At 68.1% G+C, this 53,162-nt stretch carries 62 protein-coding genes and 2 pseudogenes (1 of these 64 only partly in view); 32 read left to right on the top strand and 32 right to left on the bottom strand.

Going from position 1 to position 53,162, the window contains the following annotated elements:
- Positions 1-117: 117 nt before the first annotated feature.
- The 3 genes from rph to ACZ5ZX_RS16530 all read left to right on the top strand — a co-directional run bounded on the left by rph (position 118) and on the right by ACZ5ZX_RS16530 (position 4,459).
- Entirely contained in the window at positions 118-2,709 is a 2,592-nt protein-coding gene (rph, locus tag ACZ5ZX_RS16540; RefSeq protein ID WP_465503102.1) for a rifamycin-inactivating phosphotransferase, read from the top strand.
- Positions 2,710-2,912: 203 nt separating this feature from the next.
- On the top strand, positions 2,913-3,224 hold the full coding sequence (locus ACZ5ZX_RS16535) for a hypothetical protein (RefSeq protein WP_465502848.1): 312 nt from the start codon (positions 2,913-2,915) through the stop codon (positions 3,222-3,224).
- Between the two features lie 35 nt (positions 3,225-3,259).
- Positions 3,260-4,459, top strand: coding sequence for an NlpC/P60 family protein (locus tag ACZ5ZX_RS16530; protein WP_465502847.1), 1,200 nt, complete (start codon positions 3,260-3,262; stop codon positions 4,457-4,459).
- A gap of 86 nt (positions 4,460-4,545) precedes the next feature.
- On the opposite strand, the gene ACZ5ZX_RS16525 is transcribed toward ACZ5ZX_RS16530, so the two are convergent.
- Complete coding sequence (locus tag ACZ5ZX_RS16525; RefSeq protein ID WP_465502846.1) at positions 4,546-4,956, bottom strand: hypothetical protein; 411 nt, start codon at positions 4,954-4,956, stop codon at positions 4,546-4,548.
- 285 nt (positions 4,957-5,241) lie between these two features.
- On the opposite strand from ACZ5ZX_RS16525, the gene ACZ5ZX_RS16520 reads away from it, so the two are divergent.
- Positions 5,242-5,760 carry a VanZ family protein gene (locus ACZ5ZX_RS16520; protein WP_465502845.1) on the top strand — a complete coding sequence of 173 codons (519 nt, stop codon included), beginning with the start codon at positions 5,242-5,244 and terminating at the stop codon, positions 5,758-5,760.
- On the opposite strand, the gene ACZ5ZX_RS16515 is transcribed toward ACZ5ZX_RS16520, so the two are convergent.
- The 3 genes from ACZ5ZX_RS16515 to ACZ5ZX_RS16505 all read right to left on the bottom strand — a co-directional run bounded on the left by ACZ5ZX_RS16515 (position 5,749) and on the right by ACZ5ZX_RS16505 (position 8,967).
- Positions 5,749-6,651: an acyl-CoA desaturase gene (locus tag ACZ5ZX_RS16515; protein ID WP_465503101.1), complete on the bottom strand. Its 903-nt coding sequence runs from the start codon at positions 6,649-6,651 to the stop codon at positions 5,749-5,751. The two genes, ACZ5ZX_RS16520 and ACZ5ZX_RS16515, sit on opposite strands and share 12 nt — an antisense overlap.
- A 643-nt stretch (positions 6,652-7,294) precedes the next feature.
- On the bottom strand, positions 7,295-8,218 hold the full coding sequence (locus tag ACZ5ZX_RS16510) for an aminoglycoside phosphotransferase family protein (protein ID WP_465502844.1): 924 nt from the start codon (positions 8,216-8,218) through the stop codon (positions 7,295-7,297).
- Entirely contained in the window at positions 8,215-8,967 is a 753-nt protein-coding gene (locus ACZ5ZX_RS16505) for an MgtC/SapB family protein (protein WP_465502843.1), read from the bottom strand. The genes ACZ5ZX_RS16510 and ACZ5ZX_RS16505 overlap by 4 nt, the downstream gene beginning before the upstream one ends.
- Positions 8,968-9,050: 83 nt before the next feature.
- Between ACZ5ZX_RS16505 and ACZ5ZX_RS16500 the strand changes: the two genes are divergently transcribed.
- Positions 9,051-9,605 (top strand): cysteine hydrolase family protein, encoded by a 555-nt coding sequence (locus tag ACZ5ZX_RS16500; RefSeq protein ID WP_465502842.1) that lies wholly within the window; start codon positions 9,051-9,053, stop codon positions 9,603-9,605.
- 56 nt (positions 9,606-9,661) lie between these two features.
- Here the strand turns inward: ACZ5ZX_RS16500 and ACZ5ZX_RS16495 are convergent, their stop codons facing one another.
- The gene (locus ACZ5ZX_RS16495) at positions 9,662-10,516 is read right to left on the bottom strand and encodes a hypothetical protein (protein WP_465502841.1); all 855 of its coding nucleotides are present in this window, start codon (positions 10,514-10,516) and stop codon (positions 9,662-9,664) included.
- Positions 10,517-10,983: 467 nt separating this feature from the next.
- On the opposite strand from ACZ5ZX_RS16495, the gene ACZ5ZX_RS16490 reads away from it, so the two are divergent.
- The gene (locus tag ACZ5ZX_RS16490) at positions 10,984-11,127 is read left to right on the top strand and encodes a hypothetical protein (RefSeq protein ID WP_465502840.1); all 144 of its coding nucleotides are present in this window, start codon (positions 10,984-10,986) and stop codon (positions 11,125-11,127) included.
- 20 nt (positions 11,128-11,147) lie between these two features.
- Here the strand turns inward: ACZ5ZX_RS16490 and ACZ5ZX_RS16485 are convergent, their stop codons facing one another.
- A complete protein-coding gene (locus tag ACZ5ZX_RS16485; RefSeq protein ID WP_465502839.1) occupies positions 11,148-11,579 on the bottom strand; it encodes a winged helix-turn-helix transcriptional regulator in 432 nt (143 codons plus the stop codon).
- Here ACZ5ZX_RS16485 and ACZ5ZX_RS16480 point away from each other — a divergent pair.
- Positions 11,578-12,144, top strand: coding sequence for a hypothetical protein (locus tag ACZ5ZX_RS16480; protein ID WP_465502838.1), 567 nt, complete (start codon positions 11,578-11,580; stop codon positions 12,142-12,144). The two genes, ACZ5ZX_RS16485 and ACZ5ZX_RS16480, sit on opposite strands and share 2 nt — an antisense overlap.
- A 564-nt stretch (positions 12,145-12,708) precedes the next feature.
- On the opposite strand, the pseudogene ACZ5ZX_RS16475 reads toward ACZ5ZX_RS16480, so the two are convergent.
- From ACZ5ZX_RS16475 to ACZ5ZX_RS16465, 3 genes and pseudogenes are all read right to left on the bottom strand, one after another.
- Positions 12,709-12,768, bottom strand: a pseudogene (locus ACZ5ZX_RS16475) (hypothetical protein); the annotation flags it as partial.
- Positions 12,769-13,142: 374 nt separating this feature from the next.
- Complete coding sequence (locus ACZ5ZX_RS16470) at positions 13,143-13,544, bottom strand: hypothetical protein (protein WP_465502837.1); 402 nt, start codon at positions 13,542-13,544, stop codon at positions 13,143-13,145.
- 177 nt (positions 13,545-13,721) lie between these two features.
- Positions 13,722-14,615 carry an RNA polymerase sigma-70 factor gene (locus ACZ5ZX_RS16465; protein ID WP_465502836.1) on the bottom strand — a complete coding sequence of 298 codons (894 nt, stop codon included), beginning with the start codon at positions 14,613-14,615 and terminating at the stop codon, positions 13,722-13,724.
- Positions 14,616-14,790: 175 nt separating this feature from the next.
- On the opposite strand from ACZ5ZX_RS16465, the gene ACZ5ZX_RS16460 reads away from it, so the two are divergent.
- Both ACZ5ZX_RS16460 and ACZ5ZX_RS16455 read left to right on the top strand, forming a co-directional pair.
- Complete coding sequence (locus ACZ5ZX_RS16460) at positions 14,791-15,297, top strand: carboxymuconolactone decarboxylase family protein (RefSeq protein ID WP_465502835.1); 507 nt, start codon at positions 14,791-14,793, stop codon at positions 15,295-15,297.
- A 5-nt stretch (positions 15,298-15,302) separates the two neighbouring features.
- Positions 15,303-16,061 carry an SDR family oxidoreductase gene (locus ACZ5ZX_RS16455; protein WP_465502834.1) on the top strand — a complete coding sequence of 253 codons (759 nt, stop codon included), beginning with the start codon at positions 15,303-15,305 and terminating at the stop codon, positions 16,059-16,061.
- A gap of 13 nt (positions 16,062-16,074) precedes the next feature.
- Here ACZ5ZX_RS16455 and ACZ5ZX_RS16450 read toward each other — a convergent pair whose 3' ends face one another.
- Both ACZ5ZX_RS16450 and ACZ5ZX_RS16445 read right to left on the bottom strand, forming a co-directional pair.
- Complete coding sequence (locus ACZ5ZX_RS16450; protein WP_465502833.1) at positions 16,075-17,325, bottom strand: lipase family protein; 1,251 nt, start codon at positions 17,323-17,325, stop codon at positions 16,075-16,077.
- A 242-nt stretch (positions 17,326-17,567) separates the two neighbouring features.
- A complete protein-coding gene (locus ACZ5ZX_RS16445) occupies positions 17,568-18,008 on the bottom strand; it encodes a MarR family winged helix-turn-helix transcriptional regulator (RefSeq protein WP_465502832.1) in 441 nt (146 codons plus the stop codon).
- A 73-nt stretch (positions 18,009-18,081) separates the two neighbouring features.
- Between ACZ5ZX_RS16445 and ACZ5ZX_RS16440 the strand changes: the two genes are divergently transcribed.
- Entirely contained in the window at positions 18,082-18,597 is a 516-nt protein-coding gene (locus tag ACZ5ZX_RS16440) for a hypothetical protein (protein WP_465502831.1), read from the top strand.
- Positions 18,598-18,600: 3 nt separating this feature from the next.
- On the opposite strand, the gene ACZ5ZX_RS16435 is transcribed toward ACZ5ZX_RS16440, so the two are convergent.
- Positions 18,601-20,013: an alpha/beta hydrolase gene (locus tag ACZ5ZX_RS16435; RefSeq protein ID WP_465502830.1), complete on the bottom strand. Its 1,413-nt coding sequence runs from the start codon at positions 20,011-20,013 to the stop codon at positions 18,601-18,603.
- A gap of 86 nt (positions 20,014-20,099) precedes the next feature.
- On the opposite strand from ACZ5ZX_RS16435, the gene ACZ5ZX_RS16430 reads away from it, so the two are divergent.
- Both ACZ5ZX_RS16430 and ACZ5ZX_RS16425 read left to right on the top strand, forming a co-directional pair.
- Positions 20,100-21,170, top strand: a complete 1,071-nt coding sequence (locus ACZ5ZX_RS16430; protein ID WP_465502829.1) for a sensor histidine kinase — start codon at positions 20,100-20,102, stop codon at positions 21,168-21,170.
- A complete protein-coding gene (locus ACZ5ZX_RS16425; RefSeq protein WP_465502828.1) occupies positions 21,167-21,817 on the top strand; it encodes a response regulator in 651 nt (216 codons plus the stop codon). The genes ACZ5ZX_RS16430 and ACZ5ZX_RS16425 overlap by 4 nt, the downstream gene beginning before the upstream one ends.
- On the opposite strand, the gene ACZ5ZX_RS16420 is transcribed toward ACZ5ZX_RS16425, so the two are convergent.
- Together ACZ5ZX_RS16420 and ACZ5ZX_RS16415 are read right to left on the bottom strand one after the other, a co-directional pair.
- Entirely contained in the window at positions 21,801-23,234 is a 1,434-nt protein-coding gene (locus ACZ5ZX_RS16420; RefSeq protein WP_465502827.1) for an MFS transporter, read from the bottom strand. The two genes, ACZ5ZX_RS16425 and ACZ5ZX_RS16420, sit on opposite strands and share 17 nt — an antisense overlap.
- 69 nt (positions 23,235-23,303) lie before the next feature.
- A complete protein-coding gene (locus ACZ5ZX_RS16415; protein ID WP_465502826.1) occupies positions 23,304-23,723 on the bottom strand; it encodes a MerR family transcriptional regulator in 420 nt (139 codons plus the stop codon).
- A gap of 56 nt (positions 23,724-23,779) precedes the next feature.
- Between ACZ5ZX_RS16415 and ACZ5ZX_RS16410 the strand changes: the two genes are divergently transcribed.
- Positions 23,780-24,742, top strand: coding sequence for an SDR family NAD(P)-dependent oxidoreductase (locus tag ACZ5ZX_RS16410; RefSeq protein WP_465502825.1), 963 nt, complete (start codon positions 23,780-23,782; stop codon positions 24,740-24,742).
- A 240-nt stretch (positions 24,743-24,982) separates the two neighbouring features.
- Here the strand turns inward: ACZ5ZX_RS16410 and ACZ5ZX_RS16405 are convergent, their stop codons facing one another.
- Complete coding sequence (locus tag ACZ5ZX_RS16405) at positions 24,983-25,363, bottom strand: LuxR C-terminal-related transcriptional regulator (protein WP_465502824.1); 381 nt, start codon at positions 25,361-25,363, stop codon at positions 24,983-24,985.
- A gap of 439 nt (positions 25,364-25,802) precedes the next feature.
- On the opposite strand from ACZ5ZX_RS16405, the gene ACZ5ZX_RS16400 reads away from it, so the two are divergent.
- Genes ACZ5ZX_RS16400 through ACZ5ZX_RS16355 form a run of 10 tightly spaced genes read left to right on the top strand, consistent with a single transcriptional unit; the run spans position 25,803 to position 33,639 of the window.
- Complete coding sequence (locus tag ACZ5ZX_RS16400; RefSeq protein ID WP_465502823.1) at positions 25,803-26,252, top strand: hotdog fold thioesterase; 450 nt, start codon at positions 25,803-25,805, stop codon at positions 26,250-26,252.
- 1 nt (position 26,253) lies between these two features.
- A complete protein-coding gene (locus ACZ5ZX_RS16395) occupies positions 26,254-27,246 on the top strand; it encodes an AvrD family protein (RefSeq protein ID WP_465502822.1) in 993 nt (330 codons plus the stop codon).
- On the top strand, positions 27,243-28,244 hold the full coding sequence (locus ACZ5ZX_RS16390; RefSeq protein WP_465502821.1) for a beta-ketoacyl-ACP synthase III: 1,002 nt from the start codon (positions 27,243-27,245) through the stop codon (positions 28,242-28,244). The genes ACZ5ZX_RS16395 and ACZ5ZX_RS16390 overlap by 4 nt, the downstream gene beginning before the upstream one ends.
- Positions 28,245-28,272: 28 nt before the next feature.
- Positions 28,273-28,515 carry an acyl carrier protein gene (locus ACZ5ZX_RS16385; protein WP_465502820.1) on the top strand — a complete coding sequence of 81 codons (243 nt, stop codon included), beginning with the start codon at positions 28,273-28,275 and terminating at the stop codon, positions 28,513-28,515.
- A gap of 8 nt (positions 28,516-28,523) precedes the next feature.
- On the top strand, positions 28,524-29,219 hold the full coding sequence (locus ACZ5ZX_RS16380) for a histidine phosphatase family protein (RefSeq protein WP_465502819.1): 696 nt from the start codon (positions 28,524-28,526) through the stop codon (positions 29,217-29,219).
- A complete protein-coding gene (locus ACZ5ZX_RS16375) occupies positions 29,216-29,518 on the top strand; it encodes a putative quinol monooxygenase (protein WP_465502818.1) in 303 nt (100 codons plus the stop codon). The genes ACZ5ZX_RS16380 and ACZ5ZX_RS16375 overlap by 4 nt, the downstream gene beginning before the upstream one ends.
- On the top strand, positions 29,515-31,065 hold the full coding sequence (locus tag ACZ5ZX_RS16370; protein ID WP_465502817.1) for an FAD-dependent monooxygenase: 1,551 nt from the start codon (positions 29,515-29,517) through the stop codon (positions 31,063-31,065). The genes ACZ5ZX_RS16375 and ACZ5ZX_RS16370 overlap by 4 nt, the downstream gene beginning before the upstream one ends.
- 31 nt (positions 31,066-31,096) lie before the next feature.
- On the top strand, positions 31,097-31,639 hold the full coding sequence (locus ACZ5ZX_RS16365; protein WP_465502816.1) for a carboxymuconolactone decarboxylase family protein: 543 nt from the start codon (positions 31,097-31,099) through the stop codon (positions 31,637-31,639).
- Positions 31,640-31,643: 4 nt separating this feature from the next.
- Positions 31,644-32,675: an aldo/keto reductase gene (locus ACZ5ZX_RS16360; protein ID WP_465502815.1), complete on the top strand. Its 1,032-nt coding sequence runs from the start codon at positions 31,644-31,646 to the stop codon at positions 32,673-32,675.
- A 13-nt stretch (positions 32,676-32,688) separates the two neighbouring features.
- Entirely contained in the window at positions 32,689-33,639 is a 951-nt protein-coding gene (locus ACZ5ZX_RS16355) for a 3-oxoacyl-ACP synthase III family protein (RefSeq protein ID WP_465502814.1), read from the top strand.
- Positions 33,640-33,689: 50 nt separating this feature from the next.
- Here the strand turns inward: ACZ5ZX_RS16355 and ACZ5ZX_RS16350 are convergent, their stop codons facing one another.
- Complete coding sequence (locus ACZ5ZX_RS16350; RefSeq protein ID WP_465502813.1) at positions 33,690-34,550, bottom strand: helix-turn-helix transcriptional regulator; 861 nt, start codon at positions 34,548-34,550, stop codon at positions 33,690-33,692.
- Between the two features lie 115 nt (positions 34,551-34,665).
- On the bottom strand, positions 34,666-35,658 hold the full coding sequence (locus ACZ5ZX_RS16345; protein ID WP_465502812.1) for a phage baseplate protein: 993 nt from the start codon (positions 35,656-35,658) through the stop codon (positions 34,666-34,668).
- On the opposite strand from ACZ5ZX_RS16345, the gene ACZ5ZX_RS16340 reads away from it, so the two are divergent.
- Positions 35,657-35,917, top strand: a complete 261-nt coding sequence (locus ACZ5ZX_RS16340) for an alpha/beta hydrolase family protein (RefSeq protein WP_465502811.1) — start codon at positions 35,657-35,659, stop codon at positions 35,915-35,917. The two genes, ACZ5ZX_RS16345 and ACZ5ZX_RS16340, sit on opposite strands and share 2 nt — an antisense overlap.
- A gap of 43 nt (positions 35,918-35,960) precedes the next feature.
- Here the strand turns inward: ACZ5ZX_RS16340 and ACZ5ZX_RS16335 are convergent, their stop codons facing one another.
- Positions 35,961-36,815 carry an alpha/beta hydrolase gene (locus ACZ5ZX_RS16335; RefSeq protein ID WP_465502810.1) on the bottom strand — a complete coding sequence of 285 codons (855 nt, stop codon included), beginning with the start codon at positions 36,813-36,815 and terminating at the stop codon, positions 35,961-35,963.
- Positions 36,816-36,936: 121 nt separating this feature from the next.
- Here ACZ5ZX_RS16335 and ACZ5ZX_RS16330 point away from each other — a divergent pair, with 121 nt between their 5' ends.
- The gene (locus ACZ5ZX_RS16330; protein ID WP_465502809.1) at positions 36,937-37,533 is read left to right on the top strand and encodes a TetR/AcrR family transcriptional regulator; all 597 of its coding nucleotides are present in this window, start codon (positions 36,937-36,939) and stop codon (positions 37,531-37,533) included.
- 129 nt (positions 37,534-37,662) lie between these two features.
- On the top strand, positions 37,663-38,031 hold the full coding sequence (locus ACZ5ZX_RS16325; RefSeq protein WP_465502808.1) for a hypothetical protein: 369 nt from the start codon (positions 37,663-37,665) through the stop codon (positions 38,029-38,031).
- A 31-nt stretch (positions 38,032-38,062) separates the two neighbouring features.
- Here ACZ5ZX_RS16325 and ACZ5ZX_RS16320 read toward each other — a convergent pair whose 3' ends face one another.
- A complete protein-coding gene (locus ACZ5ZX_RS16320; protein WP_465502807.1) occupies positions 38,063-38,671 on the bottom strand; it encodes a TetR/AcrR family transcriptional regulator in 609 nt (202 codons plus the stop codon).
- On the opposite strand from ACZ5ZX_RS16320, the gene ACZ5ZX_RS16315 reads away from it, so the two are divergent.
- On the top strand, positions 38,648-39,679 hold the full coding sequence (locus ACZ5ZX_RS16315; protein WP_465502806.1) for an NAD-dependent epimerase/dehydratase family protein: 1,032 nt from the start codon (positions 38,648-38,650) through the stop codon (positions 39,677-39,679). The two genes, ACZ5ZX_RS16320 and ACZ5ZX_RS16315, sit on opposite strands and share 24 nt — an antisense overlap.
- A gap of 593 nt (positions 39,680-40,272) precedes the next feature.
- Here the strand turns inward: ACZ5ZX_RS16315 and ACZ5ZX_RS16310 are convergent.
- From ACZ5ZX_RS16310 to ACZ5ZX_RS16270, 9 genes are all read right to left on the bottom strand, one after another.
- Complete coding sequence (locus tag ACZ5ZX_RS16310) at positions 40,273-41,583, bottom strand: serine hydrolase domain-containing protein (protein WP_465502805.1); 1,311 nt, start codon at positions 41,581-41,583, stop codon at positions 40,273-40,275.
- A gap of 119 nt (positions 41,584-41,702) precedes the next feature.
- Positions 41,703-42,104, bottom strand: a complete 402-nt coding sequence (locus tag ACZ5ZX_RS16305) for an STAS domain-containing protein (RefSeq protein ID WP_465502804.1) — start codon at positions 42,102-42,104, stop codon at positions 41,703-41,705.
- 80 nt (positions 42,105-42,184) lie between these two features.
- On the bottom strand, positions 42,185-42,652 hold the full coding sequence (locus ACZ5ZX_RS16300; protein ID WP_465502803.1) for an ATP-binding protein: 468 nt from the start codon (positions 42,650-42,652) through the stop codon (positions 42,185-42,187).
- A gap of 153 nt (positions 42,653-42,805) precedes the next feature.
- Complete coding sequence (locus ACZ5ZX_RS16295) at positions 42,806-44,029, bottom strand: PP2C family protein-serine/threonine phosphatase (RefSeq protein WP_465502802.1); 1,224 nt, start codon at positions 44,027-44,029, stop codon at positions 42,806-42,808.
- Positions 44,026-45,024: an ATP-binding protein gene (locus ACZ5ZX_RS16290; RefSeq protein WP_465502801.1), complete on the bottom strand. Its 999-nt coding sequence runs from the start codon at positions 45,022-45,024 to the stop codon at positions 44,026-44,028. Before ACZ5ZX_RS16290 ends, ACZ5ZX_RS16295 begins: the two co-directional genes overlap by 4 nt.
- Positions 45,021-45,458 carry an anti-sigma regulatory factor gene (locus tag ACZ5ZX_RS16285; protein WP_465502800.1) on the bottom strand — a complete coding sequence of 146 codons (438 nt, stop codon included), beginning with the start codon at positions 45,456-45,458 and terminating at the stop codon, positions 45,021-45,023. Before ACZ5ZX_RS16285 ends, ACZ5ZX_RS16290 begins: the two co-directional genes overlap by 4 nt.
- A complete protein-coding gene (locus tag ACZ5ZX_RS16280; protein WP_465502799.1) occupies positions 45,448-45,846 on the bottom strand; it encodes an STAS domain-containing protein in 399 nt (132 codons plus the stop codon). Before ACZ5ZX_RS16280 ends, ACZ5ZX_RS16285 begins: the two co-directional genes overlap by 11 nt.
- Positions 45,843-46,706: an STAS domain-containing protein gene (locus ACZ5ZX_RS16275; protein ID WP_465502798.1), complete on the bottom strand. Its 864-nt coding sequence runs from the start codon at positions 46,704-46,706 to the stop codon at positions 45,843-45,845. The genes ACZ5ZX_RS16280 and ACZ5ZX_RS16275 overlap by 4 nt, the downstream gene beginning before the upstream one ends.
- A gap of 97 nt (positions 46,707-46,803) precedes the next feature.
- Positions 46,804-47,265, bottom strand: a complete 462-nt coding sequence (locus ACZ5ZX_RS16270) for a MarR family winged helix-turn-helix transcriptional regulator (protein ID WP_465502797.1) — start codon at positions 47,263-47,265, stop codon at positions 46,804-46,806.
- 144 nt (positions 47,266-47,409) lie between these two features.
- Between ACZ5ZX_RS16270 and ACZ5ZX_RS16265 the strand changes: the two genes are divergently transcribed.
- A complete protein-coding gene (locus tag ACZ5ZX_RS16265; RefSeq protein WP_465502796.1) occupies positions 47,410-48,624 on the top strand; it encodes a PP2C family protein-serine/threonine phosphatase in 1,215 nt (404 codons plus the stop codon).
- A gap of 89 nt (positions 48,625-48,713) precedes the next feature.
- Here ACZ5ZX_RS16265 and ACZ5ZX_RS16260 read toward each other — a convergent pair whose 3' ends face one another.
- The 4 genes from ACZ5ZX_RS16260 to ACZ5ZX_RS16245 are packed head-to-tail and all read right to left on the bottom strand — an operon-like array spanning position 48,714 to position 50,915.
- Positions 48,714-48,878, bottom strand: a complete 165-nt coding sequence (locus ACZ5ZX_RS16260) for a hypothetical protein (protein WP_465502795.1) — start codon at positions 48,876-48,878, stop codon at positions 48,714-48,716.
- A gap of 44 nt (positions 48,879-48,922) precedes the next feature.
- The gene (locus ACZ5ZX_RS16255) at positions 48,923-50,011 is read right to left on the bottom strand and encodes an MAB_1171c family putative transporter (RefSeq protein ID WP_465502794.1); all 1,089 of its coding nucleotides are present in this window, start codon (positions 50,009-50,011) and stop codon (positions 48,923-48,925) included.
- Entirely contained in the window at positions 50,008-50,490 is a 483-nt protein-coding gene (locus tag ACZ5ZX_RS16250; protein WP_465502793.1) for an ImmA/IrrE family metallo-endopeptidase, read from the bottom strand. The genes ACZ5ZX_RS16255 and ACZ5ZX_RS16250 overlap by 4 nt, the downstream gene beginning before the upstream one ends.
- A gap of 2 nt (positions 50,491-50,492) precedes the next feature.
- The gene (locus ACZ5ZX_RS16245; RefSeq protein ID WP_465502792.1) at positions 50,493-50,915 is read right to left on the bottom strand and encodes an XRE family transcriptional regulator; all 423 of its coding nucleotides are present in this window, start codon (positions 50,913-50,915) and stop codon (positions 50,493-50,495) included.
- Between the two features lie 154 nt (positions 50,916-51,069).
- Between ACZ5ZX_RS16245 and ACZ5ZX_RS16240 the strand changes: the two genes are divergently transcribed.
- From ACZ5ZX_RS16240 to ACZ5ZX_RS16225, 4 genes and pseudogenes are all read left to right on the top strand, one after another.
- Positions 51,070-51,336, top strand: a complete 267-nt coding sequence (locus ACZ5ZX_RS16240; RefSeq protein WP_465502791.1) for a hypothetical protein — start codon at positions 51,070-51,072, stop codon at positions 51,334-51,336.
- Positions 51,337-51,353: 17 nt separating this feature from the next.
- On the top strand, positions 51,354-51,635 hold the full coding sequence (locus tag ACZ5ZX_RS16235) for a hypothetical protein (protein WP_465502790.1): 282 nt from the start codon (positions 51,354-51,356) through the stop codon (positions 51,633-51,635).
- Between the two features lie 415 nt (positions 51,636-52,050).
- A pseudogene (locus ACZ5ZX_RS16230) lies at positions 52,051-52,668 on the top strand (hypothetical protein); the annotation flags it as partial.
- Positions 52,669-52,694: 26 nt separating this feature from the next.
- Positions 52,695-53,162, top strand: the 5' portion of a protein-coding gene (locus ACZ5ZX_RS16225) for a hypothetical protein (protein ID WP_465502789.1). 117 nt of this gene lie beyond the right edge of the window; the window shows 468 of its 585 coding nt (coding positions 1-468); the start codon lies at positions 52,695-52,697; its stop codon lies off the right edge, out of view.

The raw sequence follows: 53,162 nt of genomic DNA, 5'->3' as shown, positions 1-53,162 counted from the left end.
AATCCCCGCCCCTTTCAGGTTATACCAGAATCGCGCACCTCATGTAGCGCCGGAACTTGTTCCATACTGCCCGTCGCGCACCGAACCGACGAACGACGGAGCAAGCAATTGGGCTATGTGATGGCTTTCGAGCAGATCGACCGGACGAACCTCGCGGACGTCGGCGGAAAGGGGGCGCAGCTGGGTGAGCTCTCGCGGATCGACGGTGTCCGCGTGCCGGACGGCTTCTGCGTGACGACCGACGCCTACCGGCAGGTCATCGCCGCGACGCCGTCGATCGGTGCGCATCTCGACCTGCTCTCCCGCGTGGAGCCTGCCGACCGCACGGCGATCCGCACGCTGAGCGAGGAGATCCGCGGGCTCGTCGAAGGCGTCACGATGCCCGCCGAACTGGTGGCGGGGATCAGCGCGTCGCTGGCCAGGCTCGGGGAGCGGGCGGCCTGCGCCGTGCGTTCCAGCGCGACGGCCGAGGATCTGCCGACGGCGTCGTTCGCCGGGCAGCAGGACTCGTATCTGAACGTCGTGGGCGAGGAGGACGTCCTTCGGCACGTCCGGCGATGCTGGGCCTCGCTGTTCACCGAACGAGCGGTGACCTACCGGCTGCACAACGGCTTCGATCACCGGACCGTGTGGATGGCCGTGGTCGTCCAGCGGATGGTGTTCCCCGAGGCGGCCGGGATCCTGTTCACCGCGGATCCGGTGACGTCGAACCGGAAGATCGCCACCGTGGAGGCGGGCTGGGGACTGGGCGAGGCGCTGGTCTCCGGCCTGGTGAACGGGGACGTCTACACGGTGCGTGACGACGAGATCGTCTCCACCGCGGTCGCCGCGAAGCAGCGGGCCGTCCACGCGGCGCCAGGAGGCGGCACCCGCGACCTGCCGATCGAGCCGGAGCGGCAGACGCGGCCGTCGCTGACGGACGCGCAGGTCCTGCGCTTGGTGCGACTGGGACGACGGATCGAAGCGCATTTCGGACGGCCTCAGGACATCGAATGGTGCCTTGCCGACGACGATCTCCACGTCGTCCAGAGCCGTCCGATCACCACGTTGTTCCCCCTGCCGGAGGTCGACGACCAGGAGAACCACGTCTACGTCTCCGTCGGTCACCAGCAGATGATGACCGACGCGATGAAACCGCTGGGACTGTCGCTCTGGCAGCTCACCACCCCGCGCCCGATGCACGAGGCGGGCGGCAGGCTGTTCGTCGACGTCGCACCCGCGCTGGCGACGCCTGCCGGTCGCGCGGGCATCCTCGGCACGCTGGGCAAATCCGACCCGCTGATCCGGGACGCGTTGCGCACGGTGCTCGACCGCGGCGACTTCGTCCGCTCGGTTCCCGACGGCGACGGCGGCGCCGGACCTGCCGTCGCCACGCCCGCCCCGATCGAGACCGACCCGGCGATCGTCACGGAGCTGATCGCGCGAAACGAGGAGTCGGTGGCCACCCTGCGACGGGAGATCCAAGCCCTGTCGGGACCGGCGCTGCTCGACTTCATCCTCGCCGACATCACCGAGCTGAAGCGGATCCTGTTCGACCCGCTGAGCCATCAGGTGATCACGGCGGGGATGGAGGCGGCGGGTTGGCTCAACGAGAACCTCGAAGCCTGGTTGGGCGAGAAGAACGCGGCCGATGCCTTGACTCAGTCCGTGCCCCACAACGTCACGGCGGAGATGGGGCTGGCGCTGCTCGACGTCGCGGACACGATCCGGCCGCACCCGGCCGTGCTGGAGTTCCTGCGGCGGGTGGCGGACGAAGGCCGTGACGGCTTTCCGGACGAGCTCGCCGGCCTGCCCGGTGGCCGGGAGGCCCGCGACGCCATCCTGGGCTACCTCGACGAGTACGGAATGCGCTGCGCGGGCGAGATCGACATCACCCGGACACGCTGGAGCGAACGGCCCGCCACCCTCGTGCCCCTGCTCCTCGGCAACATCAAGAATTTCGAGCCGGGCGCGGGCAAGCGACGGTTCGACCAGGGCCTCCAGGAGGCACAACGGAAAGAAGAAGAACTGCTGACGCGGTTGGCGGCCCTGCCGGGTGGACAGGAAAAGGCCGACCGGACCAAGTCGATGATCGACCGCGTCCGCACCTTCGCCGGATACCGGGAATATCCCAAGTACGGCATGGTCAGCCGCTATTTCGTCTACAAACAGGCGTTGCTGCGGGAAGCCGGACGACTCGTCGAGGCGGGTGTCCTGCGGGAGAAGGAGGACATCTTCTATCTCCGGCTGCAGGAATTGCACGAAGTCGTGCGCACCGGGAAAGCGGACGGCGAACTCATCCAGGCGAGGCGGGAAGCGTTCCGATCCTACGAAACGCTCACGCCGCCCCGCGTCCTCACCTCGGAGGGTGAGGTCGTCACCGGCGACTACCGGCGCGAGGACGCCCCGCCCGGCGCGCTGGCCGGTCTGCCGGTCTCGGCGGGCACCGTCGAGGGCCGGGCCAGGGTCGTCGTGGACATGGCGCACGCCGACCTCGAGGCCGGCGACATCCTGGTCACCACCTACACCGACCCCAGCTGGACGCCGTTGTTCGTCGCCGTCGCCGGACTGGTGACTGAGGTGGGCGGCCTGATGACGCACGGAGCGGTGATCGCGCGGGAGTACGGGCTGCCCGCCGTCGTGGGGCTGGAGGGCGCCACGCGGCTGATCCGGGACGGGCAGCGGATCCGGGTCGACGGCACCGACGGTTACGTCCAGCTCCTCGACTGAGCGGCGTATCGGCCTCCTCCGGAAGATCCGCCGGTCGACGTGGGGAACCGAAGCGCGGTGAGGTGCGTCGGTGTACACGAAAGGTCGTCATCGCGTTTCGGGAAACGTCGCGCACGGGTGGGTGTGAACTCATAAGCTGCGGGATGGAGCAGTATTGGTCGGGTACGCAACGGGCGCAGGCGCCGAGACTGGAGGGATCACTCATGACTCGCCGATTCGATCCGGATCACATCGCCGCGCTGGCCAAGAAGGTCGGCGGCCTCAAGGACGGGTTCAGCAAAACGGGCACCGATTTGGGTGACGGTAACCCCGGCGGCGCGTTCGGCGATCTGAGCAACGCGGCCAGCGCGGGCAAGACGGTGCAGGGGTTCTACAGTGGCGTGAACGCCGAGCTGAACGCCGCCGCGAAGCTGGTCGACGCCGCGTCGGCGGCGCTGGCCAGTGCCGCCGCGCGGATGCGGGCCGACGAGGCCCAAGGTGTGCACACCCTCGGTGGCCACCGCGAGCGGGACTGATCGGACTGAGGACGGAAACACAGGGGGATTGACCGATGACCACCGCAGAACGGGATCTGGGTGCGCTCGACGACCCGTCGCGTGACCGTCCGAAGTCGATGGACGCCATCGACAAGCACGCCCAACAGGCGCAGAAGCTCAACGCGCGCGCGGTCAACGACCAGGCGGCCAAGGTCGGCGGAGCCGCCACCAAGGCCAACGACCTCGGCGATGATCTGAAGCTTTTTCGCGATGATGTGCTGCGGGAATGGGAAGGCAAGGACGCCGACGCGGTCGCCGACCACCTCGAAGCGCTCGGCAAGGCCAGTTACAAGGTCAGCGACAAGGCTGAGGCCGCCAAGAACATCCTCCAGCGTGTCTCGGAGATCTTGGACGAGGTCAAGAAGAAGGTCGCGCAACTCGCGCAGGAAGCCAACGACAAGGACGCGGACAACCGCGCCTTGATCGGCGCCGCCAGGCAGCGGAAGAACAGCTCCAAAGACGAGAACGAGATCGCCGCCGCCGCGTCCGACATCGAGCGGCTCCGGCAGCTCAACGAGAAGGACTCCAACGGCAAGAAAGAGGAGATCGAGCGCGCGCTGGACGCCGCCGAGAAACAGATCGACGATCTCCTCAAACCACTCGGCCTGGAAATCGAAGGCGGTTTCCTGGAGCTGATCCCGGCCGAAACCGGCCAGACCACGGCGTCGAGCGCCCACACCAAGCCCGTCGATTCGAGGGTCGGCCCGGCCCCGGTCTACGGCGGCGGTGGCGGAGACGGCGGTGGTGGCGGTGGTGGGGTCGCCGGGGTCCAGGGCGACGGAAGGCCCGCGAAGCCGATCGACGCGCGCGGGGACAACCCGGCCAAGATCGCCGAGCAGTTCCTCGGCCGTAACGCCGGTGACCTCAAGCGCAGTGGCGAGCTGCCCGCGATGCAGTCCTGGGTGCCCAACAACGTCAACTGCGCGAACTTCGTTTCCGGCTGCTTGGAGGCGGCTGGTCTGATCGACAAGAACCAGGCCAGCGCCTCGGTCGCGGGGCTGACGGCCAACCTCGAGGCGGACGGCTGGAAGTCGATCCCGCTTTCCCAGGCGAAGCCCGGCGACGTGGTGATCTCGAACGGCGGCGGGCACGTCGTGTTGTACGCGGGCGATGGTCAGTTCATCGGCTCGAACAACATCAACCCCGACGGTTCGCAGAAGATCAGCATGGGCGGCGGCAGTGGCCTCGTGAAGGTCCTCACCCCGCCGACCTGAGCCGGTTGAAGCCGAGTCCGGTAAGTCTGTTCGATGGGCTCCAAGGCCCGCGAACACGACTTACCGGACACGGCTGGAGAAGAGGGTCAGAACCCGAACAGCGCGCGCGGTGCCTCGTGCTCGTCCGGCCAGGTCAGCCAGGCGACGTCGGTCGGGCCGACAGCGTAGTTGGCCAACCGCCAAGCCCGCACGTCGTGGTCGGGACGCGGTTCGTCGGTCTTCTTGAGCAGGGCGACGTAGACGTCGGACATGACGCCGTCGGCCCGCCGTTCCTCGTAGACGGTGCCGGCGTAGTACGGGCGGCCGCTGTCGGTGCCGCGCAGCGTCCCCTGCAGGAACACCCAGGGCCCCATGCGGTCGAAGCGTTCCACCTGCACCCGGACGCGATCGCCGAACGACTCGTCGAGACGGGCGGTGGCGGCCTGGAAGGCCGCTTCCCGGACCGGGTCGCCCGGGGTCAGCGCCACCGGGAACGGGTGTGCGGACGGGGTGTACATCAAGCTACCTCCCAATAGCGGGCAGCGATCCGCCCGACTGCGGCGGCCGGATCAGCTGGCCTCGCGATGCTACCGCGTGCGGTTGGCCGAGTCCTGGCTTCGGACATACCCATGGTTCATTCCTCAATGGACAGACGGGTGCCGGGAGCCCGCACGTCCGTGACAGCGTGCCCGCGGAAAACTCGCACTCGAATGGTAGTTATTCACCGACCATACCCGTTCGAGTTGTCGGCATTTTCCGGTGCTGCCACCATCCCGGAGACGGATACCGGTGGAAGGGGCGGCATGGGCTGGTTGTGGCGCGCGTTCTGTGATGCCGCACCGTCCGCCTTGCTCGCGTCGGCGACCGGCACCGTCTTGCTGCGGCTCCTCCACGGGCGACGGTACGGACCGCTCGTCGCCGCACTCGATTTCGCCCTGTTGTCCGCCCTTTCCGCGGTGCTGCTCATCGTTTTCCTTCCCCCGCCGGGAAACTGGCCCAGTGCGCCGGTGAACCTGAACCCGCTGGCGGACCTCAGCCCGGTTCTCCACAGCGACGGCGCGCTGGTGCAGGCGGCGGGAAACGTGGCCCTGCTGGTGCCGCTCGCGATTCTCCTGCCGGTGCGGTTCGGCTGGGCGCGGTCGATTTCCCGGGTCGTCCTGCTCGCCTTGCTGCTGTCCTGCGCGATCGAAGGCCTGCAGGTCCTGTTCGACGATGGCCGCGTCGGCACCCTCGACGACGTCCTGTTCAACACCGCGGGTGGCGCGCTCGGCGCCTGGGGTGGCCGCTTCTGCCGGTGCGACCATGACGGATCAGCGCGCTGAAGTCCTGAGTTTGCGGGCCAGTCGCTCGGGTTTCGGCCAGCGGACCTTCGTCGCCCAGCCGAGCTTCTCGAAGAGCCAGATCAGGCGGGCGGAGATGTCGAGCTGGCCGCGGCGCACACCGTGCCGGGCGCAGGTGGGGTCCGCGTGGTGGGAGTTGTGCCAGGACTCGCCCATCGACAAAATCGCCAACGGCCAGAAGTTCGCCGACCGGTCACGGGAGGCGAAGGGCCGGTCGCCGAGCAGATGACAGATCGAATTCACCGACCAGGTCACGTGGTGCAGGAGCGCGACGCGCACGAGACCCGCCCAGAAGAACGCGGTCGCCGCTCCCCACCAGGACCACGTGATCAGCCCGCCCGCCACCGCGGGCGCGAGCAGCGACACGACGGTCAACACGGGGAACCACCGGTTGACGCGGACGAGGTCGGCGTCGGCGAGCAGGTCGGGCGCGAACCGTTCGGCGTTGGTCTGCTCGCGTTCGAACAGCCACCCCATGTGCGCGTACCAGAACCCCTTGGCGAGAGCCCGCGCCGACGTGCCGAAGCGCCAGGGGGAGTGCGGGTCGCCGTCACGGTCGGCGTAGGCGTGGTGGCGGCGGTGGTCCGCGACCCAGTCGATGATCGGGCCCTGCAGCGCCATACTGCCGGCGACGGCGAGCGCGATCCGCAGACCGCGCGTGGCGGTGAACGCGCCGTGGGTGAAGTAGCGGTGGAAGCCGATGGTCACGCCGAGGCTGGTCACGAGGTAGAAGAACGCCGCCAGCCCGATGTCGATCCAGCCGAGGCCCCAGCCCCACGCGAGCGGGACGGTGGCGGCCACCGCCAGTGCCGGCACGATCGCGAACAGTTTGACCAAGAACAGCTCACCCGCGCTCTTCTCGCCCGCCAGCATCGGCTGCGGTCGTGGACGAGCGTGGCTGGTGTGGTCGTGGGCTGCCGTACTCACGGTCTCTGCCTCCGGGACGAAGTCGATCCTCAACCGGCTACCCCGCCGGTGGTGGCGGCAAACGCGAGCGAGGCCGTGAAGGCCTCCTTCCCTACCCTCAAGATCAGGGTCTCGGCAAAGGCGCGTATTGAGAGGTAAGGCAAATGTGGGGTGTCCTGAAGGACCCCTTTGAGACGTTGAAGGTCTCAAAGGGGTCCTTCAGGACATCACGCCTCGACGATGGAGCAGCGGGCGCCGACCGCACCATATTTGCCTTACCCCTCAAATTACCGCTGGTCGGTGCCACTGTCATAACGGGACAAGGCAAACGTGTCGTGGTCGGCCCGGCTCTTGACTGTCCACAAGGGACACTTTCGAGACGAATGTGCCCGGTTTGGGCAAGTCGCGCGGTTTCGGGAGGGGGCGTGAGTGTTCTAGCCAAGGGTGCTTCAGGTACCTACGGCGGGCGAGCCCGGTAGCGGCACGGCCATCACGAGCCTCAGCAGCACCACCAGTCACAACCGCTGCGCGTGAAGGCCCCCTTCCCTCGGCTCAGCCGAGGGAAGGAGTCCTTCACGCGCACTCCGCCTCCGACCCGCCGAAACCACCCTCACTCACGAGCCCCGGCGGAAAAGATCTCGGCGAGCACGCGACGTGCCTCCGCGCCTTCCCCGTCGACCGGCTCTGCCCGGCCCGCCGTCCGCGCGTACACGATCAGCGCCTTCCACAGCGCCCAGCCGCGCCCGCGCGCCCAGGTCGCGTCGTCGACGGACAGACGTTCGCGAAACGCCTGCCTGGCGTCGTCGGTCAGCAGCGTCCAAGCGATGGCCAGGTCGCAGGACGGATCGCCGACCCCGCAGGTCCCGAAGTCGATGACGGCCGCCAGTTTCCCGTCGTCGAGCAGGAGATTTCCCGATGCGACGTCGCCGTGGAACCAGCGGTCGACGCCGTCCCAGTGCGCGTCCAGCGCGGTCTCCCAGATTTCGCGGGCCAGGACGACGTCGATGTGGCCGTCCAGTGTCGTGAGCGCGCGCCGGACCTGCGCGTCGTAGGTGCGCAGGGTGGCGCCACGGAACCAGTTGTGCTTACCGGGCTGGGGACCGTCGGTGGCGTCGAGGCTCTGCAAGACCGCCAGGAACCCGGCCAGGTCCAGGGCGAAGCCGACCGGGTCGGAAACGCGGCCCGCGTTCGCGGGTTCGCCGTCGAGCCAGCGGTAGACCGACCACGCGAAGGGGTAATCCGCACCGGGACGGCCCTTCGCCAGTGGGACGGGGATGGGCAGCGGCAGCAGGGGAGCGAGCGCCGGAAGCCACCGTTGTTCCTTGTCGACGGCCAGCGCGTACTCGGACGCGCTCGGCAGCCGCGCGATCATCGCGTCGCCGACGCGGAAGGTGACATTGTCCCAGCCGCTTTCCGCCACGGGCCGGACCGGGAGACCGGACCAGTGCGGGAACTGGTCGCCGATCAACCGGCGTACCTGTTCCGCGTCGACGGTGATGCGCCGGGGTGGGGAGCCGAGATCCGGAGTGGTCATTCGCTGCTCTCGTCGAGGTCGCCGGTTTCCACCGACAGGATTCCAGATTGGTCGGCGAGAACGGTAAGCAATTCATTGACCTGCCGTGGCCCCAGCAAGCGCATCCGGAGTTCGATCAGCCGACGGGTGCGCACGAGGGGCCGTCCGTGCTCGTCCGCTTCATCCCGTTCGAGCGGTAACCGTTCGGTCATCGCGTGCTGGACCGAATAACCCGCGCGCGTGGCCAGCTCCAGCACTGCTCTCAGGACGCCTTCGCCGTCCCGGTAGGTCACCCGCACCACGCTGGTGGCGGGCCGGGTCCGGGTGGCCAGCCGGATCAGCGGCGGGTAGCCGAAGACGATCAAGAAGTGGCCTGCCGTGACGACCAGCGCGAGCACCGGCAGCCCCGCGGCACACGCACAGCCGACGGCCACGCTCAGCCAGACGATGGCCGCGGTGGTCAGGCCGCGTACGACGTCGCGGCGGACGAAGATGAGCCCGCCGCCGATGAAGCCGATCCCGGACACGATCTGCGCGGCCACGCGGGACGGGTCCAGGACGATCCGGCCTTCCGCGAGCACGTCGGTGAACCCGTATTTGCTGATCAGCAGGAACAACGCGGCGCCGACGCCGACCAGGGTGTGGGTGCGCAGGCCGGCGTTCTTCTGCTTGAGTTCGCGTTCGAGTCCGATCAGCGAGCAGAGCACCAGTGCGAGCAGCAGTTCGGTGATCTGTGTCCAGCCCTGACCGGAGGGTTCGCCCCAACTCATGACGGGACAGTTTATCGCCGGTTCTTGTCGGTGGGGGAGGTTAGGGTCTGCCGCAGCAGCCTGACCAGGAGGGACACTCTGTCATGACCACTCTCGACAACCGGCCGAACACCGCGCTCCTCGTCGTCGATGTCCAGAACGGCGTCGTCGACGACGCCTACGAGCGCGATGCCGTGGTCGCGAACATCAACGGTCTCGTCGGCAAGGCCCGGCGGGAAGGCGTCCCGGTCGTCTGGGTGCGGCATTCCGACGAAGAACTCGTGCAGGGGAGCGAGGAATGGCGCATCGTCGACGAGCTGCTGCCCGGCGAGGCCGAACCAGTCGTCGAGAAGAACTACGGAGATTCCTTCGAGGACACCGATCTGGAGAAGGTCCTGGCCGGACTCGGCGTCGGGCGGCTCGTGGTCACCGGCGCGGAGACCGACGCCTGCATCCGCTCGACACTGCACGGAGCGCTGGTCCGCGGGTATGACGCGACGCTGGTCGGCGACGCGCACACCACCGGGGACAAGACGGCCTGGGGTGCGCCGTCGCCGGAGCAGGTCATCGCGCACACGAACCTGTACTGGCGGTTTCAGGCCGCTCCCGGCCGGAAGGGAGGGACGGTCGAAACCAGCGAGGTCGATTTCACCGGCTGAGCCGCGAAAAACCGGCAGTCGGGTGGCTGCCCGCTGCCGGTTTCCGGTTCCCCGGATCAGGGGTGGTAGATCTCCTTGACCGTGGTGATCTGGTCGGCGTCGTTCACGCTGATCCGCGCCCGCACCGGGTTCCCGTCTTCCAGTTGCTGGATCAGCTGGTCCTGGCCGCACGGCAGGGTGCCGTAGCCCTGGTCGTCGATGGTGACCGAATCACCCGGGCACAGGGTGGCCGCGCTGAAGACCTTGGCCGCCTTCTGCAGCGGGAGCCGGTAGGTCTTGCCGTTCTCCTTGCCGGTGTCCAAGGTGAAGCGGACCATCCGCGTGGTGGCGTCGTATCCGGTGAACCGCACCTGCTGGGTGGAGTTCGGGAATTTGCGGACCTCCTGGTCAGGCGCCTTCCCGGTGCCGTTCGACGGCCGGGTCTCCAGCTGCAGGGAGCTGTTGGGCACGCCGCAGACCACCGCGCCCTGACTGCCGCCCGCGGAGTCCTCCTGGCGGGCGCAAGTCCACCTGCCCTGGACGTCGAGCACTCGCTCGCCAGGGCCTTCGGCCTGCGGCAGCTTCTGGAAATACTCGGTGATCACGGTGAACGCCTCGGTGCAGCCCGGTTTGGTGCCGTCGGTGGCCTCCACCGCGATCAGGTCCATCTTCGGCCGTCCTGGCGCGCCGACCGGCCCGCCGTACTTGCTGCAGTTGACGTCGCCGTCCGAAGTGGTCTCGGAACCTCCGGCGGCCGCCCCTTGGCCGCCGCCTTCCGGCGTCTGCGCGACGGCCGCCGTTTCCGCCGCGTTCTTCACCGGGGAACCATTTCCCGCGACATTGTTCCCGTCACAGGCGGAAAGGAATGCGGTGGCGGCGACAGCCCCGCCAACAACGGCCATTTTGATGGTCTTCTTCGCGGTGAATTTCATTTCGGTGCCCCTCTCGGACTTTCGAAGCTTTATGTCTCCGAAGACGTCGGAACCGAAATGGGGTTGCTCGCGGGGGCTCGTATCGCGCAGCGTTGCCCGAAGGTTCGATTCCTCCTGTCCGCTCGGGCACGACCTCGGCCGGCTTCGCAACCCGAGCCGGTGTGCCGGTCGGGCGAGCGAGCCCTGACGGCACACCGGCTTCGGGACGAACGCGTCGCGGCCGGTTACGGAATGACGCGGTTGCGCAGGTTGTGCGGGTACGGGCCTTCGCCGTGAATGCTCAGCTCGGTGCCCACCTCGAAGCTGTAATACGGGTGCGAGGTGAAGTAGCTGTCCAGATTGGTGCCGCCGAAACAGATCAGATCCGCGCCACCGGCCGAATTGGGGCCGTTGCACAGGCTCAGTGTCGGGTAGGCGAACGAGTCCAGTGGCCGGAAACCGGCGCCGCCGGGGCCGGGTACGGGCAGGTGCCCGATCAGGCCGCCGGGGTCACCCGGCCAGTTCGACTCGACGGGCTGTCGCCGTCCGTCGGCGCGCCCGCCGCCCGGGCGGTGGCCGCCTGTGCCGCCCCCGAACCGGCGATCGCGCCCACCAGGGAAACGCCAGGGTGAGCGCGGGAAACGCGCGATCCTCAGCCGATCGCCGTCGTGCAGTTCATCGCCTCCTCCGGCGCGACCTCCCCGCCGGTGCGCTGAAGATGCGTTTCACCCCAGATCCGGACTCCTTCGACGACGGGCAGGACGGTGGTCCCGTAAGGAGTGAGCCGGTAGATGACGCGTGCCGGGACCGGTCCGGTGACGACGCGTTCGATGAGCCCGTCGGCCTCGAGTTCGCGAAGCTGCTCGGTCAGCACCTTGGGGGTGATCGGCGCACCTCGGCGGCGCAGGCCCGCGAAATGGGTCTCTCCGTGGGCGAGCCAGTACAGCAGGGTCAGCTTCCACTTCCCGCCGATCGCGGCGAAGGCCGCGGCCATCGGACAGCCGGGCAACGGGTTGGGGCGGGAGGGGTTACCCGTAGGTGCCTTCTTGTTCACGACCGCGCTCCACTCGGATAGTCGGACCATGACCGTGCCATACAGACGCATTCTGATCGCGGGCCTTTCGGCCCTCATTCTGCTCGCGACGGCGGCCTCGGGCGACGCGTCGACGTCGACCGTCGACGGCCAACAAGACTTCGACTGGGAGATCGGCACCTGGCGGTCCACAGTGCGAGTGCTGGCGGAGCCGCTCTCGGAAACTCCGGACGAATGGCTCCAGTTCGCGGGAACCAGCGTCGTCAAACCACTTCTCGACCGGCGGGCGAACGTCCTCGAATTCCAGGTTTCGGGCCCGAACGGCCGCATCGACGCCCTCAATCTGCGGCTGTACGAACCGCAGGCGCGGCGGTGGAGCCTGACCTTCATCAACATGCGCGACGGGCTGCTCACCCCGGCGGTGTACGGCGGCTTTCACGACGGGATGGGCGAATTCCTCGGCGACGACCAGTACGACGGCCGCCCGATCAAGGTGCGCTTCCGTATCTTCCGCCCGAACGCGGACGAAGCGAGATTCGAGCAGGCGTTCTCGGCCGACGGCGGAACGACGTGGGAAACGAACTGGAGCGCCGTGGACCGCCGGATCCGCCGCTGAGGACCGATCCTGAGGGTCAGGAACCCTCCGCGAACTTCGGCAGGTGCTCCAGGACGGCCGCGGGTTCCGGCATGGCCGAGATCCGCGTGGCGAGGGATGCGGCGGAATCGCGGTACGCGGGGTCGGTGAGCACGGCGCGGACGGCGTCGCGGATCCCACCAGCGGCACGCCGTGCGCGAGCGCGCCCAGAACCGTGCCCGCGCCCGCGTGACAGACGACGGCGTCGACATAGGGGAGAATCCGTTGCTGGGGAAGAAAGGTCTCGATCCGAACGTGATCGGACTGTGGACCGAACCGCTCGCGGTCGCCGTCGCGGCCGATCGTCGCGACGACGTTGACGCCCTCGTCGTGCAGCGCGGAGATCATCGTCTCCGGCCACAACGCCTCCGGCCAGATGTCCAGATAGGGGACGGTGTCGTGCGCGGGGAACCGGTCGAGCCCGAAGCGGCGCACGAGCGGGTCGAGCGCTCGCCAGCCGCCCGCCATGATCGAGGCCGGTTTCGGCGGCCCGATCGCATGGACGACGTACGGCAAGCCGGTGATCGCCGCCGCGGTGACGGCGGCGAATTCACCGGCACCCGAGATCACCAGATCGGGCCGCCATTCGCGGACCGCGGCGAGCATCTCGTCCACCCTCGACCCGGCCCCGAGTTCGGCCATCGTGGTGACCACATACGCCATTTTCTTGTCGGGTGACATCGCGGCGAGTTCGGACGGCGAGTACTTCCCCCAAAGCCCGCCGGGTACTCGACCGCGGCCGGGCCGGTCGCGACCACGACGTCGTGGCCGTGGTCCCGTGCCGCCGAGGCCAGCGGCAGCAACGGAACGATATGGCTGTAACCCGCACCCGCGGAGAAGAACAGACGCATCTCCACAGGCTAGCGATATCCGGCCGCCGAAACGACCGGTACCACTGGCCCTGAGTTCTTTGGTCCATAGTGGACACCCGGCGCATCACCGGGAATCCGTTCCTGGTGATGCGCCGGGCGCCGGGCGAACTACGCCTTGACGCAGGCGACGATGACACCGATGGTCGCGTTCGCGGCCGTGGCGTGCGCGGCCGCGCTCGCCGCGGCGGCGGTGGCGGCAGCGGTGGTGAACGCGCCAAGGTTGGCGGCGGCGGCGTTGATCGCGGCGGGCGTCCCGGTGAGCACGCCCTCGGCGAACGCCTTGGCGGCGGCGGCAGCGGCGGCCGAGTCGACGACGTTGGCCGCGGCGGCCGTCGCCGAGTTCGCGGTGTCGACCGCGGCGGCGATGGCGGTGGCACAGCCGGCGGGAGGGGCGTTCGCCGCTGTCAGGTTCGTGGTGGACGCGGCGGCGCTGACCGGCGCCATGGTCAGTATCGCGAGGACACCGACGGCGAAGGACGAGGCAGCGATACGGCGGAAGTTCATGGTCATGGCGGAACTCCTGAATCAGGATGAAGAGCGAGTCCCGGTCGACCGGCGAAAACCGAACCACCGGAACAAAACCGGCTGAAACCGAACCGGCTCATACCTTGAGTGGAGCACCGAACGTAGGTCGAATACGAAAAGGCACCCGTACGTGTCCGCGGTGAAAAACGGGGATCGCCTATCTCAGCGGCTGATCACGATTTCCCGCGTCACGCTCGCCAGTTTCTCCGGATTCCGTACGTGGTAAGCGCCGGTGACGTAGCCGTTCTCGATCCGCACCGCCAGCACGCCGTCGATTTCCCCGTCGACGCGGATCAGCAGCCCGGGCGCGCCGTTGATCTGCACCGGCTCGACCGTCCTTTCCGCTTCGCGTTTCCACCAGCCGGTGGACAGCAAGCGGGCGACGTTGTCCGCGCCGACGATCGGCCGAAGCAGCGCGTGTTTGATTCCGCCGCCGTCGGCGAGTGCGACGACGTCCGGCGCGAGGATGTCGAGCAGGCCTTGCAGGTCACCGGTTTCCACCGCCGTCCGGAAGGCGGTGAGCGCGGCCCGGTGCTCTGCCGGGGAGCCGGAGCCGCGCGGTCTGCGCGCGGCGACGTGTGCCCGTGCCCGGTGCGCGATCTGGCGCACTGTCGCGGGCGTCTTGTCGACGGCCTCGGCGATCTCGTCGTAGCCGAGCGCGAAGACCTCGCGCAGCACGAACACCGCCCGCTCGGTGGGCCCGAGTGTCTCCAGCACCAGCAGCATCGCCATCGAGACACTGTCGGCCAGCTCCACGTCCTCGGCCACGTCCGGCGCGGTCAGCAGCGGCTCGGGCAGCCACGGCCCGACGTAGGACTCCTTGCGCCGGTCGAGCGTCCGCAGTCGTTTGAGCGCCTGCCTGCTGGTGATCCTGACCAAGAACGCGCGCGGGTCGAGCACCGTGCCGAGGTCGACGCCCACCCACCTCAGCCAGGTCTCCTGCAGCACATCCTCGGCGTCGGTCGCCGAACCGAGCATCTCGTAGGCCACGGTGAACAGCAGATTGCGGTGGGCGACGAACGCCTCGGTGGCCGAGTCGCCGGATTGTCCGCTCATCGCCGGTTCCCGCCTGTTCGTTCGTGACCGCGTCATAGCCATCCGATCCCGGCGGGCGCCGGTTTGTGACACCACTGCGCGGTGGCCTGCGTCACACGGCCGGGTTGTCACAACGGGCGGGGCGCCGGGATCTCTTGAGCGTACGACGCGAGACCACGAGTAAGGAAAACCAGCCATGTCCACGACTTCGACGACCGGCCCGCGGTCGCGTATGCCCAATCCCGTCCCGTTCGTCCCCGAGCTGGCGGAAGTCGCCGGGGGCCTGCACAACGTCCTCAAGAACGGCGCGCTTCCCCCGGCGACCATCGGTCTGCTGCAGCTGCGCGCCGGGCAGCTCCTCGGCAGCACGTACTTCACCATCCGGGAAACGAAGAACCTCCGCGAACTGGGGGAGTCCGAAGAGCGCATCACCGCGGTGGCCACCTGGCGGGACGCCACTTATTTCACCGACGCCGAACGGGTCGCGCTCGAACTCGTCGAGGCGGTCCTCACCCCGAACCCGGCCGGTGAGCGCGTCCCGGACACGTTGCACGCCAAGGCAGCCGCGCTCTACGACGACAAGGCGCTGTGGACGCTCGTCATGGCGATCGCCCATATCGGTTTCTTCGCTCCCGCCGCGCTCATCGCCAAGCCGATCCCCGGTATGCCCGCGGGCCGGAACTACAGCGAACAGGAAAGGTGAACACCATGAGCAGCACCAAATTCGCGGTGGCCGGAGCGACCGGGCGGCTCGGCCGCCACGTCGTCGACGTGCTCACCGAACGGGGACACCACGTCGTGCCCATGTCCCGGGCCACCGGCGTGGACATCATCACCGGCGAGGGTCTTTCCGACGCCCTCGCCGGGGCCGGCGTCATCATCGACGTCGCCTCGTGGCACGGCTCCGAACAGGAGGCGGCGACGGAGTTCTTCCGCACGTCGGCCCGCAATCTGCAGGAGGAGGGCCGGAAGGCGGGGGTCGCCAGGATCGTCGTGGCGTCGATCATCGGTGTCGAGAACGCCACCGCCGGTTTCGTCGCCGCCAAGAAAGTGCACGAGGAACTCCTCCGATCCGGCCCGCTGCCCGTTCGCTTCCTGCGTGCCGCGCAGTTCCACGAGTTCGTCGGTCAGCTCCTGGAGTGGCGGCAAGACGGCGTCGCCTACATTCCCGCGCTGCCCACCCAGCTGGTGGCTTGCCGCACCGTGGCCGAGGAACTGGTCGACCTGGCCACCGGATCCGCCGAGCCGGTTCCCGGAACGCCGATCCCGGAGATCGCGGGGCCACGCGAGGAGATCATGGCGGAGGCGGCCGGACTTCTCGGTGCCCGCCGGGGCATCAAGGTGGTCGGTATCGACGGTTCCCGTATCCCTGACGGCGAGATCGCCGCCAAGGGCGGATTCCTGCCGAGCCCGCACGCCAAGCTCGCGGGTCCCACCTTCCAGGAGTGGCTCGACGCCCAGTACTGAGCCGGGCACCTGATCAGAATTGGCCGCAGTTACCGTTTCCGGCCCCGCCGGAGAAGGTCTTCTTCAGCCAATCCGTGGCGTCGCCGGAAGCGGCCGACATACCCAAGGCGTGGGTGAGGAAAGGGAGGAGCGAGGTGAGCTCCTTCCACTGCACGGTGGCACCTTTACCGCACCAGTCCTTGGCCATCCGCTTGCCGACGGCGGCCGGGATCACGTCGTCCATCGGGCCGTGCTCGACCATGACCGGCATGGCGGGTTTGAGGTTGCCGATCTTGTTCTCCGCGACGATGGCGTCGAACGGCGGTTGTGACAGGAACGTCGCCACCGGCTGACCGTTCTTGGTCATCGAGCTCGTCTGCTTGTACATGAACTGGAAGACCGCGTTGAGGGTGCAGGTCTGACGGGCTTGCAGGAACAGTTCGGCACCGGCCTGGTTCGCCAGGCTCATCAGGTCGGCCTCGGGGTAGGCCTGGTTGATACCGATCAGGGCGTAGCCGAGGAAGCCGAGGTACATGCCGCCGTCGAGGGACTTGGCCAGCACGGCCTTGTCGGCCGGTGGCGCGCCGGCGTAGACACCCTTGATGTCCAGTTCGGGTGCGTAGGTGGACGCCAGTTCCGCCGCGGCCGCGGCCGCACTGCCTCCCTCGGAGTAGCCGGCGATGCCCACCGGGCCGTTGCCGGGCAAGGCGGTACCAGGCAGCCGCTGCGCCGCGCGGATCACGTCGAGCACGGTGTGGGCTTCGGACAACCGGTTCACGTACGGATGGTCGCCACTGCCGTCGACCCACGGTCCGATGTAGTCGGTCTGCGCCACGGCGAACCCGGCGCCCAGCAGGGCGTCGACAAAGCCGTTCTGGAAACCGGAAATCAGGTCCGACGAGCCCTCACCGGCCAAGGTCTTGGAGGGTGCGCACTGTGGACCCATGCCGAAGGTGAACGGCGCGTAGGCCACGATCGGCCGTTCACCGGGACCGTTCCAAGGGTTGTCCGGCACCAGGACGGTGCCGCTGACGGCGACCTGCTTGTTCTTGTTGTCCTGGGATCGGTACAGGATCCGGGTCGCTTTCGCGCCCTTGTAGGTCGAGGGTTCGGATTTGAGCACGGCGCCGTTCTGGCCGGGCGGGAGCGGGGAAGGCGGGGTGTAGACCGAGGCCGTGGCGGCGCCTGCCGCGGGGGCGCCGATCGTCAGGGTCGCGGCCACGCCGGTCGCGAGCAGTGTCGCGGTCATGGTGGCGATGAGGCCATGACGAAGAGAAGAGGACATGGGGGCACTCCACACTGAGTCGGATGGCGGGATCGACTGATCAGGTGTCTGGTCGCGGTGAACGGCGGAATTGTGTCCCACCCGGATGCCCCATGATGGAAACCGATCAGTCATCGACCGTCAATGGACAACGACCGAGCGGTCTTCGAATTGTCATGAGGTGCCGCTTTCGCGACCGCTGATTTGTCAAGCCGATGGGCCCTGCGAATATGTCGCTCCGCGTGGTCCGGTCTCGAGCCGGATCATGGGGTCGTATCGAGCCCTGGCGGAGTGTTCAGCGCATCCAGGAGCAGACGGGTGTCGCGGGCGTAGTCGGCGTAGGAGACGCCGCTGCGTCGCACCAGGCCGCGGAATCGGCGCTCCAGCAGTTCGCGGCACTGCTCGACCATGCGCTTGCCTTCGAGCGTGAGACTCAACCGCCGCCGGTTTCCGCCCGCCGGATCCGGTTGCGCGTCGAGCAGGCCCATTCCGGCGAGAACACCCGTCATCCGGCTCGCTGACGGTTCCGAGACGCCCAGCTCCTCGGATACCGCTCGCTGCGTGGCCGCGCCCAGTCTGCCCACGATCAACAGCGTCCGGAACCGGCGGTACGAGAGGCCGTACTCGGCCTGGAGTATCCGGTCGGCCGACCGGTCCAGCCGGGCCGTCAACGCGTGGAGATCGAAGCTCAAATCTTGCGGCACAAGGTACCTTAGCATGCTAACTTAGCTAGACAAGTCTCGACTGCGGGTCCGCCGGTCGCGAAAGGTGAAGCGCATGGTCCACCTCGCCCTGCTGGTCGTCCACATCGCCACCGGCACCGCCGGCCTGCTCCTCGGGCCGCTGGCCATGCGTCAAGACACCCGGCGCTTCGCCGCCGCCGAGCGGTCCACGGGCGTGCTCAGTGCCTGGTATCGCGCGATGGTGCTCGTCGTCTGCCTGTCCGCGACAGGGCTGGTGATCGAACGCCGCGGCGACCTGTGGTGGCTGGTGCCGGTCTCCGCGCTGACCTACGGCCTGGCCGTGCTCGCCAAAAGGTCGGCGAGCCGTCGCCACCCGGCGTGGACCCACGGCTACGTCCACGGTCAGGGCGGCTCGTACATCGCACTGGTCACCGCGTTGATCGTGGTCGCACTCGTCGTCGACGGACCGGTCTCCGGCTCCGCCGAGCTGATCCCGTGGCTGGCGCCGACCCTGATCGGCACCGTCCTCATCGAAGTGTGGCGGCGTCGGCTGAGCGCGGCACTGGACGGCTCCCCTCTCGCAGTCCCGCGCCCGCAAGCACCGATCTGATGCTCACGGTGCGAGTTCGGCGGGACAGACCGTGCCGGGCGGGGGCAGGGTGCCGTCGATGAGATAGGCGTTTCCGTGGCGGCGGAGACAGGTGTTGCCCAGCAGGTAGGCGGCGTGTCCGTCGCCGTGCCGGACCGAGCGCGCCCGGGGGAACTGCGACGCGACGTGATCCGCCCCGAGGTGGCCGGTGTTGTTGTCGAGTTCGCCGATCGTCACCAGGACGGGTGGCGTGTGCGGCGCCGAAAGCGGGTGTGGCGGATAGGCGGGCTCGCCGGGGATGCCGACACAACGCGCGAGTTCGTAGCGGCCTTCGATCCAGCCGAATCGCGGGGCGATGGCCTTCAACTGTCGTTCGATCCCGAGAAACCGGTGGTAGCCGGGCACCGTCGGCATGAAGTCGTGGCACAGGGTCGCGCTTTGCACGGATCCGGGCGGACCGTCCGGTGGATACCGGAGAACGGTGCGGAAGTCGCTGAGGTCTCCGGCTCGCGCTTTCGCGATGGCTCGCGCCAGATCCGCCCAGCGAGGTGGGTTCATACCGACGAGCGCACCGGCGAACAGGTCGCCGGCCGAGTGGCCTGCCGACGCGACGAGGTCGTCCCAGGCTTTCGCGGCGTCCACGCCGTACAGCGCGCAGGACGGCGTTCGCGCACACCAAGCGCGGAAATGCGACAACTGTTGTTCCTGCGCCTTGGCGTGGTCGGACAACCAGTCGACGAGCCGGGTCCGCGTGTGGTCGGCGACGCCGTCGAGGTACAGCCGGTCCAGCCGCGCTCCGAACAGCTCGGCGTACGCCTGCCCGTAGGTGGTGCCGTAGGAATTGCCGAAGTACCGCAGTTTCTCCTCACTGAGGGCCGCGCGGAGAGCGTCCAGATCGTGCGCCATCTGCCAGGAGTTGAGACCCGCGAACGCCGGTCCGGCGGCCTGACGGCAGCCGGTGTCGTACGTCGCGTTCTCCTCGGCGTGCGACCGCCAGGTGGCCTCGTCCTGCCCGCGCACCAGGCCGAGGATCGACGCCGGAGGACGCGGGCACTCGATCCGCCTGGCGTCCCGGCCGAGCCCGCGCGGGTCGAACACCACGACGTCCAGCCGTTCGGTGAGCTGATCGAGCCAGCTCTGAATCGGCGCGGACCGCGGGCCGACGATCGCGGCTGTGCTGTTGCCCGCACCGAGGTTGGCCACCACCGTGCCCGACCGGCGGGCCGGATCCTTCGCCGGCACACGGACCACGTCGACAGTGGTCGACGGGCCCGTCCGATCGGTCCAATCCACCGGAACGGTCAGCACCGCGCACTGCGTGCCGTTTCCACAGTCCCGCCAGTCGAGGGCGGGCGCCGGGGTGGCCGACGCGGGAGGCGCCACCAGTGTCATCGTCAGCAGCACGGCCGCCGCACCGGGCAGACTTCGGTTTGTCATCCGAGGCGATCCTTTCTAGGGTGCCGCCCACGTTGGCAGCGGAACGCGAGTGGCGCGTCTGCCGTCCGGCATAGAACGGGGAACCGATGAACAGATGGCGAGCGCTTCCGGCGGAGGCGCAGGACGTCGTGATCGCTGCGGGCGTCTTCGTCGTCTCACTCGGGCTGCCCGCACTCGACGGGAAATCCCTGACTCCGGTAGTGGCGATCTGGACGTTGGCGACCTGTGTCCCGCTGCTCGGACGCCGCCGGGTGCCGCTCGCCTCGGTGGCGCTCACCGGGGCTTCGACGCTCGGCTCGCTCTGGCTCGAAACGGCGGTCCCGCCGTGGCCGGTGCTGGTCGCGGTCTTCTCCGCCGCGTATCACCTGCGCGGTCACCGCGTCCTGCTCGCGGTCGTGGCCACCGGTTGGCTGCTGGGAGTGGCGCTGTCGCGCGGCGGCCCGCTGGTGCCATCGGATGTGCTCATCTCCGCGGGACTCGCGGTACTGCCGGTCAGCCTCGGCTACACGTTGCGATTGCAGGCGGATCGGGCGAAAGCCTTACGACGGCTCGTCGAGTCCGAGGCGGAACGGGCACAGGCGCGCGAGCGGAATCGTGTGGCCAGGGACGTGCACGACCTCGTCGGTCACCACTTGAGCGCGATCCGGCTGCGGGCGCTGGGGGGTCGCAAGGCGGGCGGCGCCGCGGACGAGGCTTTGGCCACCATCGCCGAGCTGGCGGGGGAGGCACTGGGCCAGGTGCGCTCCCTGGTGGACGTCCTGCGGGAAGACGAGGCTCCCGGGCTGTCCGAAGTGGACGTTCTCGCCGACCGATTACGGGGTGTGCTCTCGGTGTCCGTCGTACGGGACCTCCTTGGCGCCGAGCCGCCGTCGCCCGTCCAGGCCGCCGCCTACCGGATCATCGAGGAGTCGCTGAGCAACGTGGCCCGGCACGCGTCGGCGAACCGGGCCGAGGTCCGGCTCGCGGCGGCGGACGGGGATCTGGTGGTGACGGTGGACGACGACGGCCAGGACGTCGCGGAAGCCCTGGAGGGCAACGGAGTGCGTGGCATGCGTGAACGGGCGGCGGCACTGGGCGGCAGCGTGCGGGCCGGTCCGCGCGACGGCGGGGGCTGGCGGGTGCAGGCGAGGATCCCGTGGAACGGAGGAGGCGCGTGATCAAGGTGATCGTCGCCGACGACCAGGACGCCGCCAGGGACGGAATGCGGCTGCTGCTCACCGGTGAGCCGGACATCGAGGTGATCGGCGCGGCCGCGGACGGCGCCGAACTGCTCTCCCTCGCCCGGCTCCGGCGGCCTGACGTGGTGATGACGGACATCCGGATGCCGGGAATGGACGGCATCGACGCCATCAGGAAGCTACGGCTCCTCGAACCGGAACCCGCCGTGATCGCGGTGACCACCTTCGACCTCGACGAGTACCTCTTCGGCGCCCTGCAAGCCGGCGCGGTCGGCTTCGTGCTCAAGGACAGCGCACCGGAACTGTTCGTCGACGCCGTCCGCCTCGCCCACCGCGGGCAGGGGCTGATCGATCCGCAGGTGACCCGCCGCCTGGTGACCCGCTTCGCACGGACGTCGCCGCGGCCGGCGCCGCCGGAACTGGCGCTGCTCACCCCACGCGAGACGGAAGTCCTGCGTGGTCTCGCCCGCGGCCTCGCCAATGCCGACCTCGCCGACGAGCTGGGCATCGCGGCCGGCACGGTGAAGGTCCATGTGGAACGGATCCTGGCCAAGCTCGGAGTCTCCACCCGGGTGCAAGCGGTGATCCAGGCGCACAAGTTCGGCTTGGTCACCTGGGACGATTGACACCGTCCTGTGTGGACCGCAGGGCGAGCCACAGCAACACCCCGGCCCCGATCAGCGCGAACGCGTCGACGGCGATGGCGACGTGGATGGCGGACAGTTCCACGGCTGGCCCGGTCCCGCCCGCCACGACCGCGGTGAAGACCGCGCTCATCAGCGGGATGCCGATCGCGATACCGACCTGCTGGCTCTGCGTGGCCATCCCGGTCGCCATGCCCTGCGAGTCGGTGTCGACCGCGGAGGTCGAGATGACCATGAAGGACAGCATCGCCAGCATCGAGAAGATCGCGTTGACGAATTCGGCGGCGACCAGGATCGCGAGCCAGCCGTTGGTCGCGGCCATCCAGATTCCGGGCAGCATGAACGCGCCCTGGCCGATCAAGGCGGCGCCGAGCATGGTGCGCGGCGAGACCTTGGCGAGGATCTTCGGCCCGATGCTGCCGCCCAGGATCTGCCCGACCCCGATGCCGAGGAGCACCAGGCCGGCGACGAGCGACGAGTGGCCGAGGACGTTCTGGACGTACAGGGCGGTGAAGAAGATCAGCGCGGTCTCACCGCCGAAAATGAACAACGCCGCCAGGTTGCCGAAGGCGATGTCCGGCCGCTTCAGGATGGCCACCGGGACAAGCGCGTCCTCGGTCCGGCTTTCCACCACCCAGAAGGCGATCAGCAGCACGGCGGCGAGGGCCAGCGAGAAGACCGACACAGTGTCCAAACCGGACTCGGCGGCCCGGGTGATGCCGTAGATCCCGGCGAACAGGCCGGTCGTGATGAGCACCGCGCCGGGCACGTCGAGCTTCTTCCGGTTCTCCGCCTTGCTTTCCGGAACCACCATCGGGACGACGATGATCGCGGCGATCGCCACCGGGATGTTGATGAAGAACGCCCAGCGCCAGGAAAGCAGGTCGGTCAGCACGCCGCCGAGGATCGAGCCGACGGTGAAACCGGAGCTCATCATCACGCCGTTGAGGCCCAAAGCCTTGGTACGCAAGGAAGGTTCGGTGAAGGCGGTGGTCAGCATGGCCAGCGCGGCCGGGGTGATCGCGGCGGTGGCGAGGCCCTGCAGCGTCCTGGCGACGAGCAGGAGCGCGGGTGTGTCCGCGATCCCGCCGACGACCGACGCGGCGGCGAGCAACGCCATCCCGGCGACGAAGATCCGCCGCCTGCCGAGGTAGTCGCCGACGCGACCGAACACGAGGGTGCAGCCGGCGGCGGTCAACGCGAACATGGTGGTGATCCATTGCAGGTCACCGGCGAAGAAGCCCAGTTCCGCGCCGACGCGCGGGAGGGCGACGTTCAGCACGGAGAAATCCGCGGCCATCATGAACTGCGAGGCCAGCAGGACCACCAGAACCATGAGCTGGCGGCCGGTCATGCGGGTCGGCTGCGCGGGAGCGGCAGGAGCCGTATCGGTCGTCATGCTGCCAGGTTCGAGCCGCCGGGAGGATTTAGCCAGCTCCCTGCCGTGACTACCACTGGCAGTACCAGGCTAATCCGCGGCCGGTTCCCGCCACAGATCATGGGCGGTACCTCGGGAAACGTGCTCTTCGTATACCTGGACCTTCTTGGTGATCAGGTCGAGGCAGTCGGTGAGTTCGGCGATCCGGGCGACGATGTGGTTCTGGTGCTCGCGCAGCAGTTCCAGCCTGTCCTGTTCGTTCCCCGGCCCCTGACGGACGAGTTCGGCGAACTTCCGGATGGTGGCGAGCGGCATACCCGAAGCCCGGAACTTCGTGCAGTTGGCGAGCCATTCGACGTCCCATTCGGTGTACACGCGGCGCCCGTTCGAGCCGCGTTTCACCGCCGCCGCGAGCAGCCCTTCCTTCTCGTAGAAGCGAAGCGCGTGCACGCTGAGACCCGTGCGTTCGGTGACCTGGCCGATGGTGAGTTCCGTTGTGGTGTCGATCACCCGTCCGAGGATAACCCATTGACCTAGAGAGCACTCTAGCTTCTAGCGTTCACCGCATGACCACGCCGCAGCACAAGATCGGGTCCGGATTCGGCGCGCGCAGCACCGCCGACGATGTCCTGCGAGGCGTCGACCTCGCGGGCGGGATCGCCGTCGTGACCGGCGGATATTCGGGGCTGGGCCTGGAAACCACGAAGGCTCTGGCGAACGCCGGTGCCCAGGTCGTGGTGCCCGCCCGCCGTCCCGACATCGCGGAAGGCGCGCTCGGCGGACTGCCCGGTGTCGAGGTCGGTGAGCTCGACCTCGCCGATCTCGACAGCATCGAGGCCTTCGCCGGACGCTTCCTCGCCACCGGACGGCCGATCGACCTGATGATCGACAACGCCGGTGTGATGGCGTGCGCCGAACAGCGCGTCGGCCCCGGCTGGGAGGCGCAGTTCGCGATCAACCACCTCGGCCACTACGCGCTGGTGAACCGCCTCTGGCCGGCGCTGGCCGCCTCGGGCGGCGCCCGCGTCGTCGCGGTGTCCTCGGCGGGGCATCACAACTCGCCGATGCGCTGGGATGACGTCCAGTTCGAAACCGGCTACGACAAGTGGCTCGCCTACGGCCAGGCCAAAACGGCGAACGTGCTGTTCGCGGTGCGCCTGGACGCCCTCGGCGCCGAACAGGGGGTCCGGGCGTTCTCCCTGCATCCCGGCGCGATCCTGACGCCGCTGCAGCGGCATCTGGACCGGCAGGAGATGGTCGAGTTCGGCTGGGTCGACGAGAACGGCGTGCTCGCCGATCCGGAGTTCAAGACCCCGCCCCAGGGCGCCGCGACACAGGTCTGGGCAGCGACCTCGCCGCAGCTCGACGGCATGGGCGGCGTGTACTGCGAGGACTGCGAAATCGCCGAGGTCGCGGCAGGGGAAGACGGCCCGATGGTCGGCGTGCGCGAATACGCCATCGATACCGGCGAGGCCGCCCGGCTCTGGGAACTTTCGGCTCGCCTCACCGGGGTGAACGCGTTCGCCTAATAGCGGCACGATTCGGACATTCTGCGTCCGCGTGTCGAAGGCGCTATTTCGTGACGCTATTTTCAACCGGTCGGTGTAGGTATTTTTGCCGGACCGCGAGTGCCGCTGTTTTCGGCGCGGATCACGAAAACGGTATTGAATCCCCCAGTCGATCCGCACACAGTAAATCGGTGCTCGACGTCCGGTCCGAACCGGACGTCGAGCACCGCTGGTGGCAAGAGGGAGAAGAGTGTCCCGGCGCTAGGTCCGGAGCATCCTCAGCGGCGGTGACGCGGGGCGGTGCCTGCGCGCGGCCGACACCGCGGGCGCCGGGGAAGGCGGCGTGAAAGCCTCCTCCTGGCAGGGAAAGGCCAGCAAGCCGAGGGTCGCGGCCGCCACCCCGGCGGCGAACCTGTTCTCGGCTCGAAGCAGGCACATGATGCGCGCGATCCGGCGGCGGACGGTGCGGACGCTCACCACGAGACGGCGGGCGATGGTCTCATCATTGCTGCATTCGACGAGCAGCCGTAGGATTTCCCGGTCTTCCCGGCTCAAATGCCCTTCGACGTCGGCACGACGCCGGGCGACCGATTCGGCGGCGGAATTTTCGGGTATCGATCGAGTCTTGGCCAGATGATTCATGTGTACAGCCCCCAGAATAGCTTGGGCCAAGGTTAGCAAGTTACCGCGCGGTGCCCAAACCGCCGTCCTGTGGGTACGGTCACAGGACGTTATTTCCCGATATGCGGGTACGCGGCGCGCCAATCGTTTGATCGAAATACGCCGGGATGCCCATTGTCTTGGCAGGATCGTGTCAACAATGGTGTATGCACTTGCAGATGATCACCCGTTCGTGTTTTCTGGCTGCAGGCCGGAACGACGGCCGCGGTGCCATCTGGCGAACTCGCCGGTGGCGGCAAGCCTCTCTCGACGCCGAGAGCGCAGATCCACTCTTTCGCCGATGACGTGACACGGCCCGACGCGGCGCCGTCCGGCTTCGGCCCAGGGATGAGAGACGGGACGGTACTGGGGCCGTCCCGCTGGTTCCTTGCTGCCCTCGCACCGGTTCGGCATGAGGAGAATGGGGAGCTTCGTGACAAATACGACCTTGGGCCCGGTGCGTATCGACCCGGGTTACCAGGCCGAACAACTGGTCAGCAGGCTCGGGATCGAGATCCTCACCTGCGAGCCTGGTCTCGTGATCGGCTCGATGCCGATCGAGGGGAACCGGCAGCCGCTGGGCATCCTGCACGGCGGCGCGAACGCGGTCCTCGCCGAAACACTCGGTTCGGTCGCCGCGTTCCTCTACGCCGGCCCCGGCGGCAACGCGGTCGGGCTCGACCTGTCCTGCACGCACCACCGCTGGGTCTCCTCCGGGGTGGTGACCGGCGTTTGCCGTCCGCTCCACGAACGCCGGACCGTCGCCGCCTACGAAATCGTGATCACCGACGCGAACGGTAACCGTACCTGCACCGCGCGGCTCACCTGCGTCGTCGGCAGTCGCACCCGAATGTCCACTGTGGAGGTATGAGATGACGGCCATCGCTTCGGCACCCACCGAACTGTCCATTGTGGATGACTATCTCGGTCCTGGCGAAAAGCGCTTCTTCGGCCGCGGTTTCCGCCGGGTCGGGTACCACGTCTCCGGGATCGAAAGCAGCTGCACGAACGCCGGGGAGCTGCGCACCGAATCGACCGTCGGGCTGAGCTACCCGGCCGACTGGTCACGCAAGGGCGCGGCCCGTGATCTGCGCCCGCACTTCAGCACCATCGACGCGTTGGTGCTGGCCGTGGAGACGAGCGAACTCGCGCTCGCCGACGCCTACGGTCCGGATCTCGGCGGGCTCTGGGTCCGTCGGGTGCGGATCACCGCCGGGACGAAACCGCAGGAGGACCTCGGCCGCCTGCCCGTCCGGCTCACCGGCCGCACCGAGCGCGACGGCGATCGCGCGATCTCGGCCACCGACTGCCGGATCGGCACGATGCGGGTCCGCACCGACCTGGTGCACGCCCCGGTCAAGCCCCGCCCGGGAACCCGGACGTACGACACGCCGTCGACCTTGCTCGGTCCTTCGGCCGATCGCTACTACGGCGAAGGCTTCAAGACCTGGCGTCAGGAGATCCGTGACGTCCGGATCGACCACGCCGCACTGCGCGCCGAGGCGACCCTGAACCTCTCCCACGACGACTCCCTTGTCGTGCCGACGGTCCGGACGGCGCCTTCGGTGTCCATGGTGGACGGTTTCGTCACCGCGCTCCAGCTGGCGCAGGTCCTTCTCTACGACTTGGACGGCGTCCGCCGCGCGGACAGCGAAACGCTGTGGATGCGGCAGACCACGCTCACCTCCGCGCACCGGGAACTCCCGTGCCCCGACGGTGCCGAAGTCGCGACCTGGCTCGAGAACACCGAGCGGATTTCCATGGCGGGTGCGCTCTGGCGCACGGCCGACATCGTCGGCGCGATCGGCGGCGTCGAGCTGCGGTCCGCCGTCACCCACAAACTGCCGGCAGGAGCGGACCAGTGACCCGCGCCGCCGTCGTCGCCGGGATCGGCGCCGACCTTCCGCCGCGCGCGGTGTCGAACGACGAACTCGCCAGGCGACTGGACACCTCGGACCAGTGGATCCGCAGCCGGACCGGGATCGGGCAGCGCTACGTCGTCGAGCCCGGCATGTCCACCGGCGACCTCGCGACCGAAGCCGGGCTGCGGGCGATGAAATCGGCCGGGATCGCCTCGGCGGACATGGTCGTCCTGGCCACGACCACCCCGGACAGGCTCTGTCCGGCCACGGCGCCCACGGTCGCCGCGCGGATGGGCATGGCCGGCGTTCCGGCATACGACGTCTCGGCGGTGTGCTCGGGATTCCTCTATGCCCTGCAGTCCGCGGCCGCCGGCATCGTCGCCGGCTTCGCCGAGCGGATCGTGGTGATCGGCGCCGAAGCGTTCAGCACGATCCTCGATCCCGACGACCGCACCACGGTCGCGATCTTCGGCGACGGCGCGGGCGCGGTGGTGCTGCGCGCCGGTGAAGCGGACGAGGAAGGCGCGCTGCTCGGCTTCGACCTTGGCAGCGACGGCAACCTCGCCGACTTCATCACCGTGCGCGCCGGCGGCTCGGAACAGCGCTCGACCGGGCGGCCCGCGGACGTGGCGGACACCTATTTCCGCATGGAAGGCAAAGCGGTGTTCGTCAACGCCGTCCGCCGGATGACCGAGTCCTCACTGGCCGTACTGGCCAAAACCGGCTGGGCGGTGGGGGAGGTGGACCGGTTCGTCGGTCACCAGGCGAACAAACGGATCATCCACGCCGTCGCCGACCAGCTCGGCGTCGACCCGGCCAAGGCCGTGATGAACATCGAACGCGTCGGCAACACCGCCGCCGCGTCCATCCCGCTCGCCCTCGCCGACGGCGCGGCCGACGGCACCCTGCGGCGCGGCGACAAGGTCCTGCTCACCGCGTTCGGCGGCGGGGCGACCTGGGGATCGGCGACGGTGCGCTGGCCCGAGCTCGTGACCGACTGAAAACCCCACCACGTCAAGGAGGAACGTCATGACCACGGCCATTTCCGAGCTGATCTCCGAGCTGCTCGTCTCGAAGTACGAAGTCCCGGCCGAGGAGGTCGCCCCGGATACGGTGTTCGAGGACCTTTCCCTGGACTCGCTCGCCCTGATGGAGATGTCGCTCGCGCTGGAGAAGAAGCTGGGCGTCACCATCTCCGAAGGAACGCTGACGCCACAGCAGACCCTCGCCGAGGCGGCGTCGGTCCTCGGTTCGCTGCGCGCGGCCGCCTGAGGCCGGCCGTGCAGCTCGTCCTCCTCCGGCACGCGGAGACCGACTACAACGCGCAGAACCGGTTCCAGGCTCTCGTGGACATACCGCTCAACGACACGGGTCTCGGCCAGGCGCGGGAGATCGCGGACTCGCTCGACCCGGCCCGCTGGGCGGCGGTGTACTCGTCGCGGCTGGAACGCGCGGTGCGGACCGCGGCCGTCGTCGCCGGAACCGTCGGCGTGCCCCACCGGCAGGTCGGCGAGCTGCGTGAACGCGATCTCGGCCTGATCGACGGACTCGACCGCGCCGAGTACCGTCGCACCAATCCGTCCGAAATGGACAGACTGGAACACGACGAGCGGTACGCCCCGCCCGGCGGTGAGGCGCCGGGAGCCGTGCTCGGCAGGCTTTCCCGCGGCCTCGCCGGGATCATCGCGGACGGTGATCCCGGCCCCCGCCGCTCGGTACTCGTGGTGACCCACGGCGGGGTGCTGAACATCCTCGCGCGCCATCTGCTGCGCGGTACCCGGCAGGGCATGCTCGGCAACGGCCGGGCGATGTCCTTGCGGGTGGCCAAAACCGGCAGCGCGCTCGTCGCGAGCGTCCAGCACTGGAACGTCGAACCCCGTGCCTGCGAACAGCCATGGTCCCGGCAGGCGCTCCACCCGCCCCGTGCCCTTCCCCGCCCCGATCACCTTGTCCCGAAAGAGGTTTCCTGCTCATGACCGTGCACATCGTCGTCGACATGGACGTCCTTCCCGGACAGCTGGACCACGTCATCGAGGGCCTGGCCGCCCTCGTGCCCCCGACGCTGGAAGAAGAGGGCTGCCACCGCTTCGAGGTCTACCTGCCGGAGACCGAGGAGAACCGGATCGTGCTCGTGGAGACCTGGGCCGACCAGCACGCCATCGACCTGCACATGAAGACCGACTACACCGAGGCTTTCCTCGCCCAGGTGAAGACGTCGTTCCCGCACCCGCCCAACGCCCGCCGGATCACCCCGGTGGCGCTGGAGTCCCGATGAAGCAGCCCCGTGTCCTCATCGTCGGGGCGGGCCCGGTGGGGCTGGTCCTCGCCTGCGAACTGCTCCAGGCGGGAGTGGCGGTCGAGGTCGTCTCGAAGACCCGGCGCCAGAGCCCGCACTCGCGGGCTACCATCCTCTGGCCGCGCGTCCTGGAACTGCTCGACCGTGTCGGAGTGGCGGAGAAGCTGGTCGGCGGCGGCCACTACTTCGACCAGATGAACTACTACTCCGACAAGAAGCGCATCGGGCAGATCCGGTTCGACCGGCTGCGCGGGGTGGCGTACCCGTTCGCCATCACGATCCCGCAGTGGAAGACCGAGGAGATCCTCGAGTCGCATCTTGTCGCGCTCGGCGGCGAGATCCGGTACGACCACGAGTTCCTCGCCGGTGAACAGGACGCCGACGGGGTCACGGTCCGGATTCGCGCGGGGCGGGCGGGCGAAGTCGTCGAGACCTACGGATATGTCGTGGGCGCGGACGGCTTCGACAGCTCCGTACGGCGTGAATTCGGGTTCGGCTTCGACGGCCACGCGCTGCGGACGCGGTTGGCCATCACCGACGCCGAGCTCATCGGCGAGGTCACCAGCAGCGAGATCGGCTACTACCTGACCCGTACCGGGAACATGGTGCTCGCGCCGCTCGGAGATGGCGTGTTCCGGGTCGGGGCCTCGGTGCCCCACGGCTTCGAAGGCGACAAGCCCGACCGCGAGTTCTTCGAAACCCTGCTGCGTGAACGCGTTCCCGGCGTGAAACAGCTCGGGAAGATGAACTTCAGCGGCGTCTTCGTCGCGAACGTCCGGTCGGCGGAGTCGTTCCGGCACGGCCGGGTGTTCGTGGTCGGAGACGCGGCGCACGTGATGAGCCCGTCCGGCGCGCAGGGCCTCAACACCGGGATCCAGGACGCGGTCAACCTCGGCTGGAAGCTGGCGGGCGTCGCCCGCGGCCGGTACGCGCCGGAGTTGCTGCACAGCTACGACGGCGAACGCCGTCCCGCGGTGGAAGAAGTCGCCAGGCTGTCCACCACCCTCGCGCGGATCGGGCTGTACTCGAAGCGGCGGCAGACCGTGGTGCGCGACGTGCTGTACCGGCTCGGTTCGGCCACCTCCGTCCTCGAATCGGTGCTCGCGCCCAAGCTCGCGCAGATCGACACCCGCTATCCGCTGGGCCGGGACGGCCACGGTTTCGTCTCCGGAGAACGGCTTCCGCTGGGATGGCGGCCGTCGAGCATCGAGCCGGTGCTCGACGCCGGACGGCATACGGCGCTGCTGTGGCCCGGCCGTGAGTACCGCTACGAACAGTGGGTCCAGGTCCTCGAAGAGCTCCGGAAGTCCTTTCCCGGCATCACGGTCCTCGACCTCGGGGGCCGTCCGCCCGGACCGCTGTTGCCACGGTTCGGCCGGGACGCGCTGGCACTGCTCGTCCGCCCGGACGGACATCTCGACGGCGTCGTCGCCATCGACGGCGAAAACCCCGGCGGGACCCGCGAAAGCCTGGCCACGCTCGCGGCCGAATGCGGGCTGCTGCTCGACCAACCCGCCGCTGTCTGAATCCCTTCCGACCGAAGAAAAGAGAACCATCATGGCAGATCGCGTCACCCTTCCCGCCATCGAAGACTTCACCCCGGAGCAGGCGGCGGTGTATGAGCGTTTCCAGTCGAACCTGACCAGGGCGTTGCTGTTGACCAAGAATTCCGCGGGCGCGCATCTCGCACTCGGTGCCACCTTCACCGTCGGGCTGCTGAGTCTGCTGCAGCGCGAGATCATCGTGATGCGCGTGGCGAAGCTGCGGGAAAGCGAGTTCGAGCGCGCCATCCACTACCCGCTCGCGGTCAAGGCCGGGCTGACCGACGAGGAGATCGACGCCATCGAACACGGCCGCACCGAGGGTATGCCCGCCGACCGCGCCGCGCTGATCAAATACGTCGACGACTGCATGCTGCTGCACAAGGCCGGTCACGACGCGTTCTGGGGGCTGCGCGAGCACTTCTCCGAGAACGAGATCGCCGAGATCACCCACCTCGCGGGGCACGCGTCGATGACCGCCATGTACCTCAACAGCCTGGAGATCCCGGTCGACGCGGAGATCGCGTCCTGGGCGCGGCTCACCGAACTGCAGAAGTGACCCCGTGACCGGCGGCCACATCCGGCCGCCGGTCACCGGCGGAGAAGGGGACAACGTGGAGTACGTGCGGCTCGGAGCATCGGGCCTGAAGGTGTCGAGGCTGGCACTCGGATGCATGAGCTACGGAGAGCCGGGACTCGGCACGCATCCGTGGTCGCTCCCCGAAGCCGAAAGCCTCCCGTTCCTCAAGCAGGCGTTGGATCTCGGGATCAACTTCTTCGACACCGCCAACGTCTATTCGCTCGGTTCGAGCGAGCGGATCGTCGGCGCGGCGATCAACCGGCTGGTGGCCCGCGAAGAGGTCGTACTCGCCAGCAAGGTGCATCAGCCGATGGGCGACGGTCCCTTGGCGCGCGGTCTCTCGCGCCGGGCGATCATGCAGGAACTGGACGCGAGCCTGCGGCGGCTCGGCACCGACTACCTCGATCTGTACATCATCCACCGGTGGGACTACGAAACCCCCATCGAGGAGACGATGGAGGCGTTGCACGACACGGTGAAGTCAGGGAAGGTCCGCTACCTCGGCGCGTCGTCCATGCACACCTACCAGTTCGTGAAGGCCCAGTACCTCGCCGACCGGTACGGCTGGACCCGGTTCGTCAGCATGCAGAACCATTACAACCTGATCAACCGCGAAGAAGAACGCGAGATGCTGCCGTACTGCCTCGAAGAGGGTGTCGGCGTCACGCCGTGGAGCCCGCTCGCGCGGGGAAAGCTGACTCGTGACTGGGAAGCCGCGTCGCCGAGGACCGCGGGCGACCCGATCCAGGATTTGTTCTACGGCCCTACCGAACAGGCCGATCGTCGCGTGGCCGGGGTCGTCGCCGAAATCGCCGCGGAACGCGGGGTGCCCCGTGCGCGGGTCGCGCTCGCCTGGCTGCTCCAGCGCCCCGCGGTCACCGCACCGGTCATCGGCGCCACGAAACCGCACCACCTCGAAGACGCGGTCGCGGCGCTGGACCTCCGGCTGGAGGACGACGAGGTCGACCGGCTGGAAGCACCGTACGTGCCGCATTCCGTCGTGGAATACGGGTAACTGGAGGGAAACCATGGGGATCACCGACTTCACCATCGAAATCGCTTCGGAGAGCCGGACGGCCGAAGAAATCAGCGCGCTTTCCGGGCTGAGCCTCGAAGACGTACGGAAAGTTCTCCCCTCCGGACGGCTCTCCTGCCTCCCCGAAGGCCGGATGCCGTGGGATCTCGCCCAGACGGCCGTCGAAAAGCTGTTGGCCCGCAACGAGATCGACGCCGAGGACATCGGACTGGTCGTCTACGCCGGGTCGGCCGAGTGGGGGCGGCCGTTCTGGTCCCCCGCGGCCAAGATCGCGCTGGGCGCGGGCATCCACCACGCGCAGTGCATCGAGGTGTCCAACTTCTGCAACGCCGGTCTCGCCGCTGTCGGCCTGGCGAACGACCAGGTGAAACTGGGCGTGCACAAGGCGGCGCTCGTGATCATCGCGGACCCGCTGAGCAGGCTCGTCGACTACCCCGGCCAGTTGCTGGAGCTGTTCAACTTCGCCGATGGGGCCGCCGCGGTGCTCGTCTCGGCCGAGCACAAGTACGAACTGCTCGGCTCCGCGCACCGGACCGACCCGGTGTGGGTCGACTACTACTACGGCGCTGTCAAGGACAACGAGGTCAAGGTCTTCCGTGAGGAGACCGAACGCCCCGGCCTCGGCGAGGCGTTCACCGAGAACTTCGTCGGCCTGACCCGGTCGGTTCTCGAAGACGCGAAGCGCGACGTGGAGGAGGTCGCGTACTTCCTGGTGACACACGGCAACATCAACTTGCAGCGAGACTACCTCAAGACGCTGGGCGTCACGGAAGACCGCAGTGTGTTCCTGTACGAGGAAGACGGTCACCTCGGCGGTGTCGACGTCTTCCTGGCCTTGGAACGCTTGCAGGAACAGGGAAAGCTCGCTTCGGGAGACGTCGTCGTGCTGGCCACCGCGGGCTCCGGGTTCACCTGGGGTGTCGCGGCCCTCGAAGTCGTCTGACCGCACGGAAAGGGCCCCTCGCCCGCGCGCGAGGGGCCCTTTCCGCGGGTTCAGCGGGAGTAGACCTGCTCCAGATCCACCGCGAGCAGCTTCAACGCCGCTTCGTGCGGGGAGTCCGGTTCCGCGTGATAGAACTTCAGGATGTTGCCGTCGCCGAGTTCGGCGGACTGGTACATCAGGTCGAGTTCACCGACGACGGGGTGCCGGAAGGTCTTCGTCCCCACCGTGCAGTTGCCGACGGTCTGGCCGACCCACAGATTCGAGAACTCCTCGCTGGCCATGGTGAGTTCACCGATCAACTCGGCCAGCCGGGTGTCGTGCCGGTGGTTCCCCGCGATGTAGCGCAGGTACGAAACGTTGTACTCCGCCTCTGTCGACCAATCCGCGTACAACGAGCGCACGTTTTCGTCGAGGAAGTTGAGTTTGATGATGTTCGGCCGGTTTTCGACGTTTTCGGGTGCCGCGAATGCCAAATGCGAAGCGAACAGTTTGTGGAACAGCGAATTCCACGACAGGATGTCGCACCGGAAGTTCAGTACCGCCACCGCCGCGTCGCTCAGCGCGCTCACCAGCATTCGGGTCTGCGGGTGCACTTCGTCGGTTTTGGCCGGTTTGACCGGCCGGGCAGGTGCGGCGGTCCCGATCTTGAGCAGGTACTCCTCCTCGTCGGCGCTCAATTCCAGCGCCCTCGCGATGGCCGAGAGGATCTCCGGCGACGCGTGCGCCGTCTGGGCCTGCTCCAACCGGGTGTAATAGGTCGAGCTGACCCCCGCCAGTGCCGCGACCTCTTCGCGCCGCAGGCCCGGGACACGCCGCGCGCCCCGGCTGACCAGCCCGAGCTCACCGGGCTTGGTCCGCTCCCGCATACGACGCAGATAGCCACCGAGGTCGGTGTTCACATGCTCCGGCATACAGTCATTCAAGGTGGTGGTCGAAATTCGGTCAAGGACTATCGACTGTGATCCTCGTAAGAGGCGACACACCTTGCCGGGTGGTTTCAGGACATCAGAGCGGCGGGCACCGCCTTCAGTCGATGAGGACGTTCTTGTAGAACAGGTTCGCGTAGCGATTGGGATTGTCCATGCTGCTGCGCGAGCCGAAGCCCAGGTACAACCGGGTCTCCCCGGCCAGGCTCCGGTAGATCCCGAGTCCCTCCGGCTCGCGGAACACCAGCGACTCACCCGCCTTGGTCAGCGCGCGGCTCTTCACCTTGCCGGTGTTCATGTCGATGCACGTGACGTAGGAGTTGATGTCGGCGGGGTTCTCGTGGCCCGTACCGTCCAATGTGTACAGATACTGACCGTGAATGGTGTACCCCTGGAAGGTCACCGGCTCGGCGGCCAGTGCGGGCTGCGGGAAATGCGCCAGCGGTGCGCCGAAGTCGCCGGCGGCGGCGGACGCGAGCGGGTAGACGCTGATGGTCATCTTGCCGCTCTCCTTGCGGCGTACCGCGATCCGCTTGGTGATCGGATCGGTGGCACAGGTGATCGTGTCGCTGCCGGTGAGGAACTTCTTGACCGACGGCGTGCCACCGTTGACGAACTTGAACCTGGCCAGTGCCGTCCCTCGCCCGTCGCCGGTGGGTCCGTCCGAATCGCATTCCATCCAGATGTAGGAGTCGGTGCCCACCGGTTCGACGCCGATCGACACACCGTGCCCGGCGTTGTTGAGGTGCATCGAACCCTGGATCTGCCCGGAGAAGTTGACCTGGGTGACGCACAGGTCGTCCCCGGTCCCGCCATCGCGGGCGTTCACGATGAAGATGCGCACGTTCTGGTTGTCGAACGCGAAGCCCTGCATCACATGGTGTGCCTCATGCAGGATCTTGCCGCGGAACTCGTCGTAAGACGGCTCGGTGAGGTCGAAACGCTTGGACGCCGGCAGCGCCGTGATCGCGGCCGAAGCCGGTCCGGCGAACGTGGCGCCGGCGCCGAGCAGTGCCGTCGTCGCGGCGAGTCCACCACCCGCGCGCAGCAGTGAACGTCGAGAAACGAGCTCCCGGGGCATTTGCTCGGACATGAGCGCTCACCTTCGTCGAATTGCGCGGTCCGACCGAAAGTTCTTCAAGCCCGTACAAGATCCGTACAAAAGCGGCCGCGACCGCAGTACTCCTGCGGGGCAGGCCAGGGAATTCCACCAGGCCTTGCGTGCCAACGGCGTACCCTCGGCGCTGGTGATCTATCCGGAAGAAGGCCACGGTGTCCGGGCATATCCCGCGCAGATCGACCTTCTCGCGCGGGTCCTGCGGTGGTTCGGCAAGTACCTGCTCGTTCCCTGACACCGGCCCGGCTCGCTCTCGAGCCGCCCACCTCAAGGCGGGCTTACCGAGCCCGGCAGGTCCTGAGGTAGCTGAGGAACGATGCCTGCAGGCCGGTGACGTGCGTTTCACGCAGGATCGCGCTGGTGACGGCCTCCCCGCGTGAGGTGAGGCGGTGAAGGACGGTGGCCGCGTTCTTCGCGAGGTTTTGGTAGACGGGCAGGTCTCCGAGCAACTCTCGCTCGTTGAGGGTCACGTGCAGCTTGGCGGCCAGCCGCCGGTCACCCATCTCTTGGAGCTGGGCGAAGATCTGACTGTCTTCACCGGTGACGCCGGGGCTGCCCGCTCCGATGCTCTCGAAGAGCGTGTTGCCGGTGAGCCAGGTGTAGAGGCTGAAGAGGCCGCCGTAGGAGTAGCCGAAAAGGCCGTGGCCGGTCGTGGCTGTGCTGTAGTCGCGTTCGATCCGCGGGTGCAGTTCGTTGGTGAGGAAGTTCAGGAACGCGTCGGCGTGGGTGTCGCGTAGTTCGGCGAGGTAGGCGTCGGATTCCTCGCGGGTCCTCGCGCCCGCTTGAACGCCCATCTCCACGGCGTCGATGAGCTCTTTGGCGATGGGCTCGCCGGGTGGCACGAGATCCCTGTTGCGCAGCCGATCCCAGTGCTGTGCTTCTTCGCCCGCGTAGCCGACGCTGACCTGGATGTAGGGCTGGATCCGCTGCATGGGATCCGCCTGGGTGACGATGAGCGGAGCCGTCATGCCCACGGCCCAGTTGCCGTCGAGGACATACACGGCAGGCGTTCGCGTCGTGGCGGGGTCGTAGCCCGGTGGTGTGGTGACCCAGACGCCGTAGTCGTGCCCGCCGCTGGAGCGCATCTCGAAGTAGTCGGTGTCGGCGAGGCAGCCTTGCCACATGGTGCTCATCGGAGGTCCTTCACAACAAGTCCGGTTTGGACGACGAGTGCGGCATCGGTTGGGGGCAGCGAAGAGTTTCGGATCTTCGAGCGGGTTGCCGCCTGTCTTTTCCAATGGATAAACTGCGGGAGTGATCTTGTCAAGCACGGAACGCACCGGCGACGCACGCGAGCGCCTCCTGGCTCGGCTTCTCGACGCCTTCGACGAGGCCCTTCCCGCGCCGGAAGTGTCACTCCGTGAGGTCGCCGCCCGCGCCGGGACCAGTCATGCCCTTCTGCGGTACCACTTCGGGTCGCTTCCGGGCGTGTTGGCGGCCATGCTCAAGGCGCAGCGATCCCGGGACAACGAGGCGCTTTTCGAGGCCGCCCAGCAGGGCACTTTCGACGACCTCGTCGTGGCGATCTGGCGGACCTACACCCGCCCGGAGCAGCTGTCGCGTGTCCGCGGGTTCTTTCACGTCGTAGGTCTGGCCGCGTACAGCCCGGAGAACTTTCGTGAATTCGTCGACTCGCTCGACGACCTGACCAAGATTCTGGCTTCGCTCGCGGAACGCGAAGGGCTCGACGCCAACGAAGCGCTGACCATGGCCACCGTCACCATCGCCGCGATTCGTGGCCTGCTCCTTCAGGAGGTCCTGAATCCGGCAGTCCACTCGGAGGACGCGATCGCCTTGATCCTGCGCATGGGCAAGGGCCGATCCGTTCCGCAGGCACCTCCGGAACCCTGAGCAAGCAGCCGTTTCATCAAGTTTTCATCATCGCGTACCAATCTGAGTGCCATGCGGCGCGCGCGAATTCGTTCCACGATTCCGCGATGCGCGGGTCCGTGAAACAAGCCGGAGGATTGGGGAGTGGTTATGGCCATGGGACGCGAGGACGGCTGGACCGTGGAGACGTCACCCGATGGCAGTCTCAGTCGCTGGAGGGTCGATCCGGGCAAGGTCGCCTGGTTCGACGGCTGTCAAGGCGACTTCTACTCCGACCAGCAACTGGCCGCGCTTTCCGAGGATGCCCGCGTCCGGAAGATGACCCGGCTCGAGTACCTCGGCTGGGTGTGCCGGCTGCCCACCTCGGAACTGCACAGGTACCGCGACCTGATCATCGCCGGCGACGGCGGGCCGAACCTGCCCTTGTTGTACGACGCGTGGTTGACCGCGCGGAGCGTGGTGCGGGACGTCCAGATACTTTTCCGGGGCTTGCCAGGTGAACCGGATAAATGGGCGTGAACCCGGGCCGCCGCCGTTGCGACCGAGGTGCCTATGCGGGCTCGTCGAGAACCGTGAACATGGTAACCAGGCGGGCGATCTGACGGGTCAGTTCCTCCGGATCGTCCGTGTGGTGGGCGAGGTTGCCGTCCAGCCACAGTGACGCCAGGCCATGGACAAGGCTCCACAGGGTCAGCGCCAGCACGTCCTTGTCCGCGGGCCTCATCACGCCCATGGCGATGCTCTCCTCGACCGTGTCGGCCAAGACCGCGAACGCTGCTTCTCCCGCCTCTTCGCCTTGCGGGCTCTTGTGCGACTTCTTCAGCTCCGGACGGAACATGAGCTGGAAGTAGGCCGGGTTGCGCTGGGCGAAGCCCACGTACGTCTCGATCATCGCGGGCAGCGCCTCGGCCGGGCCTGCCGTGCCGGCCTTCGCGCCGCATAGTTCGGCGGCCAGACGACGGAAACCCTCGTCCGACAGCGCGGTCAACAGTGCCGCACGGTCGGCGAAATGGTGATACGGCGCGCCGGGGCTGACCCCTGCCGCGCGGGCCACCCGGCGCAAGCTCACCGCGCCGATGCCCTCGGACTCGATCAGTTCGAGGGTCGCCGTCAGCAGCGCCTCTCGCAGTGAGCCGTGGTGGTAGTTCGTCCTGGTCACGGGACGAGCCTAGGTTGCCGGATCCTCATCCCCGGGGCGTCCGGCTTCATCGCGCGGCAGGTGATCACGGAACTGCGGGAACACGGGTATGTGGTGCGGGAGACCGCGCGGCGGCCGGTCGACGGTCTGGACGACGTGGTGACGGCCGACCTCGCGGCCGACGCGGGGTGGGCCGAGGCGGTGGCGGGCTGCGACTACGTCCTGCACGTGGCGTCGCCGTTCCCCGTCGGGGCGCCGAAGTCGGACGACGAACTGGTGCGGCCCGCGGCCGACGGGACGTCCCGGGTGCTGCGGGCGGCCGTCGGCGCCGGTGTGAAACGGGTGGTGCTGACCTCGTCGATCGCCGCGATCGTGAGTGGTTACCACGACGATCGCGTGCGGACCGAGGCCGATTGGTCCAATGTGGACCGAAGTCCGGCGTACGCGAAGAGCAAGACCCTCGCCGAGCGGGCGGCGTGGGACTTCGCGCGGGAGTCGGGCCTCGAATTGGTGGCGCTGAACCCCGGGATGGTGCTGGGGCCACTGACCGGGGCGGGGGTGAACACGTCGGTGGACGTGGTGCGCCGCCTGCTGGTCCGGGAGGTGCCGGGGTCGCCGAAGATCGGGTTCTCGTTGGTGGACGTGCGAGACGTGGCGGTGGCGCACCGGCTGGCGATGGAATCGCCGATCGCGCCGGGCAACCGGTACATCCTCGCCGGCGACCACCTCGGCATGCGGGAGATCGCGGCCGTCCTGGCGGAGGGGTTCAACCCGCGCGGCTACCGCGTGCCGACCGGTTCGATGCCGACCTGGCTCCTGCGGCTCGTCGCGCTGTTCGACCCGTCGGTCCGGCAGGCACTGGATTTCGTGGGGCGCCCGGAGTCGGTCACCTCGGCGAAAGCACGGCGTGAGCTGGGATGGACCACGCGCCCGGTCCGCGACAGCATCATCGACACGGCGAACAGTCTCATCGAAATGGGCCTCGCCCCGAACCCCTCGAAACCGAAAGCCGCCGCACTCAGTGGATAAGGCCTTGGTCGCGGGCTACGTCGACCGGGCCTGAGGATCTCACGGGGCGGTCGAAGATCCGGCTGGCGGCCATGCGGCGGTTCGCCGAGGCGGCGGGAGTGTCGGTGGGGACTTTCTTCTCGGGGTCTACCGCGGCGCTTCGCCGGTGATGAACTATCTGGCGGCGGCATCACCGTTCTCCGGGGGGCAAGTCACACGGGCGCTTGAACTCGGCGACGACGCCGAGGTGGTGCATCGGGAGATCGGCATGATGAGGAGCCCGATGTCTCATGCGCCTCGCCGGGGACGATCAGCGTCTCAAGCGTGGCGCTCGCGGCCCTGTCGCGGCTGGCTCCCGCCACGAATCCGGCCCGCCCGCGGATTCACACCCCCGTAAGGTGGGCCAGGCCCAGAATCAGGGAAACTGGAGGTTCTTCGCGTGATCGGCCCCATGGTGAAACGCGTCGCGGAAGCCGTCGGCGTACTCGCGATCATCTGGGCCGGTTGCTTTGCGATGACCTTGCCGTTCGCCATCGGCGACTTCCAGGCCTCGCTCATCTTCGCCACCGTCTTGGCGGCGCTCATAGTGTTCGTCGTGGGAACGGCCAGGCTGATCAAGCGATCCTGTATGCCACGGCGCCGTTGTGGAGGAATCGGGCGTGGCCGTGCTCGTCGGAGCCGATCAGGGACAGGACTTGGTGGCCGTCGAACTTCGGTTCGGCGGTAATGATCGAGCTTTCGTTGAGGCTGACCACCTCGACGCGTTCCTCGGGCTTGCGGGGCAATGGATTCGCGATATCGTCGCGGGCTCGGCGGATGAGCAACGCGCGGTCGCTCTCGGCGGTAAGCGTGTAGTCGTACAGGGCGGTGCGGTAGGTCCCGCACAGGCGGTCACCGTCGATGGGCCTCGGATTCGCGGGCGGTATCGGCAGTGGCGACGTCTGCACGCCAGCGAGCTGATCGAGCACGGTGCCGAAGATCTCGTAGGCCAGCGGCTCGGCATCCGAGCTGTTGGTCAGCACGGCCACCGCAACGCCGACTGACGGGACGACCCGCAAGAAGGCCTTCTGTCCCTTGGAGACACCGGTGTGACCGACGACGCCGTCCCGGTAGAGCATCCAGCCGAGTCCCCAGCCGAGGATGCCGCCGCCGAAGTCCGGGATGGATTCAAGCTGAGGTTCGCGCAGTGCGGCAAGCGCCGGGTCGGTGAGGTGCAGGCGGACGAACGTCAGCAGGTCACGTGCGCTCATCGCGAGGTGGGAACCGCTGGGCGTGGAGAAATAGCGGGCCGCCCAGCTCTTGGTGGGTGCGAGCCCTCCGTCGGTCTCGACATGGCCGACCGCGGCGCGGTGCAGGATCGCCTCGTAGGTGGTGGTGGCGACAGTGGACAGGGCCAGCGGTGTCGCGATGCGCTCACGGAGCACGTCATGGAAAGGCTTCCCGCGCAGCACCTCCACGAGCCTGCCGAGTACCACGTATCCGCTGTTGGAGTAGGAGAAGAGGGTGCCCGGCTGGAGAAGGTGATCGGCGTCGGCGAGGGTGGCGACGAACTTTTCGATCGCGTCGTCGTCGCGGCCGGTGTCGGTGAAGTGGTTGGCGTCGATGCCACCGGTGTGGGTGAGCAGATGCCGCGCGGTCAGGGCCCCGGTCGCGACGGGGTCGCTCAGCCGGAAGGCAGGCAGGTAGTCACGGACGGGCCGGTCGAGGTCCAGGACGCCGTCGGTGGTCAGTTGTTGGATCAGCGTGGCTGTCCAGATCTTGGTGATCGAGCCGATCTTGAACACTGAGTCGGTCGTGGTCTCGACCCTGGTGTGCAGGCTCAGCACGCCGGCGGCCTCGTCGTGGATCTTCCCGTCGGTCAGTACGGCGACCTGCGCGCCCGGTACGTCGTACTTCGCGATGAGCTCGCCCAGATTCCACCCCACCCCTCCAGCCTAGCTTTACCGCTTGCCGTCTCCCGTGAGGTCGAGCTCGATCGGTCCGCGAAAGGGATAAAGGAATTCCGCCCCCGGTCGGCGAGTGATGCGTCTGACGTTCATCGACCTTATTGGTTTTTTCCCGGTACTCCGTGGGCGGAGGCGTCGAGTGCTTCGCCGACGGTGTGGTAGAGGCGCAGCACGGTGTCGAGGCCGGTGATTTCGATGGGCCGGATCACCGGACTGTTGGAGTCCACGGCGATGCGCAGCGATTTTCGGTGTGCTGCCGCGTAGGCGTCGGCGGTGATCAAGGTGGCGAGACCGGCGGAGTCGAGAAAGTCCACTGTGGTCAGATCCAGCACGCAGGCGCTCGCGGTGCCGTCGATAGCGGTGACGACGGCCTCGTGCAGTGACGGCGCGGCTTCGGTGTCGACTTCACCGGTCACCGAGACCACGATGTCCCCGTTCACGACACGGCTGACGATGTCCAGGTCAGGTGGGGGTGGCTCGGCCTGGGACGGTTGGCTCACGAGGGTCGACGGTACCGGACCGGCGACGCTGTGAAAGGGGTCACCGGTCCGGATTCCGCCTGCTCCGGCGGGGGCCACGGCTAGTCCTCGTGGTGCCAGTCGCGGGCCGCGGCCAGATGCGGCGCATGGCCGCCGCTTCCCTCGCGGCTCAGCGCGAGCTCGGCCCATACGGTCTTGTGCTGGGCGTGCCGCCGCACACCCCAGGCGGAGGAAAGCCGATCGATCAGCAGCAATCCCCGCCCGCCGGAACCATCCGGGGTACGCCGCCGAGGTTGACGCGGCGATGCGTCGTCGACCTCGATCCGCAGGTAACGTCCCTCATCGGTGAGCGCGAGGCGGCAGACGCGCGGTGCGTCGCCGTGCCGATGGGCGTTGCTGATCAGCTCGTCGGCCACCAGAACCGCGTCGTCGACGGTGAGCCCCCGGTAGCGGGCCAGCGCCTGGCGGACGCCCTGCCGGACCTCTCGCGTCGCGGTCGTGTCCAGGTCGTAGGTCACCTCGTCCGGTCTCGGCTCGTTGCGCTCAGTAATCCCCGGCTGTGTCGGCATTCGTCCCACCCGCCTCGTTTCGCCGTTCGACTGGAAACATCGCGCACTGAATTCAGTACCCCGGGGTGAGCGAAAGCAAACTCCACGGTCGGTATCACGTTCACCTGAAGGCGATGCGGTGAGAATTCTCGGCGCGAAAGGATTTCTTTTCGTTCAGTCGGTTCGTTCGCCGGTGGAGTCACGAACCGGTGGCGGTCCGCGCCGGATCGCGATCACCACGGTGTCGTCGGCGTGCAGGACGACGTCGTGCATTTCGGTGGCGAGCGCGCTGGGGACCGTCGCGGTGGGTCGCCTGGCGTGGCGTGGGGCGGCGGCCAGTAGCCGGACTTCGCCTTCTTGGTGGTTTTTGCGGCTTTCGGTCAGGCCATCGGTGTAAAGAAGGATCAGGTCTCCCGGGGTCAGGGTGCGGCGGACCAGGCTGCCGGTGCCGGGGTCCGGGAAGCCGACGCCTCGGCCGGGGACGGCGGGCACCAGGAGTTCGGCGTCACCAGCGGCCGTGACCAGCACCGGGCGGGGGTGGCTGCCGTTGGCGACGGTGATGTCGCCGGTGGCCGGGTCGAGCCTCGCCAGGAGCACGGTCGCCATCAGGTCGGGTTCGATGGTCGCCAGGGTGCGGGCGGCGCGACCGATCAGGTCGTCGAGGGGGTGGCCCTCCAGGGCGAGGGTGCGGATGGCGTGGGTGACGGTCAATGCGTGCCGGGTCGAGGTGACGCCGTGGCCGACGGCGTCGACGAGGGTGACGTGCACGGTCCCGTCGGGCAGCACGAACCAGTCGTAGAGATCTCCGCCGGTGGGGGAGTCCGATTCGCTGGGCGCGTAGTGCACGGCGAGGTCGAAATCGTCCACGTGTGGTGGTGGCGGGCGCAGCGCGTCTTCCAGTTCGCGGAAGATCACCGCGTGGGCTTGGCGGAGTTGTTCGTCTCGTTCCTCGAGTTCGACGTACATGGCGAGCACACCGCTATTCGTTTCGGCGAGTTCGTGTTTGAGTTCCCGCTGTTCCTGGGTGACCGCGTCGGCACGAACGATCAGGGCCAGCATTTCCTGGCGGGTGGCCAGTTCGTCGTCCGCGGGTACCGGCGCCGCGTCCTGGACGGAGGGGAGATGCCAGGTCAGGGTCGCGCTGTCCCCGGCGTCGGGCAGCAGGGGCAGGGTATTGCGGTGCCGTTGCCCGACGGGGCGGGGAAGCCGGAGGGTGACGGCCAGCCTTCCGTCACCCGCGGAGGTCGAGATTTCGGGTGGCCTGTCTGTCTCTGCCGCGCATTCGGCGAGAAGGGTCACCGCGAGGACGAGTTTGGCGCGGTCGTCGTCGGCGACACCCGCTGCGGCACAGGCCTCGCGAAGGCGGCGGCGCAGCCCGCCGATGGGGGAGCGCGTCATGACGTGCCCGTTCCGGAGCCGATCGCGATCACGGTGGCGTCGTCGCGGGGGTCGCGGTGCCGGTGGGCGAGGTCGGCGGTGAGCAGCGACGGCACCGGGAGCGGGCCGAGCGGGGCCGCGCCGCGCCAGCCACCGCCGATTCCGTCGGTGTGCAGGACGACGAGATGGTGTGCCGTCAGGTCCACGGACCGGACGTGGGCGTCCGGCAAGGTGAACCCCACGACGCCGGGCATGCTGAGCAGCGGGCGGCTCTGCCCTGGGCCCAGCACCAGGCCGCTGATGTTCCCGGCGCCGCAGAATTCGAGCCGGTCACCGAAGATCCGGGCCAGCGCGACCGCGGCGCCACGGGTCTGCCGCAAGGTCCGGTGCATGGCGGCGAGGTGGTCGGGTAATGGGCGTCCCGGGTCGCGGCGGAAGACGTCGACCGCGGTCTCCGCCGCGTCGCTCGCCTCGGGGCCGTGGCCGAGTCCATCCACGATGGCGATGGTCCGGACACCGGGTTCCGTGGCCACGGCGAGAGCGTCACCGCACCGGGTTTCCCCTTCACGGGCAAGGCGGACGTGGGCCACGGCCGCGACGGCGGTGCCAGGGACCAGTGTCCGTGCCGCCGCGACGGTGCCCGAGCGTGCCGCGGACCGGATCCGGAACTCGGTGGCCAGCCTGCCGACCGCGCCGAGGCCGGTGCCCAGGGTCGCGGTGGTGCTGTGGCCGTCGATGCGCCAGTACTCCAGGTCGGCCATCCCCGGACCGGAATCGGAGGCGTAGACGTCGACGCCGGCTCCGGCGAGGGATCGCTGGACGAAGACCACCCCGTCGGTGGCGTGTTTGTCGATGTTGCCCGCCAGCTCCGAGGTGATGACGGCCACGCGTTCGGCGAGCACCTCGGGCAGGCCCGTTTCCGCGGCGACCTCCCGGGCGGCGCGCGCGGCGGTGTAGACCGCGCTCGCGTGGTCGATGCGAATCTGGCGGGTGAGGTGCGCGAGGGTGACGGTCATGGTTTCCAGCGCACGATCGTGACCGTGGTACCGCGGCCACGGGCGGTGTCGATGGTGAAGTCGTCGACGAGCCGCCGGGTGCCGCCGAGACCGTGCCCGAGGCCGGCGCCGGTGCTGAAACCGTCGGCCATGGCCTGCTCGACGTCGGCGATCCCGGGGCCCTCGTCGCGGACGGTCAGTTCAAGGCCCACGCGCCCGCGGCCGTCGCGCAGCACGGTGATCGTCATCGTGCCGCCACCGCCGTGGATGTAGGCGTTGCGGACCAGTTCGCTGGCCGCGGTGACGATCTTCGTCTGGTCGACGATGGAGAAGCCCACTCCGACCGCGCTCGCCCGCACGGCGTGGCGGGCGGTGAGCAGGTCTTCCTCGGCACGGACGGCGTGTTCCCGCGAGGGGATGTCCTGTCCGGGGCCGGCGAGTTCGTCAGGAAGCATGAGGCGCCTCTTCGGCGGCCCCGCCTGCACGGCGCCACCCCAGCAGTTCCATGGCCTGTTCGGCGTTGAGCGCGGTCTGGACGCCGGTGAGCTGCAGGCCGAGTCCGGACAGGGTGATCGCGACCGCCGGGCGCATGCCGGCGACGATCATCCGCGCGCCGAGCAGGCGCCCGGTGGCGGCCAGTTGCATCAGCACGCGTGCGACGAAGGAGTCGATGATCTCCAGCCGGGAGATGTCGAGGATGACGCCGCGGATCTGTTCGTCGGCGATCCGGGTGGTGAGCTCGTCGGTGAACCGCAACGCGGTCGTGTCGTCCAGATCCGCCAGCAGCCCGCTGATCAGGATGTCCCCGAGCCGCAGGATCGGCAGCCCGGCCTGCGCGGTCACCCGGTCACCGCGCCGGTGCGGTCACCGAGCAGCTCCAGCGCGGTGGCGAGGGCGTCGGCCAGCGAGCCGCGGGTGACGATATGCGAGAGGTCGATGCCGAGCTGGGTGATGGTCTGCGCGATCGACGGGCGGACCCCACTGATCAGGCATTCGGCGCCCATGAGCCGCACCGCGCTCACCGTCTGCAGCAGATGCTGCGCCACCGCGGTGTCCACAGTGGACACGCCGGTGATGTCGATGATCGCCACGCGGGCCTCGTGGGTCTGGATCGACTCCAGGAGGTTCTGCATCACGACCTGGGTGCGGGCGCTGTCGAGCGTGCCGATCAGGGGCACGGCCAGCACCTGCCGCCACAGCCGCACCACGGGGGTGGACAGCTCCAGCATCTGCTGGTGCTGGCGGCGGATGATCTCCTCGCGCCCTTCGACGTAGACGGAGAAGGTGAACAGGCCGGCGGCGTCCAGGAGCTGGTTGACCATCAGGGACGCCTGGTAGCGGACCGCGGGGTCTTCGCTGCGGCGTTCGAGCGCGGCCATGGTCGTGCGTTTCAGCGCGAGGATCGCCGTGGCCGTGACGGCGGGCGCGGCACCGGCGCGAGCGCGCCGTTCGGAGAGCCCGCGCAGGGCGGAGTTGACCGCCTGGTCGCGTTCGATGATCTGGGTCAGCGGCAACTCGGTGCCGAGCGCGTCGCGGAGTGCTCCCAGCAGCTCGATGGCCTCGCGCCGCAGTGCGGATTCGTCGAGCAGGACCGACGAGCCGGTCGACTGCCACCGGATCCACTCGTCGGCGAGCCCGTCTCGATCTTCACCGAAGATCCGCGACAGCAAGTCCCGGACGGCGGAGTCGTCCGTCCTTGGCACGGTGGCCTCCCTGGGGTTCCAGGTCGCCACCGGCTACCGCGGATCAGCGACTGTTGTCATATGACAACAGTTAGCCTACTTCAGAGAGTTCGGTAAGTCACATCCGGCTCTGGTCGCCTGCCGCCGCCTCGCGGAATTCCCGCAGGCCGGTGGCGAGTGCCGCCCTGGTCTCCGGGGTGAGTTTCGCCAGCACGGCATGCAGGCTTTCGCGCCGCCGGGCCCGCAGGTCCCGCAGGTACGCGTGGCCGCGGTCGCTGAGCCGCAGCGTGATCTCGCGGCGGCTGGCCGAGCTGGGCAGCCGTTCGAGGAAGCCGACCGCTTCCAGCCGGTCGCACAGGCGGCTCACCAGCGGCGGGGTGGAACCGAGTACCTCGGCGAGGGCGCGCAGGTTCAGGCCGTCGTGGTGGTCGAGTGCCACGACGGCGCGTACCTGGGACGTCGACAGCGGACGCGGTGACGCCTCGCGAGCCCGCTCGAACATGATCTCGAGCAGTTCGGCCGTCTCGGTCACGGCCGCCGCCACCGTTTCGGCGCCTGGCGGCTCGGGGGACCGATTCACAGAACCACTGTCGCATCCTTATGCTGAACTGTCAGCTCAGCTCACCGCGGCACGTCCTCCGACCGGTCCGACGAGCGGTGCGGACTTCTTCCCGTGTGCTCGATCTTCAGGCACCGGGTTCCCGGTGAGCAGGAGGCGAACGCGGTGGACAGATCCTTGGCAGTCGAGCGAGTCCTGCGTGGCGTCCAGCCTCACGCGTTGCTCGACGGACTGCGGGCGGCGCTGAGCGAACATTTCGGCGCCACCGCTGTCGAACTGCTGATGGCCGATTACAGCCTCACCGAACTGAGACGGGTGACCGTCCTGCCGTATACGACCGAGCCGATGCCGGTGACCGACACCGCGGCGGGCGAAACCTTCACCACCCAGCGGGCGACGTTCGAATCCACCGAAAACGGCGTCCGCGCCAACCTTCCGGTCACCGTGCGCGGCGACCGGCTCGGTGTCCTGGTCGTCACGCTGCCCGAGGAACCGGCACCGCCGGTGTGGGCCGAACTCGGCCGATTCGCCGAAGCCCTCGGGCACGAGGTCTTCGTCGCCGACCGCGACACCGATCTGTACGTGCAGGCCCGCCGCTCGTCACGGCTGACGCTCGCCGCGGAGATGCAGTGGCAGCTGCTCCCCGGCCGCGCGTGCAGCAGACCCGAGTTCGCGCTCGGCGGCCAGCTGGAACCCGCCTACGCCATCTACGGTGACTGCTTCGACTGGTCCGCTTCGGCCCGCGCCTTGACGGTCGCGTTGGTCAACGGCATGGGCGAAGGCAGCAGCGCCGCTCTGCTGACCAACCTCGCCGTCAACGCGCTGCGCAACGCCCGTCGCGCCGGGATCCCGCTGGAGGCCCAGGCGGAGTTGGCCGACCAAGCCATCTACGCGCAGCACCGCGGTCAGGAACACGTCGCCACGCTCCTGCTGGAATTCAACCTCGCGACCGGTGAGATCACCGCGGTCGACGCGGGCTCACCCCGCCTGTGGCGGCTACGCGACGGCAAAGCCGAGCGGGTCCACTTCGACGAGCAGCTTCCCCTGGGCACCTTCGAGGACACCATCTACACCGCCGAAACCCTGCAGGCCTTGCCTGGCGACCGCTTCGTCTTCGTCAGCGACGGCGTCTACAACGCGGCCGGACCGCACGGAGAACTCTACGGCGACCACGAACTGACCCAGGCCATCCTCGCCACCACGGAACGGCCGGCGGCGCATGTCCCGAGCGCTGTCCTCGCCGAACTGCGCGACCGCCGCGAGGGCGGCATGGCCGCCGACGACGCCATGGTCGTCTGCCTCGACTGGTTCGGCTCGAACCCCAGCGGCGACCGGGAATCCGACATCGCGACCGCGGCCACCGACGAGACGAAGAGCTGACAGCACACCTCGACGCGCGCTGACGATCAACGCGAGACCGTCGCGGCCTCAGCAGGGTTTCAAGGTCGGTATCCACCCGGTCAACCGGATCAAGGACGCTTTCGCCAGTAGAAGTAGTGCCTGGTGAAACGCCCGTCGTAGACCACGTTCGCGCTCACCAATTCCCAGCCCTCGGCTGCCAGGTCATTCATGTGGCTGTCGACAACGGAGTCACTCGACATCTGGCTGTGGCGATAGATCCAGTGTTCGGTCATGACTCTCTTATAGCGGAGCACGCCCGGCTTCCTGATTGCTGCCGTCAGGCAGGTCGCCCGGCTTCGGCCAGCGCGCGTTCCCGTACCGCCCGCACGACGTGGGAGTGGGTGAACGCGGACGACACCGCGCTCAGCCAGGCGCTTTCCTCCCGCACGCCGGGATGTGCCGCGTCCGGGCCGGTCGGAGGACGCGGCCAGCTGCGGCCCGCCTCGCGCATCACCAGCGCCGCCGCGAGTTCGGCGGCGGCGCGCGTGGGTTCGTCGACCGGGACGCGCAGCCAGTCCCCGAGCTGCGGCGGAACGTGTGCCCGCAGCGCGAGGAGGCCGTCACGGATCTCGATCACCCTGCGGTACAACGTGAACTCGAGATCGTGGCGCACGGGCAGCGCGATCTGCGGATGGGCGGCGACGAGTTCCTTCCACAACGGTGTCACCGCCCGGATCCCTCGCCACGCGCGCGCCAGCCGGAGCGCGCCGTCCCAGGTGGTGAACAGTCCGCCGAGGACCCACAGCACCATCGCGCCGAGTCCGACGAGGCGGGCGCGTGGCATGAAATCGAGGTCCGCGAGATCGGTGATCTCCAGCCACAGCGAGGGAAGCCCGGAGAACAGCACCCACGCGATGGTCGCGACGGCGGCGCAGACCAGGATCCGCAGACCGGTCCGGAACGTCCCCTGTGGACGGGCGGCGGCGCTGCGGGCCAACGTGCGCGTGAACATCACCAGACAGGTGATCCCGTATGTGGTGAGGACCACCTGGTAAGCGACGACGCTCAGACGCCACTGGAACGCGGGTGTGCCCACTTCGAGCCGATGCGGGACGATGTCGGCGTAACACAGGACCATCACCGCCCAGCACAGCACGATGGGCCAGAACGGCGTCGGCTTTTCCGGTGACCGGGTGCTACGGACCACCTGGACCAGCGCGCGCATCGCGAGCAGTTGCAGCGCGTTGGTGACCAGTCGCGGGAGCAGGTCGTCGCCGAGCAACCGGACCGTGGCGTCGGCGGAGACGGCGAGGCCTGCCGCCATGCTGAGGAAGAACGTGACCAGATGCCTTGGCCCGGCACGAACCGTCATCAGCCTGGTGATGCCGATCGACGCCAGCAGCGCGGCGGACAGATAGCTGATCACGAACCGAGGGCGTGGCGCAGCCGATCGGATTCCGGCCCGGCGCTCGCGGCCCGGCGCATGAGCAACGACGCGAAGAGTTCAGCTTCCTTCTCCTGCTCCTCCGCGTACGTCGTGCGGCCGAGGACGCGGCGGACCAGGTCCACCGAAAGCGAGGGCGCGACCATCGCGGCGATCGCCTCCGGCCGCACCTCGCCTTCGACGTGCCCGCACAGCAGATGGCCGAGTTCGTGCAGCAGGATGTGCCGCTGGTGCAACGGAGACGTGTCGCGCGTGTAGAACACATAGTCCGCCCGATCGGTGGCCGCGAGCACCCCGCACGGTGCCCCCGGCCGCGCCTCGAGTGCCACCAGCTCGATGGGCCGCCCCCGCATCGCCGCGACCTCGCCGAACAACGTGGCGACGTCGAACGGTTCCGGTAGCCGCACGGTGGCCGCGACCCGCTCGCATCTGCGCCAGAGCGCGCTCTTTCTGCCGAACATGGCTACTCCCCCTGGTCACGCATGGCCTCGCGCCGCTTGATCGCCTCGACGATGTCGGACACGGTGCCGAGCCCCTCCTCGGACAACGTCACCGCGCGCAACGCCAGATTCCGTACGGCGACGTTGCGTAACGCTCCCAGCAACTCGACCTCTTCGGCAAGAGCTCTCCCTTGCTCGTCGTCGAAGAAGTACGCGGGCGGCACCTGGAAGAACCCCGCGAGCGCTTCGAGGTGCCGTTTGGTCGGGTTGTCCCGGCGACCCGTCCGCAGCTGCCAGAGGTAGGCGGCGGAAAACGACTCGCCGGTGCTCTCCCGGCATGCCCGCGCCACCTCCTCGTGACTGTACTGCTCACCGTTGGGCCGCCGGACCACCTGGAAGAGGCGGTCGATCCGTTCGGTGAGCGTGCTCGCCCGTGGTTCGGTCATCGCCACCTCCGTAAGCTGAAATGAATATTGTCAAGATTAACGTTCATGTGAGTTGACAGCCGATCCGGCGCCCCCTTACGGTCATCACGTTAGCTGAGATGAATGACTGAAGGGAGTCAGTCGATTCTGGCTGACGACTCAGAGGGGAGCTCTCATGAAGAAGTTGCTGACCGCGGCCGCCCTGGCGGTGGCCGCGGTGACCTTGTCGGCGTCGCCCGCGTTCGCCGTGGAGACGGGGGATTTCCACGCCAGCGGCATCGGACCGTACCCGGGGGACGCCATCAGCTCGGCGGAAAAGGTCGCCCGGCTGTACGCCCGCAACACAGGCTGGCTGGATTCGCAGTGTTACGTCCGCGCCTCCGACGTCCGGTCACACTTCAGCTACTACAGCGCGACCGTCTGGCTCTACTGCCAGCGCTGAAATCGGGAGGGGAAACCATGAACAGAACGATCGCCCGCGTCACGGGGGCCGCCGTGGTCTTCGCGGGACTCATGACACTCGCGCCGGGAGTGGCGAGCGCCCAGGAGACCCGTGCGTTCCTCGGGACCACCGTGGAGAAGACGTCGGCCTCGGCCAAGCGGACGGCGTTGCAGCAGGCCTACAACGAGGCGTCCATGTACGGGTACGCGCCGGAGCAGTGCGTGACCATCCACCTGTACTCGGTGAGGATCAGCTCCGTGATGTACCGGGGTGAAGCCGGGATCCACTGCACGAAGTAGGCGGTACGGCGAAAGCCGCTTTCGCACCATTGAAGGGTGCGAAAGCGGCTTTCGCGACTCGACCGGACGATCACGACGGCCGGCCAGGCTGACGCTGTGACCTGGCGGGGCGGTTGATCCTGATCGGCTCGGTCATCGCCGCGCCGCCGATGTCTGTCCTCTTTGGAGTGATCATCACGGTTTTCCGCTGTCGACGCGGCGGGGTTTGCCTTGCTTTCCGGAAGGATTCGGTTCGCGCGACGTCGTCGTCGTGCACCGGGGGCCTGATGGCTTGGTGATCGAGGAGGTCGGCTGCCGCAGCCCCGAAGAAGTCGCCGAGGACAGCACAACCCCGCCTGACCGCGGGCCGACGAACCGCGCCATCCCTTGAGGAGTACGACGGCGTCTTGATGAGCACCGAGGAGTCGGCACCTACCAGGTCATCCGCATCATTCGCATGCACCTCGAGCCGTGGGACCGGATGAACCGCCTCCAGCAAGAACACGGTTTCGGGCGCCGCAAGGACACCGGCGCGCCCTTGAGCGGTCTCCGGGAACGCGACACCCCCGACCCGCACGGGCACATCACTCCGCTGGACTCCCACGCCCGGCTGGCCAACCCCCGCACCCCCGAAACCGACCACCAGCGCATCCTGCGCCGCGGCTACAACTACGACCACGGCCTCGACCACACCGCGACCCACGACCTCGGCGTAGCGTTCTGCTGCTACCAGAAAGACATTCAGCGACAATGCGAACCCATCCAGACCCGCCTCGACACTTCTGGCCACGCCGCCCCGAGTGTCCTGAGCATGGATGGGACGACGCCGCTGGTCATGTTCCGCGAGAACCCACAATTGTGCGCAGTCTCAAAAACGACACGAACAGATGCCCATGTCCGGCCTGCCACCCCGACACCGCATCACCAACTGCGCCGCCGCACCCGGTTCTGGACGCAAGCGTTCGCCAAATCGCCGGGCGGTCACCTGCTCTGTTTCTGCGCGGCGCTCGCCCCGGTAGGAAGGACGGGAACCGCCCGAACGGCTGACGACTGAGCTGGAGCGATCACGCGGCGGCCGAAGTGGCGTTCATCATCGAGCTCGGTAAAGCCGGTGCGTCGGTCGAGCTCGCGACGCTCGGTGGCGTGTTCCTCGCGGAGCTTGAGCACGCCTCGTACATCAGCGTCGGCACCCTCTATCAGCTGACGATCGATGTTGCGGCGTCATCCGTGCCGGAATGGCGCCACCACGCGAGAAGGTTTGCGGAAAGAACTTACTCGGCGGCGATGGCCGAAATCTACGAGTGGGAGGATCTCCAGCGGCTGCTGGCGATCCTGGACTACCTCCTACCATTGAGCCCTGAGCTGATGGAGACGGCCGAGGGCGAGGTCGAAGACCGGAAGCACGAACTGGCTATCGAAGAACTGGAGAAGTGGTCCGATCCGGACCACGAAGCCGACGTCGACGAGGAGACACTCTACGAGATCCTGGACTATCTGGAGATGGAAAATCACGGTCTTGTGGAGGAGTACGACCGCGCCCGGAAGTAC

It is taken from the genome of Amycolatopsis sp. NPDC033938, assembly GCF_055575975.1.
The sequence above is the reverse complement of the archived record's forward strand: the minus strand, read 5'-3'. Positions and strand labels throughout refer to the sequence as shown.

Coding starts and splice junctions, on each gene's coding strand:
- ACZ5ZX_RS16395 (WP_465502822.1), top strand. CDS start 26,254: ATGACGGCCATCGCTTCGGCACCCACCGAACTGTCCATTGTGGATGAC.
- ACZ5ZX_RS16525 (WP_465502846.1), bottom strand. CDS start 4,956: ATGTACACCCCGTCCGCACACCCGTTCCCGGTGGCGCTGACCCCGGGC.
- ACZ5ZX_RS16500 (WP_465502842.1), top strand. CDS start 9,051: ATGACCACTCTCGACAACCGGCCGAACACCGCGCTCCTCGTCGTCGAT.
- ACZ5ZX_RS16465 (WP_465502836.1), bottom strand. CDS start 14,615: ATGAGCGGACAATCCGGCGACTCGGCCACCGAGGCGTTCGTCGCCCAC.
- ACZ5ZX_RS16505 (WP_465502843.1), bottom strand. CDS start 8,967: ATGAGTTGGGGCGAACCCTCCGGTCAGGGCTGGACACAGATCACCGAA.
- ACZ5ZX_RS16515 (WP_465503101.1), bottom strand. CDS start 6,651: ATGCTGGCGGGCGAGAAGAGCGCGGGTGAGCTGTTCTTGGTCAAACTG.
- ACZ5ZX_RS16325 (WP_465502808.1), top strand. CDS start 37,663: ATGGCCATGGGACGCGAGGACGGCTGGACCGTGGAGACGTCACCCGAT.
- ACZ5ZX_RS16485 (WP_465502839.1), bottom strand. CDS start 11,579: ATGGTCCGACTATCCGAGTGGAGCGCGGTCGTGAACAAGAAGGCACCT.
- ACZ5ZX_RS16345 (WP_465502812.1), bottom strand. CDS start 35,658: ATGTCCGAGCAAATGCCCCGGGAGCTCGTTTCTCGACGTTCACTGCTG.
- ACZ5ZX_RS16430 (WP_465502829.1), top strand. CDS start 20,100: ATGAACAGATGGCGAGCGCTTCCGGCGGAGGCGCAGGACGTCGTGATC.
- ACZ5ZX_RS16300 (WP_465502803.1), bottom strand. CDS start 42,652: ATGCCGACACAGCCGGGGATTACTGAGCGCAACGAGCCGAGACCGGAC.
- ACZ5ZX_RS16440 (WP_465502831.1), top strand. CDS start 18,082: ATGGTCCACCTCGCCCTGCTGGTCGTCCACATCGCCACCGGCACCGCC.
- ACZ5ZX_RS16375 (WP_465502818.1), top strand. CDS start 29,216: ATGACCGTGCACATCGTCGTCGACATGGACGTCCTTCCCGGACAGCTG.
- ACZ5ZX_RS16260 (WP_465502795.1), bottom strand. CDS start 48,878: ATGACCGAACACTGGATCTATCGCCACAGCCAGATGTCGAGTGACTCC.
- ACZ5ZX_RS16435 (WP_465502830.1), bottom strand. CDS start 20,013: ATGACAAACCGAAGTCTGCCCGGTGCGGCGGCCGTGCTGCTGACGATG.
- ACZ5ZX_RS16240 (WP_465502791.1), top strand. CDS start 51,070: ATGAAGAAGTTGCTGACCGCGGCCGCCCTGGCGGTGGCCGCGGTGACC.
- ACZ5ZX_RS16455 (WP_465502834.1), top strand. CDS start 15,303: ATGAGCAGCACCAAATTCGCGGTGGCCGGAGCGACCGGGCGGCTCGGC.
- ACZ5ZX_RS16400 (WP_465502823.1), top strand. CDS start 25,803: ATGGGGAGCTTCGTGACAAATACGACCTTGGGCCCGGTGCGTATCGAC.
- ACZ5ZX_RS16285 (WP_465502800.1), bottom strand. CDS start 45,458: ATGCTTCCTGACGAACTCGCCGGCCCCGGACAGGACATCCCCTCGCGG.
- ACZ5ZX_RS16450 (WP_465502833.1), bottom strand. CDS start 17,325: ATGTCCTCTTCTCTTCGTCATGGCCTCATCGCCACCATGACCGCGACA.
- ACZ5ZX_RS16480 (WP_465502838.1), top strand. CDS start 11,578: ATGACCGTGCCATACAGACGCATTCTGATCGCGGGCCTTTCGGCCCTC.
- ACZ5ZX_RS16355 (WP_465502814.1), top strand. CDS start 32,689: ATGGGGATCACCGACTTCACCATCGAAATCGCTTCGGAGAGCCGGACG.
- ACZ5ZX_RS16370 (WP_465502817.1), top strand. CDS start 29,515: ATGAAGCAGCCCCGTGTCCTCATCGTCGGGGCGGGCCCGGTGGGGCTG.
- ACZ5ZX_RS16405 (WP_465502824.1), bottom strand. CDS start 25,363: ATGAATCATCTGGCCAAGACTCGATCGATACCCGAAAATTCCGCCGCC.
- ACZ5ZX_RS16535 (WP_465502848.1), top strand. CDS start 2,913: ATGACTCGCCGATTCGATCCGGATCACATCGCCGCGCTGGCCAAGAAG.
- ACZ5ZX_RS16365 (WP_465502816.1), top strand. CDS start 31,097: ATGGCAGATCGCGTCACCCTTCCCGCCATCGAAGACTTCACCCCGGAG.
- ACZ5ZX_RS16530 (WP_465502847.1), top strand. CDS start 3,260: ATGACCACCGCAGAACGGGATCTGGGTGCGCTCGACGACCCGTCGCGT.
- ACZ5ZX_RS16250 (WP_465502793.1), bottom strand. CDS start 50,490: ATGTTCGGCAGAAAGAGCGCGCTCTGGCGCAGATGCGAGCGGGTCGCG.
- ACZ5ZX_RS16295 (WP_465502802.1), bottom strand. CDS start 44,029: ATGACGCGCTCCCCCATCGGCGGGCTGCGCCGCCGCCTTCGCGAGGCC.
- ACZ5ZX_RS16470 (WP_465502837.1), bottom strand. CDS start 13,544: ATGACCATGAACTTCCGCCGTATCGCTGCCTCGTCCTTCGCCGTCGGT.
- ACZ5ZX_RS16385 (WP_465502820.1), top strand. CDS start 28,273: ATGACCACGGCCATTTCCGAGCTGATCTCCGAGCTGCTCGTCTCGAAG.
- ACZ5ZX_RS16410 (WP_465502825.1), top strand. CDS start 23,780: ATGACCACGCCGCAGCACAAGATCGGGTCCGGATTCGGCGCGCGCAGC.
- ACZ5ZX_RS16335 (WP_465502810.1), bottom strand. CDS start 36,815: ATGAGCACCATGTGGCAAGGCTGCCTCGCCGACACCGACTACTTCGAG.
- ACZ5ZX_RS16245 (WP_465502792.1), bottom strand. CDS start 50,915: ATGACCGAACCACGGGCGAGCACGCTCACCGAACGGATCGACCGCCTC.
- ACZ5ZX_RS16510 (WP_465502844.1), bottom strand. CDS start 8,218: ATGACCACTCCGGATCTCGGCTCCCCACCCCGGCGCATCACCGTCGAC.
- ACZ5ZX_RS16290 (WP_465502801.1), bottom strand. CDS start 45,024: ATGACCGTCACCCTCGCGCACCTCACCCGCCAGATTCGCATCGACCAC.
- ACZ5ZX_RS16495 (WP_465502841.1), bottom strand. CDS start 10,516: ATGAAATTCACCGCGAAGAAGACCATCAAAATGGCCGTTGTTGGCGGG.
- ACZ5ZX_RS16340 (WP_465502811.1), top strand. CDS start 35,657: ATGAGCGCTCACCTTCGTCGAATTGCGCGGTCCGACCGAAAGTTCTTC.
- ACZ5ZX_RS16235 (WP_465502790.1), top strand. CDS start 51,354: ATGAACAGAACGATCGCCCGCGTCACGGGGGCCGCCGTGGTCTTCGCG.
- ACZ5ZX_RS16350 (WP_465502813.1), bottom strand. CDS start 34,550: ATGCCGGAGCATGTGAACACCGACCTCGGTGGCTATCTGCGTCGTATG.
- ACZ5ZX_RS16520 (WP_465502845.1), top strand. CDS start 5,242: ATGGGCTGGTTGTGGCGCGCGTTCTGTGATGCCGCACCGTCCGCCTTG.
- ACZ5ZX_RS16420 (WP_465502827.1), bottom strand. CDS start 23,234: ATGACGACCGATACGGCTCCTGCCGCTCCCGCGCAGCCGACCCGCATG.
- ACZ5ZX_RS16460 (WP_465502835.1), top strand. CDS start 14,791: ATGTCCACGACTTCGACGACCGGCCCGCGGTCGCGTATGCCCAATCCC.